We start from the raw sequence: 57,671 nt of genomic DNA, 5'->3' as shown, positions 1-57,671 counted from the left end.
GTCGGCGGTGCCTTTGCGGGGCTGGATAAAGTTATTCGTGATCGCGCTGAGAAGGGCGGTATCGGTTTCAATGCGGCGGTGAAAAGCAAGGAGTCCTCTCGTGGGGTGGGTGAGCTGCTGGCCGACGTAGAGCCGGATGATCTGGTTAAATTTGGCTTGATTCCAGAGTTTGTGGGTCGTTTGCCGATCATCGCGACACTGATGGAACTCACCGAAGATGCACTGGTGCAGATTCTGACGGAGCCCAAGAATTCGCTTGTCAAGCAGTACGCTAAACTGTTTGAAATGGAAGATGTAACGCTTGAGTTCAGAGATGAAGCGTTACGTGCTGTGGCTGAAAAAGCCATGGAGCGTAAAACAGGCGCTCGTGGGCTGCGCTCTATTTTAGAGTCAGTGTTGCTGGATACCATGTATGAAATTCCGTCGCTTGAAGGCGTCAGCAAAGTCGTCATCGATGGCTCGGTGATTGCTGGAGAGAGTGAGCCTCTGTTGATCTACTCTCAGCAGGAAGAAGCACGTGTCGACGGCACTGATGGTTAGTGGTTAGTCGAGTATCACGGCCCAGCTTCAACCGCTTGCGCGCTAAAACAAGGGGTCGCCTAGGCGACCCCTTGTTATTATAACGAGTTCTTGTAGAGCGCTCTTATAAAGCGTGTTGTGAAGCTTGGTTATCTAGCTATAAAGCCTAATTCGTGAAGTGTTACTGCCTGGCCTATTCAATGCTAACGTATTGAACGTCAGCATTTAGAAAATGTGCAGTACTTTTCCAAGTACTCTTTCAAGTACTCATCCGATTTGTCGAGGAACGTCTGCGATGCAGCAGAACGCCGAACAGACACAATGTCTACCCCTTTTGCCATTGCGCGATGTGGTTGTTTATCCGCAAATGGTCATCCCCCTTTTTGTAGGTCGTGAAAAGTCTATCCAGGCGCTCGAAGCGGCGATGGAGGCTGATAAGCGTGTGCTACTGGTGGCTCAGCGTGAAGCGTCTCAAGATGAGCCTGACAACGCGGATCTTTACGCTATGGGCACCGTGGCCGATATTATGCAACTGCTTAAGTTGCCCGATGGCACGGTGAAAGTACTCATTGAGGGTAATTTTAGAGCGGATGTACTGAATGTCGAAGAGAATGTCGCAGGCTATACTCAAGCGCATTTAACCCCCCGAGAGAGCGAGCCGCTTACTAGTCGTGAGCAAGAAGCGCTGGTTCGTGTGTTGCTCAATCAATTCGAGCAGTACGTCAAGCTTTCGAAAAAAGTTCCCAACGAAGTGCTTAATTCGCTGTCGGGGATTGAAGATCCAAGCCGCTTGGTGGATACCATTTGTGCCCATCTGTCGCTTAAGATTGGCGACAAACAAGAGTTGCTTGAGATGGATCGTGTTCGCGATCGAATTGAGCACCTGATGGCGCTGATTGAGTCCGAAATCGACCTGCTTCAAGTTGAGAAGCGCATCCGCTCGCGGGTTAAAGAGCAGATGGAGAAGACTCAGCGCGAGTACTATCTCAACGAGCAGATGAAAGCTATCCAGAAAGAAATGGGTGAGCTGGATAATGTGCCCAATGAGGCTGAGAAGTACGAACAGGCGATTCAAGAGTCAGGTATGCCGAAGGAGGCGTCTGAGAAAGCTACTCAAGAGCTCAATAAGCTCAAAATGATGGCCTCAAACTCCGCCGAAGCGACCGTGGTGCGCTCCTACCTGGATTGGTTAGTCGCTGTTCCATGGAAAAAGCGTACGCGCGTGAAGCACGATCTCGTCAAAGCGCAGCAGGTGCTTGATGAAGATCATTACGGCCTGGAAGAGGTCAAGGCGCGCATCCTGGAATATCTTGCCGTACAGAAGCGTGTGCGCAAGATGAAAGGCCCTGTACTGTGCCTCGTCGGACCGCCTGGGGTGGGTAAGACCTCTCTTGGTCAGTCCATCGCCCGTGCCACTAATCGCAAATATGTGCGTTTGGCGCTGGGTGGTGTCCGCGATGAGTCGGAAATTCGCGGCCATCGGCGTACCTATATTGGCTCGTTGCCAGGTAAGTTGATGCAGCGGATGAGCCGAGCCGGGGTTAAAAACCCGTTGTTCCTGTTGGATGAGGTCGACAAGCTAGGTATGGATCACCGCGGGGATCCTGCTTCTGCGCTGCTCGAGGTGCTCGATCCCGAACAGAACAACAGCTTTAGCGATCACTATCTGGAACTCGACTACGATCTCTCTGAGACGCTGTTCATCTGTACCGCTAACTCGATGAATATTCCCAGTGCACTGCTTGACCGCATGGAAATTATTCGTCTGCCGGGTTACACCGAAGATGAGAAGTTGGCTATTGCTAAGCGCTACTTACTACCCAAGCAATTAGCCGCGAACGGCTTAATAGGCGATGAGTTAACGCTGGAAGACAGCGCACTTTTAGAGCTTATTCGCTACTACACTCGAGAAGCCGGTGTGCGTGAGTTAGAAAGGCAGATTGCCAAAGTATCGCGTAAAGTGCTGCGTGAACGGCTTGAGAAAGAGCGTGACCAGAAAGCTGTCCAATCGGGGCAGAGCTTAACGGCAGAGCAAATTGAGCACTACGCGGGCGTACGCCGCTACAGTTACGGCTTGGCAGAGCAGGACGACCAGATCGGCCGAGTCACAGGGCTTGCCTGGACATCGGTGGGTGGTGAGCTGCTCAACATCGAGTCAGTGGTAACGCCGGGTAAAGGGCGAATTAATAAGACCGGCTCACTTGGCGATGTGATGAAAGAGTCGGTGAGTGCCGCCCACACAGTGGTGCGTGCCAGGGCAGAAGCGTATGGCATTGATCCCGAGCGGTTCGAAAAAGAGGATCTGCATATCCACGTTCCCGAAGGGGCGACACCTAAAGATGGGCCCAGTGCGGGTATTGCCATGGTGACGGCGATTGTTTCCGCTTACACCCAGCGTGCGGTACGCTGCGACGTGGCAATGACCGGTGAAGTCAATCTACGCGGTGAAGTGTTGCCGATAGGCGGACTGAAGGAGAAATTGCTGGCAGCCCGCCGCGGTGGTATAAAGACAGTGCTAATTCCTGAAGAAAACCGCCGTGATCTCAAGGAAGTACCTGACAATATCAAAGGTGCATTGGATATTCGTCCGGTACGCTGGATAGATGATGTCTTAGCCGTAGCGCTAGCTGATAAGGTAGAAGACGGTGCGCCATTGAAAAGCACCGAAGCATCGTTTAGTAATAACGTCGTTGCTAGTACTCATTAAGCTGTTAAAGTCCTCGTTGGTCTTTAATTTTACTTAATATATGCCCGCTGCTTGTGTGGCGGGTATCTTGCGGCATGGTTGCTTGACAGATGTTTCAAGGCATTGCTATAAAACGCAGCTATGCTTTGATCGTCATTCCATCGGTGACCATGCCGTTCAGAGCCATTTTTTTGAAACAGTCAAGGGGTGAAGAGTGAATAAGTCCGAGCTGATTGAAGCCATTGCCGCGTCTGCAGATATTCCTAAAGCAGCGGCAACCCGCGCATTGGATGCCATGGTGGAGTCTGTCACCGATAGCCTTAAGAAGGGCGAAAGCGTATCTCTGGTAGGTTTTGGTACTTTCGCGATCAAAGAGCGTGCAGCTCGAACTGGCCGTAACCCACAAACGGGTCAGCCGATCCAGATCAGTGCTGCCAAAGTACCCAGCTTCAAAGCAGGTAAAGCGCTGAAAGACGCCGTTAACTAATTTGACCGCGTTTGTTGTAACCTAATGGGCGCATCGCACTGGCGATGCGCCCATGTTATTTTCTGGCCCACTGTTCATTAGAGTTTAGCGGGCCAATGTATTTGGCTGTGACTATCTGAGGCTAGCATGCTGCAAAGTATTCGAGATGGCTCCAGGAGCTGGGGTGCCAAAATTATTATCGGTGTTATGGTCGCGGCCATGGCACTTTTCGGGATTGAGTCACTGTTTGGGCTTTTTGGTAGCGATCCGAACGAAGTAGCGAGCGTCAACGGTCAGCCGATTATGCGTCAGCAGGTTGAGCTTGAAGTTCAGCGCGCTCTGCGTTCAGGCCAAGTGCCGCCAGAGCAAGAGCGAGCATTGCGCAATGAAATGCTTGATCAGCTGATCACCCAGCAGTTGTTATCCCAATACGCTGAAGAGGGTGGCTTTGCCGTTTCAGAAGAGCAATTAGATCAGTTAATTGTCAGCTTGCCAGAATTTCATGATCAGGATGGTCGTTTCTCTGCAGAGGTGTTCCGTAATCGCCTAGCTGGGGCTGGCTATACGCCACTCTCATTTCGACAGGAGCTGCGCGTCGATATCCAGCGTCAGCATTTACAGCAAGGCTTAGCCTTCAGCGATTTTAGTCTGCCGAACGAGCAAGAGCGTCTAGCAGAGTTGCAGCGCCAGCAGCGGAGCTTCAGATACTTGATTCTGGGTGGCGACGATGTGAACGCTGATATCGACGTCAGCGAGGACGATCTTCAAGCTTATTATGATGCCCACCATGAGCGCTATGAGCGCCCCGAACAGGTGCGTCTTGAGTATGTGCTGATTGACCGCCAAACCATGGCGGAGGAGCGTGACGTAGACGAAGAGGCATTGCGCGACGTATGGCGTGAGCAAAATCGTGATGCAGATCGCCGTGTATCCCACATCATGATTACCTTTGGCAATGAGCGCACCCGTGATGAAGCGCAGCAATTGGCCGAGACCGCTCGGGAAGCGCTGGACAGCGGTGAGTCGTTTGCGGATACCGCTTTGCGCTACTCGGATGACACCGCCAGCGCAGAAGAGGGTGGTGATCTTGGTGTGATCAGCCGCGGTTTCTTTGGTGACACCTTTGATGAAGCAGCCTTTGGTCTCGAAGAGGGTGATGTTTCCCAACCGGTTGAGTTGGATAACGCTTTCCACATCATTCAGGTGACGGATATTCAGGGGCCCACCTTTGAAGAGCAGCGCGATGAGTTGGCGAGGCAAGTAGCGCTGCGTGAAGTTGATGATGAGTTTAATCAACGGGTTCAGCAGCTGATTGATGAGAGCTTCGCTGCCGATGACCTGCAGAGTGTTGCCGATGAGCTGGGTCTGACGCTTCAGGAGAGCGATTGGCTCGCTAGTGATGATGAGGCTCAAGGCGTGCTATCTGAGCCTGGCGTGATGTCGGCGGCGTTTAGTAACGACGTGTTTGAAGAGGGTTATAACAGCGAAGTTATTGAACTGGATCAGGATCGTCGACTAGTACTTCGGATTGCCGAGCAGCGCGACGCGACGCTGTTACCGCTTGATGAAGTGCGCGAGGACGTCGAAATGTCCGTGGCCGCTGAGCAGCAGCAACAAGCACTGCGTGAAGATGCGCAGGCATTGGTCGCAAACCTGCGAGAAAATCAGCAGGTTGATGTTGATTGGCTCGAAGCCAACAACCTAAGCCGCCAAGCTGACACTACTTTGCCTCAGCTGATTGTTCAGGAAGCCTTCCGCATGGCGCGCCCTGAAGAGGGCGGGAGCGTCTATCGCATGGTTGAACTACCGCAAGGTGTTGCTGTAGTGGCGCTGGATAGCGTAAGCGTAGGTGACGTCGATGAGCAGATGGAGGCGTTTGTTGCGCAAATGGCCGAGCAATTACGTGCTCAATCGGTGCTGCAGGGATTAATCGATGACCTGCGCAGCGATGCTGACATAGAGCGATAGAATCGCTTAAGCAGGCCTAAAAAAGCCGATCGCGAGATCGGCTTTTTTTATGCCTGTAAACAACAATCATGCGTCAGGCAATTCTGTTAAAGAAAACTGACGCAGCTCTGGAACCGTATGTTCAGAGTGCTCAATCAAGATATCCCAGCCGTGCTGGGCATCCCAATCGCCTAGCACATAGCGAGTAGCAGGCACCTCTTCTACCGTGAGCGAATGTACTTTGGGGCGATGGGTGTGACCATGAATCATCGTGGTAACACCAAACCGCTCCATTAGCGAGATAACCTCTTGCGGCGTTACATCCATAATCGCCTCGGCCTTATTGGCATTGGCTTCACCCGATTGCATGCGCAGGCTTTTGGCCAGTTCCAAGCGCTGTTCCAACGGTAGAGCAAGCATTTGGGCCTGCCACTCTGGATTGCGCGACTGCTCGCGAAAGGCCATATAGGCCTTATCCTGAGTGCACAGGCTATCACCGTGGAGAAGCAACACTGGCAGGCCCTGAATCTCGACTTGTTCAATATCAGATAGCAGCAATGCCTGGCAGGCGTTCACAAAGCGTTCACCGAGCAAAAAATCACGGTTGCCGTGCATCAGGTAGACAGCGGTGCCGTCGCTGCTCAGGTTGTTCAAACGCTGAATGACCTCTTGGGCAACGCCGCTAAGTGGATGTTGGGTGGCATCGAGTAGGTCGTCACCAATCCAGGCATCGAAAAGATCGCCCAAGATATATAGAGCATCGGCCCCTGGGGCAGTATGCTCCAGGTAGCGGTAAAACCCCTGGTTGATCTCGGGGGTATCGCTACTTAGATGAAGGTCAGCAACAAGCAATGTGCGCATAAGGCTCCCAGCGTTATTCCGCGTCTTTGACGTACGCACGCTCGATAATGACATCTTCAGAGGGGACGTCTGCGTGCATGCCGCGGCGCGAAGTGGCTACGTTTTTAATTTCGTTGACCACATCCATGCCGTCAACGACTTCGCCAAATACCGCATAGCCCCAGCCTTGCAGGCTTTTACCGCTGTGATCTAGAAAGCTGTTGTCGCCCACATTGATAAAAAACTGCGCAGTGGCAGAGTGGGGATCCTGGGTGCGTGCCATTGCTAGCGTGCCAATGGTGTTTTTCAAGCCGTTATCGGCTTCGTTGTCGATAGGATCGCGGGTCGGCTTTTGGTTAAACTCTTTATCGAAACCGCCCCCTTGCACCATAAAACCATCAATTACCCGGTGAAACAGGGTGCCGTCATAAAACCCGTCGCGTACATACTGCTCAAAATTCGCCGCACTAATCGGTGCTTTTTCGTGGTTAAGAGCGATGGTGATGTCACCATGGTTCGTCTGTAATACGATCATAGATAAATTCCTGTTCAATAAAGACGTTCGCCTTGGCGCTGTGCATCGGCGTCACGTTATAATAGCGGTTTTGCCCTGCACCGCGAAGGGCCATAGGCGTATCCTATGTTTTCACAGCGTTTTCACAGCATGTTTTCACGGCTCAGCACGCCATCCACCACGAGGTTATCAACACCATCATGACCAACGAGACCACCCCAGCGCCGAACTTCATTCGCAACCAAGTATGCGACGAAATCGAGGGCGGCCAGGTCACTAAAATCGTGACGCGCTTCCCCCCGGAGCCCAATGGCTTTCTGCATATCGGCCATGCGAAGTCGATCTGCCTAAATTTCGGGTTGGCGGAGCAACTGGGTGGCGAGTGTCATCTACGTTTTGACGACACCAACCCTGCCAAAGAAGAGCAGGCCTATATCGATGCGATCAAAGAGGACGTCAGTTGGCTAGGCTTTGAATGGGCAGGCCCGGTGCGTTTCGCCTCCGACTACTTCGACCAGCTCTACGCCTGGGCGCAGCACTTAATGCGTGAAGGCAAAGCCTATGTCGACGACCTGTCACCGGATGAAATCCGTGAGTATCGCGGCACCCTGACAGCGCCGGGTAAACCCAGCCCCTACCGCGAGCGCAGCGTCGAAGAGAACCTGGATTTGCTGGCGCGGATGCGCGAAGGTGAGTTTGGCGAAAGTGAAAAGGTAGTGCGCGCCAAAATTGATATGGCCTCACCTAATATCAATCTACGCGACCCGATTATTTATCGAATTCGTCACGCTAGCCATCACCAAACGGGTGATAAATGGAAAATCTATCCTTCGTACGACTTTACCCATGGTCAGTCAGATGCCATTGAAGGTATTACGCACTCGATTTGTACTCTGGAATTTGAAGATCACCGCCCGTTGTACGAGTGGTTTTTAAATAATCTGCCGGTACCCGCGAAACCCCGCCAGATTGAGTTCGCGCGGCTGAATCTCGATTACACCCTGACTTCCAAGCGTAAGCTGAAGCTGCTGGTTGATGAGCAAATCGTCGATGGCTGGGATGACCCACGCATGCCGACTATTTCTGGCATGCGTCGCCGCGGTTACACGCCAGCGTCAATTCGCAAGTTCTGCGAGATGATTGGCGTTACCCGTGCCGACGGTGGCCTGGTAGATATCGCTATGTTGACCCACGCGATTCGCTCGGATCTTGAAGACAATGCCCCGCGTGCAATGTGCGTTTTAAAGCCGCTAAAAATCGTGCTCACCAACGTATCTGAAGATCACCAAGAGGTGTACGAAGTGCCTGGTCACCCCGCTCGTGATGATATGACCATGCGCAAAGTGCCGTTTAGCCGTGAGCTGTATATCGATCAAGACGACTTTATGGAAGATGCACCCAAAAAGTTCTTCCGCTTGGCGCCGGGTAAAGAAGTACGCCTGCGCAATAGCTACGTGATTCGCTGTGACGAGGTGATCAAAGACGCTTCCGGTGAGATCAGCGAACTGCACTGCTCAGTAGATTTCGATACGTTGGGTAAAAACCCCGAAGGGCGTAAGGTCAAAGGTGTCATTCACTGGGTTAGCGCTGCTCACGGCGTGCCGATTGAAGTGCGTCTTTACGACAACCTGTTTACTGTTGAGCAGCCTGATCGCGATAAAGATGTCGATTTTCTAGAGCATCTAAATCCGCAGTCTTTGATCGTTTGCCAAGCCATTGGTGAGCCTAGCCTTGCCGAGGCAACGCCGGAGTCGCGCTTCCAGTTCGAGCGCGTCGGCTACTTCTGTGCGGATCGCCATGACACCACACCAGAGCATTTGGTGTTTAACCGTACCGTAGGCTTAAAAGACAGCTGGGCTAAAATCAAGCAGAAGGGCTAATGCCCAGAAACAACATGGATAGCCATATGCATATTTACAATACGCTGACACGTCGCAAAGAACCTTTTACCCCGCTTGAAGCGGGGAAAGTGAGTATGTATGTCTGCGGCATGACGGTGTATGACTACTGCCACCTGGGGCACGCCCGAGTCATGGTCGCCTTTGACATCATCACCCGCTATCTGCGAGAGCGCGGCTATGACGTTAACTACGTGCGCAACATTACCGATATTGACGACAAGATCCTCAAACGCGCTGATGAGAATGGCGAAAGTATCACCGCGCTCACTGAGCGTATGATTGACGCCATGCACGAAGATGAAGCGCGCCTATTTGTATTGCCGCCCAGCCACGAGCCCCGCGCCACGGGCCATATCGAGGATATCGTGGCCATGATTGAAACGCTGATTGAAAAAGGCTTTGCCTACGCGGCCGATAACGGTGATGTCTACTACCGTGTGCGCAAATTTGCCAATTACGGCAAGCTCAATAACCGCCAGCTTGACGATATGCGATCAGGCGCGCGGGTTGATGTAGATGTTCATAAAGAAGATCCGCTCGATTTTGTGCTCTGGAAGGCCGCTAAGCCGGGGGAGGCGCACTGGGCATCACCCTGGGGTAACGGTCGGCCTGGCTGGCATATTGAGTGCTCGGCCATGTCGACTTGCTGCTTGGGCGATACCTTCGATATTCATGGCGGCGGACCGGATCTAACCTTCCCGCACCATGAGAATGAGATCGCGCAAAGCGAAGCGGCCACCGGCAAAACCTACGTTAATACCTGGATGCACGCCGGCGCCGTGCGGGTGAATCAGGAGAAAATGTCCAAGTCCCTGGGCAACTTCTTCACCATTCGCGATGTGCTGGCCGAGCACGACCCAGAAGTGGTGCGTTTTCTGCTGGTGGCTAGCCACTACCGTAGCCCGATCAACTACTCGGTCGATTCACTGACCGAAGCGCGTAAATCGCTAACGCGCTTGTATACGGCGCTGGAAGGTCTTGAGCCAGGCGAGGCAAATAGGGACGCCGCCTCTGCTTACCGTGAGCGCTTTACCCAGGTAATGGACGATGACTTTAATACTCCTGAAGCCCTGGCGGTGATGTTTGAGCTGGCTCGCGAGGTCAATCGTGCCAAGCAAGACCAGCCTGTTGAAGCCGCCAAGATGGCGGGCGAGTTAAAGCAGCTTGGGTCTATTTTGGGGCTTCTTCAGCAAGTGCCACAAACCTTCCTAAAAGGCACACAGCAGCAAGGTATGCCGCTTAGCGAGAGCGAGATCGAAGCAAAGATTGCTCAGCGCATTGAGGCTAAGACGAATAAAGACTTCGCCCAGGCGGATGCAATCCGCGATGAGCTTGCTGCGATGGGAATTATTCTGAAAGACTCCCGGGAAGGTACTTCTTGGGTGTTTGAAGCGCCTTAATCAAGAATCTTAATCACTCGTTGGAAGCTTATGCGCTAACTTAAACGCTGATGGCTCTTATAATGCCGATATAAGAGCCTCATTCGTTTAAAAGCCCACTTCAAGAGGAATTCAAAGATGCGCTTTTCAGCTAACTCTTTCATTGCTAAGCCCTTAATCGCTGCCTGTGCCGTATCCATTGCGGCCTTTTCTCACGTCAGTGCCAACGAGCCCGTCGTAGTGTCATCCAAAATCGATACAGAAGGCTCGGTTCTGGGGGAGCTGATTATTCAGACCCTGGAGCGCAATGATATTGCGACCGAAAACCGCTTACAGCTGGGCGGAACTAGCGTCGTGCGCACTGCGTTGGAAGCGGGCGAAATTGACCTTTACCCAGAATACACGGGTAATGGCGCGTTCTTTTTCGATATGACCGATAGCCCTGTATGGAATAATGCTGACCAGGCATATGAAACAGTACGCGAGCGTGATGCCCAGCAAGGCTTGATATGGCTGCAACCTGCCAGCGCTAATAACACCTGGGCAATGAGCATCCGGGAAGATGTCGCCGCTGAAAATGAGCTGGTGAGCCTTGATGATCTCGCTGCCTATTTGGCCGATGGCGGTGAGTTCAAGTTTGCCGCAAGCGCTGAGTTTGTCGAGTCTGCCCAAGCACTGCCCGCGTTTCAGGAAGCCTACGGTTTTGAGTTAAGTGATAACCAACTGTTGGTACTCTCTGGTGGTAATACCGCCGCTACCATGCGTGCCGCCGCCCAGCAGACAAGTGGTGTTAATGCCGCCATGACCTATGGCACGGACGGTGGGTTAAGTGCGCTTGGGTTGGTCGTGCTGGAAGACACTAAGGGCGTGCAACCGGTGTATCAGCCTGCCCCCGTGGTGCGTGAAAGCGTGCTGGCTGCATACCCAGAAATAGAAGTGCTGCTCAATGAGGTTTTCTCTAGCCTTGATCTGGTCACACTGCAAACGCTCAATGCAGATGTCGCCGTTAACGGGCTGTCGCCATCCCAAGTGGCCAGCGACTATCTCGATACGCTTAATAATTGATGCCTGATACTCATAAAAATTAATGCTAATGCTCGGGATAACTAATTAATGACGTTAATGGATGCACTGCCTACCCCGCGTCTTCGTTGGGAGGGGCGGCACCCTAACATTGTGCTCGTTAGCTTTAGCTGTATTATGCTGGCCGCATTCTGGGTTTTTGACGTGGTTAGCATGGCCCCGAATCGGATTGTGTTGGGTACAGGACATGGCGCACTGGAGGCTTTTGGCTGGCCCGGCGCACTATTGGTGACCCTGCTACTCGCTTGCATCGGTATTCTCGCCTGGCAACCAAGCCATCGTCACTACCGGGCACTACTCGCGGCGGTAGTGTTCATAATGGCGCTGATGCCGGTGGGACTGATGGCGAGCAGCTATTTACTGATTGACCCAGAGTTGCCCCAAGCGCGCTTAGGCATAGGGGCGGCGTATTGGTTAGTGCTATTTGTACTGCTGCTATGCTTAGTCGAGCTACGTTTGCGATTAAACCTCACGCGAATATGGCCCACGCTATTGCTGTGTGGTGTCGCGCTGGTGTGGTGGCTATGTGCGGCCTTTGGTCTGGGGGCACTTGCGCTCGTTCAGGAGTTTAGGGCGCGTGATCAACAGTTTCTCAGCGCAGTCGGACAGCACATTAAGTTAGTCAGTATCGCCGTCAGTGTCAGTATTGTGCTTGGGCTAGCGCTCGCCATGCTGATGCGCCGCTATGCCCGGCTCCAAAAGGGCGCGTTCGCAGTACTCAATTTTCTTCAAACGATTCCCAGCTTGGCGCTATTTGGTCTACTGTTGGCGCCGCTAGCCTGGCTTGCCGCCAACGTGCCTTTTTTAGGCCAGCTTGGTGTTAGCGGCATTGGCACTACGCCCGCCTTAATCGCACTGATTGCCTATAGCCTGCTGCCTATTGTGCGCAATACCTATACCGCGCTTGAACAAGTGAGTCCCGATACCCTCGAAGCCGCCAAGGGAATGGGCATGCGTGCCGGGCAGCGCTTTTGGCAGGTGCGCTTACCGCTGGCGCTACCGGTGCTGTTGGAAGGGGTGCGGATTACCACTGTTCAGGCCGTTGGGCTCACCGCCGTTGCCGCTCTGATTGGTGCGGGCGGGCTGGGCACTTTTATTTTTCAAGGCTTAGGCCAGGCCGCCATGGACATGGTGTTACTTGGCGCGCTGCCTATTTTAATGATGGCTCTGGTGGTGGATGCAGGTTTAGGTGCCTTGGCAGAAGCGCTGCGCCCCGGAGGAACAAGATGATTGAGCTCTCCCACGTATCCAAGCGGTTTGGGGATGAAGCCGCGGTGGACGATATTTCTCTACAGGTACCAAAGGGAAAATTCTGTGCCTTAGTGGGTACCTCAGGCTGTGGTAAGTCGACCACGCTACGTATGATCAATCGCTTAATTGAGCACAGCGAAGGCGACATAATCCTCGATGGGCAGGCGATTGACGCCTACGACCCGGTGAAGCTTCGCCGACGAATTGGCTATGTGATTCAGCACACTGGGCTGTTTCCCCATTGGACCGTTGCGCGCAACATCGGCTTGGTGCCGCGGTTATTGAAATGGTCAGCAACAGACGTCCAGTACCGGGTGGCGGAGTTAATGCATTTGCTCGGTTTGCCGGTCGATGAGTTTGGGCATAAATATCCTCATCAGCTTTCCGGGGGGCAAGCACAGCGGGTAGGTGTTGCACGCGCATTGGCGGCAGACCCGGATATTTTGCTAATGGATGAGCCCTTCGGCGCACTTGATCCTATTACCCGTGAAAAGCTACAAGATGAGTTGGCCAAGCTACAAGCAAGGTTACATAAAACTGTGGTATTTGTGACCCACGATATGGATGAAGCCCTGAAATTGGCGGACCACCTAGTGGTGATGCGCAAAGGCCAAATTGTGCAGCAAGGTTCACCGTTGGCGCTGCTGCAGAACCCAAGCGACCCTTTTGTGGAATCGATGTTAGGAGGTCTTGAACGGGGGCTTAAGCAGGCAGCGTTAACCCGGGTGAAAGATCACATGACCTCCATGGGGCCTACCTTGCCGGCACAGTCGCGTATCCCTGGGGTTTTCTCTTTACGCCAGGCCCTCTCCATGATGCTGCGCGATCATTGCGACCGCTTGACCGTTGTTGACCAACATGACATGCCGGTCGGCGAGCTATCGTTGCGTAGAATTATCAAGGAGGCTCAACTGGATAATGGAAACACGCGTGAATAACTCGCTAAGCGTCGCCCAGCCCCACACAAAAGCCCCGCAATGGCTATGGCCACTGATGTGGGGTGCGCTGCTGTTGGGTAGTGTCACTGTCATGTCGGCTGCCGAACCCCTGTTTCGCTGGATAGAGCCTGATGCACGGCAAGTTATTTATGAACGCACCGAGCTTTATGTACTGCTTGGCCGTCATCTCTTCGTGGTGGGTATCGCAGCGGTGGTGACCATTATCGTGGGGGTAGCAGCGGGCATCGCCGTTACCCGCAGGTGGGGCAGTGATTTTCTACCGCTAGTGGCCCAGTTGGCATCGCTGGGACAAACGTTTCCCCCAGTGGCCGTCCTGGCGCTGGCAGTGCCCGTTCTGGGTTTTGGCACCTTACCCATTATTGTCGCCTTAATGCTCTATGGACTACTGCCTATCGTGCGCAATACTCTTGCCGGTCTACAAGGAGTCGAGGACGATATTAAAACGGCTGCCCACGCTATGGGCATGACGCCGAGGCAAATCCTGCGCCAAGTTGAACTACCTCTGGCTGCACCGGTCATTTTGGCGGGTATCCGTACCTCGGTGACCATCAATATTGCCACTGCAGCGCTTGGGGCTACCGTGGGAGCCAGTAACCTGGGCGACCCGATTATCTCCGGCATCGTGAACGGCAATATGGCCTATGTGGCTCAAGGGGCGTTGACCATTGCGTTGTTGGCTCTGACGATCGATAGTCTGTTTGAAGTGCTGCAGCGTCAACTACGTACGTGTTTCTCTGCTTCCTAAGCTTTCTGCGCCCTAATCTCTCTGTGTTTAACTTCTCTGCGTCTTAAGTAGCATCCCTAAAGTCCTTGCGCTGCGTTATTGTCCTATACGTTGTGGTAACTAGATGTTGCATTGGCCTATGACAGATAAATCCACTGGCATAAACGGTCAATACCAACAACACTGCCCTCAAAAGGGGTAAAACAAGGACAATAATGATGACACAGTATGTACACCAGCCGGATTTCATGACCGGTGACGAATTTTCGATTCCTACCTTCAGCTTGCTTAGCCCCGAAGGTGAGCTGCATAGCGGCGCTACTGAACCGGTACTCGAACGCGATCACGCCCGGCGTATCTACCAGGCGATGCTGGCCACGCGTATTCTCGATGAACGCATGATGGCAGCTCAGCGCCAAGGGCGGTTGAGCTTCTACATGCAGTGTACCGGGGAAGAGGCCGCCGTGGTGGGCGCTACCGCTGCGCTAAATGACGCCGATATGATTATGGCGCAGTACCGCGAGCAGGGTGCTCTGATGTATCGCGGCTTCTCAATTGATGAGTTTATGAATCAGTTGTTCGGCAACGAGCTGGACTATGGCAAAGGCCGCCAAATGCCGATTCACTATGGGTCGCGTAAGCTGCACTATATGACCATCTCATCCCCCTTAGCCACTCAAATTCCCCAGGCGACGGGGTATGCCTACGGGCAAAAACTCGCAGGTCAAGGCCACTGCACGTTAACCTTTTTTGGTGAAGGTGCTGCCTCTGAAGGTGATTTCCACGCCGCGCTGAATATGGCCTCGGTGCATCAGGTGCCGGTGATTTTCTTTTGCCGTAACAATGGCTACGCCATTTCTACACCCTCTTCCGAACAGTTTGCGGCCGATGGTATTGCCCCGCGCGCCTTTGGTTACCATATGCACGTGATTCGGGTAGACGGTAACGATGTGTTGGCGGTCTATGAGGCGACACGTCAGGCACGCAAGATCGCCGTTGAGCAAAATCAGCCGGTATTGATTGAGGCCATGAGCTATCGCCTGGCCGCGCACTCCTCTTCAGACGACCCTTCTGGCTATCGCTCGAAAGAAGAGGAAGAGGTGTGGCGCGCCAAAGATCCACTGCTGCGGCTGCAAAAATGGCTCTTGAAGAAACAGTGGTGGAGCGAAGAGGAGGAGACCTCCCAGCAGGAAACCCTGCGCCGCGAAGTGCTGGAAACCATGAAGCGAGCAGAGAAGCGCTCATCGCCTCCGCTAGAGAGTCTGATCAGCGATGTGTATGCCGATATCACCCCAGCGCTGCAACGCCAATTTGATCAGTTAAAACGCCATATCCGCCGCTACCCCGAGGCTTACCCCCGAGGGGCGCAGTCGTTGGATTTAGGCGTGGGCAGCGAGACTGATACCCAGGGAGAGGCGTAACATGGCCACCATGAACATGCTCCAGGCAATTAATAACGCCCTGGATATCGCCATGGCAGAGGATGAAAAAGTCATCTGCTTTGGTGAAGACGTGGGGATTTTCGGCGGCGTATTTCGGGCCACCAGCCACCTGCAGGAAAAGTACGGCAAAGCGCGCTGTTTTAATACGCCGCTGGTTGAGCAGGGCATTATCGGCTTTGCCAACGGCTTGGCGGCCCAAGGCTCGGTACCCGTTGCCGAGATTCAATTCGCCGACTATATCTTTCCGGCCTTTGACCAAATTGTTAATGAAACCGCCAAGTTTCGCTACCGCTCCGGCGATCTGTTTAACGTGGGTGGGCTGACCATTCGCACCCCTTATGGCGGCGGTATCGCCGGTGGCCTCTATCATTCTCAATCACCCGAAGCTTATTTCACCCATACCCCAGGCTTAAAAGTGGTGGTGCCACGCAACCCCTATCAGGCCAAAGGACTACTGCTTGCCGCTATTCGCGACCCGGATCCGGTGCTGTTTTTGGAGCCTAAACGCCTCTACCGCGCCGCAGTAGGCGAAGTACCCGAAGAGGATTACCAGCTACCTATTGGCGAAGCTGAAATCACCAAAGAGGGTACCGATATTACCGTAGTAGGCTGGGGCGCGCAGATGGAGGTGATCGGCAAAGCGGTTGAGCTAGCCGAAGAGCAGGGTATCGCCTGTGAAGTTATTGATTTGCGCTCACTGCTACCCTGGGATGCAGACACGGTAGCTGAATCGGTGCTAAAAACCGGCCGACTGGTGGTGAGCCATGAAGCCCCCTTAACCGGCGGCTTTGCCGGTGAAATTGCGGCCACTATTCAAGAACGTTGTTTTCTCTACCTGGAATCGCCGATTGCCCGGGTGACTGGGCTGGATACGCCTTTTCCGCTGGTGTTGGAAAAAGAGTATCTGCCTGATCACCTGAAGATTTTTGAAGCGATTCGCGAAAGCGTCAACTTTTAGCGGCTATTAATGCCTAAGTGCGTATAGGGAGAACAACAATGAGCGATTTTTTACTGCCGGATATTGGCGAAGGTATTGTCGAGTGTGAAGTGGTCGAGTGGCGCGTCGCGGAAGGCGATCAAATTGAAGAAGACCAGCCTATCGTAGAAGTCATGACTGACAAAGCGCTGGTCGAGATTACCGCCCCCGAAGCCGGTGTTGTGACCAAGCTGTATGTGGCCCAGGGGCAAATCGCCAAAGTGCATGCGCCGCTGTATGCCTATCGGGTGGAGGGAGATACCGAGACCGAGATCCAGTCAGAAACAACACAACCGATTACCACTGAAAAGCCCAAAGAGCATACGGCAGGGGCATCGATGGCATCTGACTCTCTTGCCCTCGGCGTTGCTGCTGGCCACTTATATGACAAAGTCCCCGCCAGCCCTGCCGTGCGACGTCTTGTGCGCGAACATGCGCTGCAATTGACTGATATCTCCGGCAGCGGCAAAGATGGCCGGGTGCTAAAAGAGGATGTGCTGGCGCATCTGGAACAAGCACCGCAAGCCTCCGCTTCATCTCACCAAGCCGATACCCAAGCGCCCCGAGTGGAGCCACTGCGCGGCGTGAGGGCGGTCATGGCCAAGCGCATGGTGGAAGCGGCGAGCACCATCCCCCATTTCCACTATGGCGAAGAGATCGACGTGACCGCACTGCTGGCGCTGCGGGAGCGCTTAAAGCCATTGGCCGAGGCCCAGGGCGAGCGGCTTACGCTGATGCCGTTTTTTATGAAAGCCATGGCGCTAGCGGTAGCGGAAGAGCCCATTGTTAATGCCCAGCTAAATACGGCGGGCAACGAGCTGCACTACTATCCCCAGTGCAATATCGGTATGGCGGTGGATAGTAAAGCGGGCCTGATGGTGCCCAATGTTAAAAGTGTTGAGCGGCTAACTCTGCTGGAGATTGCTCGCGAAGTCGGTCGACTGACCACCTCTGCGCGGGAGGGGCGGGTTGATCAGGCGGATCTAAAAGGCGGCACTATTAGTATTTCCAATATCGGTGCTTTAGGAGGCACTTACGCCGCGCCGATTATTAACGCGCCAGAGGCTGCCATTGTGGCAATTGGTAAAACCCAATGGTTACCTCGCTTTGATGAGCAGGGTGCGGTGCAGCGCCGCGCGATTATGACTATCACCTGGGCGGGCGATCACCGCTTTATCGACGGTGGTACCATTGCGCGTTTCTGTAATGCCTGGAAGGGCTTTCTGGAAGCCCCAGAGACCATGTTGCTCCACTTGGGCTAGCAAGGCGACTTATGTCCCAGGCACCGCTTCAGCAGTTTTACATACCCGAAGAGCAGTCGGTCTATCTGCTGAGCCATCACGATGCCCGTAAGCTTAAAGACTGGGTGGCGCTGTGCCAGGCGCAGCTCTCCCAGTTGGGCTATCAGGGTATTGAACTCATTGGTAAGGGCGCCTACGGTTTTGTATTTGCTGGTAGCACCGTCCACCAAGGCGCTAAAGCGCACTATGTCTTTAAATTCTCGCGCATCACCCTACCCACGCATTTGCAGGAGCGCCTCGAAGAGGAGGCGTTTATGCTCGAGCAGGTGTCCCATCCACGCATTCCAGGTCTCATTGCTTACCAGCGTTCCCGGGGGCAGTCCATTCTGGTAATGGAGCGTGCACCTGGCTGGAATTTAGAGCAGGTATCGCTTAAACAGGGGCGCCTCTCTCCTCGCCTGATTGTTCGTATAGCGGCGCAGTTGGCCGATATCCTGATTGCTCTGCGGCGGGAGTCAGGCCCCCAGGCACGGCCGGTGGTGCATGGTGATATTAAGCCTTCTAACTTGGTGTATGACGCCGAGCAGGAGTCTATCGCGCTAATCGACTGGGGGTCATCGGTATTTGCCCAACTGGATGCTCAACTGCAGTTTGTGGGCGCCAATGTGATGGAACTGATGTCGGATAATCTTCAGCAAACCAATGCCCGCCTGGGCGATGTTTACTTTATCGGTGAAGAGCAGTTGAACGGTGCGCTCTCATCGCCGCGATTCGACGAGCAGGGCGCAGCGGGTACCCTGTATGCGCTTGCGTCGGCGCAGTCGTGTCGGTTTGGCCATCAGGCGATTCCCGCCAGTTCGCTGGGGTTGCCAATGGAGTTTGCCCGTACCTTGGATGGCATGCTCGACCCCGCCCCCCAGGTGCGGCGTAAAGCGGGCGACTACTTTTTAAATAACATGCCACGAATGGCCAGGGTAGTAATGATCGATCTGCCCGCATCGCTCAATGTACCGCTGGTACCGGTATGGGCGCGCTCCGCGCATCAGGAGATCGATACCGTGGTATATAGCTCGCGCAAAGCCTTCCTGCGTGAAGTCTTTTCACAGGAAGAGCATGCTCAAGAAACCCTGAATGATGTCAATGATGTACAACTCGACCGCTATTACAAACAGTTTATGCAGGGTATGGGGGAAACCGAAAAGGCCTTTTTGGCATCGGTAAGCCGCTTGGGAAAATATCCGGTAGTGGGGGGCTTAGCGGTACGCTGGGAGCGGGAAGGGGTGTATATCGACTCGTCGTTAAATTTACACGACCTGGCGCTGAAGCCCGCGTTTATCGAAGCGGTCAATAATATGGTGCACCTGGCGCGGGCAATTCACCGCCAGGGCGTTTTTAAAAGCTGCTTGTTTAACGCGCGCCAAACACTGCACTTAGAACGCGCCTCCGTGGATGAAGCCTTCGTTAGCGATCCCAGCATGGCGATAGGTTACGAGCTGAGCGCAGTGCCGGAGCTCGAGGATCGCACCCGTCAGCACAGCTACTTCGAAGATGGCCCCGACCCAGAAGAACTATTGGTACTGCCAGAGGCGATTATGCACGTGTTGCAGCAGCTCAATGATATTCACCACACCGGCATGATCATTTTTGAGGCGTTGCCACAGCACCTCAAAATACATAGCTACTACCGCCTGCTGGATCCTGCTCGAGAGGGAGAGTTCCGCACGCTGCTAGCGCGCATTCTCGCCTCGGTAGACCAAATAGAGGGCTTAGGCGTCTCGGGCTACATGAAAATGCCGTATAAAGACACTCGCTACTTTACCCACCTGGAAAGCCAGCCAGAGCGTTATTACCCCCGCGACCCGCGGGAATTTGTCCGAAGGGCATCAATGCCGTAACCGTATTGGCTTAGTCAATGGTATTGGCTTATTCCTGGTTGGCCAGCCAGTTGACCAGTTGTTCAGTAAGCTCGTCGCTAGCTGTACCAAATGCATCAACCACATCAGGAATATCTGTGCTCATAGATTGTGCGCTGGTGGTAAAACTCTGAGTGGCAATAGCCGCGCGGTTTTGTGTGCTGACGAGCTGTACATCAAGCTGAACCTTCACCGTGGGCGGATTGGTAACGTAGTCGCTATGATAGTGACGTAGTTCGCTTAGTAGCAGTAGCTCGGAAGGTAGGCTATCGCTACCCACGCTGGCAAATAGTCGGCTCTGCTGTAGCCCAGAGATCAAACGTGCCTGAAATAGGTCAGGAGCATTCTCGTGCCAGCGGGCGCCTTCATAAACATTAACAATATTGCCTTCTGGATAGACCACAATGCGGTTGCTATTCAGTAAATGCCCCGCTTGTGGAGCCGCCACAGCGAGACGCTGGCTGGTAGTCAGCGAATTGGATGATGTAGTAACGGGTTGCACATCGGCACTGGGCAAACGATACAGGGTCGATGGCTGACTTTCGGGCAGTATCGAGCAACCACTGCTGAGTAGCAGCACGGCGATACCTAAAATGCTAGCGGTGGGGCGAAAACTCATGGGCGGAACTCCTCTACCTGATCACGGCCCAGGAAAAAGTTTGTTGGGCTCTCCTCTAGCTGGCGGGTAATACGATCCAGTGTATCGAGTGTGGAGCGTAGCGAAGAGAGTGCCGGGGCAATATCTTGCGCTCCCTGCAGGCTGCCTTCAATAGCACCAGCGTTAGTCTCCACTAACTGCTCAATACGCTGAGCAGCACGGGCCACGTCACGGCTCGCATCGGCGGCGCTCTGCATTACCAGCCTGCCATCTTGACGCAGCAACTGTGCCGCTTCTTGGCTAAGTGCATCGATGCTGCCAAGCGTGGTAGTGGCCTGACGAGTCGCCTCGCCGAAAAGCGCCATATTTTGGTCTAGAGCGTCCTGCTGGGTGGCAATCATTTCGGTGATCTGAGCAATGTTGGTTAAAATATTGCCCGTCTGCTCACGGTTATTATCGTCAAACAGTTCGTTAACGTTTTGCAGAATTGAATTGATGTTCTCAATCATATCTTCACCTTCATCAAACAGCGTGGCGATGGGCGAAGGGTCTGCGTTTATAAACGGTGCTTCGATATCGGCTTGGTCAATTAGCAGTGGGGCTTCAGGGGTACCCCCGTGGAGCTGAACGGACATGCTCCCGGTGATACTAGCAAAGGCAAGTTTTGCCCGGGTGTCTGTTTTAATCGGCGCGTCATCGTAGACGCGGATATTGGCAATCACTTGCCGAGGGTCATCAGGATTAAGGTTAAGCTCGGTGACATCCCCAACCTCAATACCGTTATATTGCACTCGGCTGCCGACCGATAAACCGCTGACGCTGCGCTCAAAAAGAATACGGTAAGGCTGATAGCTACGTTCGCCTGCTGCATAGCTCATCCATAGCGCAAACAGCAGTGCCGCAGCGGCGGTGCCCAGCGTGAATAAACCTATTAACACGTGATGCGCGCGGGTTTCCATCTACCCTCACTCCTGTGTGTAAGCATTCGTTGAAGAGGCAGTATGAGCTCTTTGCGCGGCTCGACCACGCGGCCCATGAAAGTATTCTTGAACCCACTCGTCGTCGGTGTCCGCCACTTTATCAATAGTACCTATGACTAAGACGCGTTTTTGCGAGAGTACCGCTACCCGGTCGCAGGCGGCGTAGAGCGTATCCAAGTCATGGGTAACCAGAAATACGCTGAATCCCAGCGCATCGCGAAGGGTGACCAGCAACTGATCGAAGGCCGCAGCGCCGATTGGGTCAAGCCCTGCCGTCGGTTCATCAAGGAATAGAATATCAGGGTCAAGCGCTAAGGCGCGGGCGAGGGCGGCGCGCTTGACCATGCCGCCAGACAGCGACTCAGGAAATTGCAGTGCTGCCTCGGGGGGGAGGCCGACCAGCGAAAGCTTTACTCTGGCGAGATGCTCGGCGTCTTCGCGGGGTAGCTTGGCGTGCTCAATCAAGGTTAGCGCAATATTCTCTTGTAAGTTCATAGAGCTAAATAGTGCGCCGCGCTGAAACAGTACGCCAAAGCGCCGCTCTATTTGGCTGCGCTCTTGATCGTTCAGCTCGTTAAGGGTTGTTCCAAGGACTTCAACCGTGCCGTCATTGGGGCGCTTCAAACCGACGATGCTGCGTAACAGGACAGATTTACCGGTACCAGAACCGCCTACAACGCCGAGAATTTCTCCGCGCTCAAGGGTTAAATCCAAATTATCGTGAACGACAACGGAGCCGAAACTATTAACCAACCCCCGCACCTTAATCACCGGTTGGCTGTTTTGTTCAATAGGTTTATCTAAATCCATCACCAGCCCATCTCCATAAAGAATAGTGCGGCGAGGGCATCAATCAGAATTACCATAAAAATCGACTGAACGACGCTTGAAGTGGTGTGTTCTCCCACCGATTGTGCGCTGCCACTGACTTTAAAGCCTTCAAGGCAGCCAATAACGGCGATCACAAAGGCAAACACCGGTGCTTTGCTAAGACCTACCAAAAAATGCGTCACCGACACGTCTTTTTGCAGCGTGGCCATAAATTGGGTAAGTGAAATATCCAGTGATAGGGACGTGACCATAGCGCCTCCCGCTAACCCACTGAGCATGCCCACAAACGCTAGCATGGGTAGGCTAATCAACATCGCCATTACCCGTGGAAGCACCAAAAGCTCGATAGGATCTAGCCCTTGGGCCTGCAGGGCATCAATCTCTTCGTTAGATTTCATGGCGCCGATCTGGGCAGTAAAGGCGCTGGCGGTTCGTCCCGCGAGTAGTATCGCAGCAAGCAGAACGCCGAACTCCCGTAAGAAAGAGAACGCAACAAGATCGATGGTATAAATCGTGGCGCCAAAATCCTGCAAAACGGTAGCGCCAAGGAAAGCCACGACGGCACCCACCATAAAGGTGAGTAGTGCGACGATGGGTACGGCGTTAAGACCGCTCTGCTGAATATGGGCAACGGTGGCCGTTAGGCGCCAGTGGCGTGGCCGCAATGCCAGATGGAAGATGGTGGCCATGACAAGACCAATAAAGGCCAGCAGCTGGCGCTGCTGAGACCAAAGCCCCACCATTTTTTGGCCCACGCTGGCGAGCGCTTGGCTAATACGCGAATAGGAGGGGGGATCAACGTCAAGCGGCGCCTCCATGGCTTCGGCAATACGAATAAGCAGCGCCTGCTGCTCTTTCGGCAATTCTGCTGCCCACTCGGCCACCGCTTGCGCTTTCTCAACGCCAATCAGCTCAACAATAAGTATGGCGCCTGCTGTATCCAAGCGTGTTATAGCTTCTAGTGAGACCGTTATATCAGTTGCCTTACCAAGCTCAGTTTGAGTTTTACTGTGAATAAGCGACGCTTTGATATGGCAATAATTGGCCAGCGTCCACTCGCCTATGAGTGATACTGTTTGATCATGACGTGCTATCCACTCACTTGGCATCCCAGCTCCTTGGCACTATTGGTACCGCTGCGCTTGTCTAGAAATCTATGATGCATTCAAACGAGCGTTAGTTAAAGGCATACAGACAGACTAGCACCGGTTTGATTTTCTCGGCTACCGCCCTACGGCGCGCTACGGCAAGCTGGTTATGAGAATTCACGCCAAGCGGCATAAGTACTTAAAAATACCCGTCCGGTAAGTGCCTCTAAAAAATCACTCTTCTTGAGCTGATCCATCACTGGGCCTTTAACCTCGGATAAATGCAGTTTTACATTGGAGTCTTTTAAGCGGGCGTTGATCGCATCCAGACTCTCGAGCGCCGAGGCATCGATTAGGTTAACCGCCGAGCAAATCAATACAACGTGCTCAAGCTCAGGATGGCTCGCCACTAGGTTATAAATGGTGTCTTCCAAATAGCGGGCATTGGCAAAATAGAGGCTCTCATCGATGCGCAGCAGGGCAACGGTACTGATCGTTTCGACATCGTGGCGGGTGGTGTTTCTAAAGTGCTCGGTACCGGGCACGCGGCCTACCAAGGCGCTATGTGGACGGCTGGTGCGGTATAAAAACAGTGCAATAGACAGGGTCACGCCGCTGATAATGCCAGCCTCAACGCCTTCGCACAGCGTCAGCAGAATTGTTACCGCCATAGCGGCAAAATCGCTGCGGGAGTAGCGCCAGGTTTGGCGCAGCATGGGAAGATCTACCAGCGTTAAGATCGAAACGGTGATTGTCGCGGCCAGGGTCGCAATGGGCAGGTAGTAGAGCCAGCCGGTAAACGACATTGTGACCAGTGCAATGCCCAACGCCGCAAAGGCTCCCGCCGCAGGCGTTTGTGCGCCTGCATCGTAGTTAATAACGGTGCGGGATAAGCCCCCGGTTACCGGCATACCGCTGGAAAAGCCGGCGGCTAAATTGCAGGCGCCCAGGCCCACTAGCTCTTGATTGGGAGAGATGCGCTGGCGCCGCTTAGCGGCCAACATCTGGCCCATGGAGACCGACTCCACAAAGCCGACCAGGCTAATCAGCAGCGCTGGGATTAGCAGAGCTCGCCACAGCGAGTAGTCTCCCCAAGCAAAGCTCAACGCGGGTAACCCACCGGGAATAGAGCCCACTACGTCGACGCCTTTATCGGCCAACTGCCAGTGCCAGGTCAGCAGGGTGGTAATCACTACCGCAAAGACCGGCCCCGCTTTTGCGATCAAGTCCGCCAGGGTGTTTGGCAGGCCCATCTTGTTCAGGGTGGCTTTGCCGTGGCGTCGCATAGCAATCAAAAACAATAGGGTTCCACTGCCGATCAGTAAGGTGGGTAAGTTAAAGGCGACTAAATTGGGCACCAAGGTAATAAGGCGCTCCACCAGGGTAAAACCGCTACTCTCAACCCCCAGCATGCTGCCAAGTTGGCTAGCCGCGATCAAAATTCCCGACGCCGATAAAAAGCCGGAGATAACCGGATGACTTAGAAAATTGCTGAAAAAACCCATTTTCAGCAGCCCCATAACTACCAGCATGCCACCGGAAAGAAGTGACAGGATGAGCGCTGCCTGCAAATAAGTCTCCGTGCCTGTAGCTGCCACGGAGGAGAGTGCGGCGCCGGTCATCAAGGCGATAATCGCCACCGGCCCGACAGCGAGGGTTTTGCTGGTGCCAAACAAGGTATAGACCAGTTGTGGCAGGATGCTGGCGTACAAGCCTACCACCGCGGGTAGCCCTGCTAGCAGCGCATAGGCCAGCGACTGGGGGATGACCATCACCGTGACGATCAAGCCCGCCAAAAGGTCGGCCCCCAGCAGGCGTTTATGGTAGTGGGGGAGCCACGTCAGGATCGGCAAATAGCGCTTTAGCATGGATTCCATAGGGTGTAAGAGTGGCAGAACAGAGAGAGTAAGGGATATTCCCTTTCATTGCAGTGCTTATATTCATTTGCACGACGGTAACTCAATGATGACGAAGAGCTTAATGCTTTGCGTCTTCCCCCAAAGTGCTACTTCTTTCATTAGCATAACAAGCTAAGCTTAGACACAAAGGCGAGTTAAGCCCTCTTATGTAGGGTTTTTGATACTCAATAATGTTAATAAACGAGTACTGCTCATGCGCTTACTGCAATTGTTAGTTCCGGTGCTGTTCTTGGCGCTGTCGATAGGGCTTGCCGTACAAGGCGGTCTATGGAGTTATCTGGCGCTCCTCTTCGCCGCACTAGGTGGTGGTACTGTGCTGCTCAGTGCGCTGGAAGGCGTGTACCGCGCCGACCAACGTCGCCTTGAGCAGCGTCAGCGTGGCTTTAAACCGCTACGTGATTACCGTTCGCTGCGTGCCATGGCCTACCGGTTAATGAACCGCGCAAGCAGCACCGCGATAGCCTCGGCAGAAGTGTCGCACTATGCCGACCTGATGGATCAGCGCCTTTCCAAGCAAGAAACCATGGCCCGTGAGGCTTCATCCAGCATGACGGCCATTAATGCAGCCATTATGCAGGTCAGTGCCAGCGCCAGCCAAGTGGCAGCGCTGGCAGAGAGCGCCCGGGAAGCCAGCCATCACAACCATGCCGAACTGGACGATATTATTCAGGACATGGGCGACGTTGCTGACCGTTCAAATCAAGCGCTGGAAATGCTAACCGCGCTGAACGATAAAATTGAGCGTGTACGCAACGTTACCTCCATGATTGAGGATATCGCCGAACAGACCCATCTGCTGTCCCTCAATGCGTCAATCGAAGCAGCCCGAGCGGGCGAACACGGGCGAGGGTTTGCTGTAGTCGCTGGCGAAGTGCGCAACCTGGCACTCAAGACTTCTACTGCAACCCAAAGCGTCGATGAGCTGGTTAAGGATATGCATCAGAGCGGTCAATCGGTAGTTGCTACTATGAGCCATTTAATGACCCGGATCAGCGAGCGCTCAAAGGGGCTGCAACTGGTCGGCAACAGTCTGGGGACGATGACCCAAGAATTCGATCAGGTGCAGAGCGAAATTACCCGCGTAGCCGATGCGATGGAGAACACTCGCCAGCACAGTCAAACCGTGGCCGACGGCTTGAGCCAGTTGGAAGACGATGTAGATGAAGGTAACCGCAATATGCACGATTTGGCTGAGCAAGCCCGAGCGCTGATGGAGGCTGCGGAAGGCGTAGACGGAGAACTCGCTCAGCAGCATTTAGAAGGGCGCCACCAGCAGGTGTTCCACGCTGCACGATCAACCGCCGATAAGCTGGGCAAGCTGCTGGAGAAAGCGATTACCAGCGGGGAGCTTTCAGAAGCCCGTTTGTTCCAGCCCCACTACGAACAGATTTCGGGTACGCAGCCGCCGCAATATAAAACCGGTTTTGATAGTTTCACCGATAGATATTTGCCTGATCTGCAGGAACCTTTGCTCACTCAGCTAGGCTTAAGTTATGCCATTGCCTGTGACCGTAAAGGCTACGTGCCGACCCATAACAAGGCGGTTAGCCTCGCGCCAACCGGTGACTACGCGCACGATTTGAAATTCTGCCGCAACAAACGCATTTTCGATGACCCAACCGGCAGCCGCTGTGGTGCTCATGAGAAGCCGCTGCTACTGCAAACCTACAAGCGCGATACCGGGGAAATCATGCACGATCTCTCAGTGCCGGTGTATGTGCAGGGTAAGCACTGGGGCGGCTTCCGTGTCGGCTACCAGCCAGAACGGGATACTGCATCGACGCCTATGCTTGAAACAGCCGCGAATGCTGACGCATCACCGCCGCTGGCACTACCTAGCCGCAGCGTAGCGCGGGCGTGACTGCCACGCCGACCAGGAATAGAGCGCGAGCCCGATCCAAATAAGCACAAACGTTGCCAACTGGATAATGCCCAGGGGCTCGCCGAACACGGTTAAGGCAATGAGAAACTGAATGCTTGGGTTGATGTACATCAAAAAGCCCAGGGTTGCCAAACGCAAGCGGCGGGCTGCGCCAGCAAAGGCCATTAGCGGCAGCGCAGTCAAGGCACCGCTGGCGATTAGCAAACTTGTGGTGGAAGTGTTCTGTAAAAAATGGGAAGTGTCGTTCCAGCTTAGCCAAGTGAGAGCAATCAGGGCTAGGGGGAATAGCAGCAGCGTCTCCACAAACAGGCCCGATAAACCGTCCAACGGCACCTGCTTACGAAACAGGCCGTAACTGCCGAAGCTTAACGCCAGCAGTAAACTAATCCAGGGCAGTTCGCCCAGCATGACAAACTGCGTGGCAATGGCAACGCTGGCCAAACCCAAGGCGACCAACTGCAGCTTGGCCATCACTTCCCGCAGTACCATCATACCCAGTGCAACGTTCACTAATGGCGTTAAGAAGTAGCCCAGACTCGCCTGCAATACCTGCTTCGACTCCACCGCATAAATGTAGATACCCCAGTTAAACGCTATTAATAGCGCGCAGGCCAATACGCGGCCTAGCCGCTTGGGTTCGCCCAACGCTGTGACAACGGGCGGCCAGCGGCGTAATAGGGTAATCAAGCCGACCAAAAAAAGACACGCCCAAATGATCCGGTGGATCAATATTTCAAAGGCAGGAACGCCCTCAAACAAGGCGAAAAATAGCGGAAAACAGCCCCACATTGTGTAGGCGGTTAGCCCAAACATGACGCCTTTGACGGCAGCTGGATCGCGTGTTGGAGTAGGAAGCATAGCAGCCTCATTATTTAAAGATGCTAATCTAGCATAAACGTTGCCTTGAGACTGACGAATTGGAGGTGTTAAGTGAGTCAACTTAGGAACACGCTAGTGCAGTGCGATCTGCGCTGGGAAGACCCCCAGGCCAACCACGCCCATCTTGAGCAGTTGCTGGGCGAGTTGGATAGCCGCGATACGGATCTTATTGTATTGCCGGAGATGTTTGCCACGGGCTTTACTATGAACTCCCGTGAAATGGCCCAGCCCATGGCGCAGAGCCAAAGCGTTGCCTGGCTACAGGCCCAGGCGAAGGCACGTAACTGCGTGATGACTGGCAGCGTGGCGATTGAAGAAGAAGGCGAGTTTTATAATCGCTTGATCTGGGCGACACCGGAGGGGGAGTTAACCCACTACGATAAGCGCCATCTATTTCGTATGGCGGGAGAGCACGAGCGCTATGGCATGGGCGGTGAGCGCAAGATCGTCGAGCTGAAGGGTTTCAAGCTACTGCTGAGTGTTTGCTACGATCTGCGTTTTCCGGTCTGGATGCGTCAGCAGCCAGCAGAAGGTCAGCATTTCGAGTATGATGCGCTGCTGTGTATCGCCAACTGGCCAGCACCGCGTCGTCATCCTTGGCGCACGCTCCTGCAGGCCCGCGCGGTAGAGAACTTAAGCTATGTGATTGGCGTTAATCGCGTTGGAGAAGATGCCAAAGGACTTGCCTACAGCGGCGACTCCTTATTGGTCGACTTCAAAGGCGAACCGCTAATCGATCAACCTGCCCATACCCCGTTTATAGAAACGGGCACGCTGGATAAAACTACCCTTGATGCTTTTCGTGAAAAATTTCCTGCCTGGCAAGATGCCGACCACTTTAAGCTGCTGCCAGGAGTGGGTTAATGATGCGCCTTGATCGCTTTTTGAGTGAAACCTCACCGTTAACCCGCAGCCTCGCCAAGCGGGCACTCAAAAATGGCGAAGTGACCCTAAACGGCGAGCCGATCAAACAGTCGGCGACCCAAATCGATACCGATAATGATGTGGTGGTACTCAACGGCGAGCGGCTAGCGCTGGTAGGTGTTCGCTACATTATGCTGCACAAGCCCGTCGACGTTGAATGTAACGCCCGCCGCGGTCTCTACCAAAGAGCAATCGATCTAATTGATCTACCCAAAGCGGATCGGTTACAGCCGGTAGGGCGGTTAGATGTGGATACCACTGGCTTGCTGCTATTAACCGATGATGGTCAGTGGTCTCACCGCGTGACATCTCCGCGCCATCGCTGCGCCAAGGTGTATATCGCCGAGCTAGCCGAGCCGATGGAAGGCGCAGCGGCGGAGTGGGCGATTGGCCAAGTCGCCGATGGCCTGATGCTGGATGGGGAAGAGACGCCAACGCAGCCCGCAACGCTTCGGCTGTTGTCGCCTACCCAGGCAGAGCTCACTATTACCGAAGGTCGCTATCACCAAGTGAAGCGTATGTTTGCCGCCTTGGGTAATCACGTCAACTCACTGCACCGCAGCTCTATCGGTGACTTAGCGTTGGATGCCAATCTGGCGCCCGGCGAGTGGCGAGAATTAACCGCCGGCGAAATCGCGCTTTTCTGAGTCCTTGGTTAAGGTCTCCATTAGCCGCTCCCCATTTTGGGAAGCGGCTTTATTTTACCTGAGTGTTTATACCGTTATCTTATTTCGCACCTTACGAGTATTAAGTTTTGTGGCTAATTCAGTTAGTGTGTCAGATGTGCAGCGGCAATCAGCGCTTGGGTATAAGCATGCTGTGGCGCTGAAAGCACCTCTAGGCAGGGGCCTTGTTCGACCACTTCGCCATCCTTGAGCACCATAATGCGGTGTGCCATGGCGCGCACGACGGCTAGATCGTGGCTAATAAACAAATAACTAAGCTGACGGCGCGCCTGCAGATCGCGCAATAGGGTGACTAGCTGCTTCTGCACGGTACGGTCTAACGCAGAGGTTGGCTCATCCAGCACCAACAATTCTGGTTCTAAGATAATCGCTCTTGCTACGGCGATTCGCTGGCGCTGGCCGCCGGAGAACTCGTGGGGGTAGCGCGCGGCACAGCTCTCGGGCAAGCCTACCTCGTGCAGCGTTTGATTGACCCGCTGGGAAACTTCTTCAGTGGTGAGATGAGGGTAGTGAAAGCGCAGCCCCTCGCTGACGATATCAAACACCGGCATGCGCGGTGAAAGCGCGCCGTAAGGGTCTTGAAACACCATCTGCAAACGGTGACGGTGGCGGCGTAACGCATCGCCGGTTAGGGAGCTTAGTTTATCGTTGCCAAGGGTGATGTCGCCTTGGCTAGTGACCAGCCGCATGACTGCTGACGCAAGCGTGGTTTTACCCGAGCCGGACTCACCCACAATGCCCAGGGTTTCCCCCGGTGCTATTTGGAAATCCGTCGGGTGCACCGCCACAAAAGCGGGCGGCTGGCGCTTAAATAAGCCGGTCTTTGGGCGCTTAAAGCTCACGCTTAACTGGCGAGCCGTCAGTAGCGGCGCTATATGCTCTATAGCTTGGGGCCTACCTTCCGGCTCAGCGGCGAGCAGTGCTTTAGTGTAATCGCTTTGCGGATGCTGAAAGACCTGCTCCACCGGGCCTATTTCCTGAATGCGCCCCTGGTACATAACGCAAATTCGGTCTGCATAACGGCGCACCAGGTTTAAATCGTGGCTGATAAACAGCATGCCCATGCCATGGTGGTCGCGTAGTTCACGAAGCAGGGCGAGAATCTCTTGCTGTACCGTGACGTCCAGCGCGGTGGTGGGCTCATCGGCAATCAGCAGTGAGGGATTGTTAGCAATCGCCATAGCAATCATCACCCGCTGGCGCTGCCCACCCGAGAGCTGGTGGGGCCAGGCACCCAGCAGTTCGTCCGGGCGCGGCAGTTTCACTTGTTCCAGCAGCTCTTTGCTGCGATCCCGGGCCGCGTGACCACGCAGCCCTTGATGCAGCCGGAGTGCTTCACCGATCTGCTTGCCAACCCGATGCAGTGGATTGAGTGAGGTCATCGGCTCTTGGAAGATAAAGCCGACGCGATTGCCGCGCACCGTGTTCCACTGAGTTTCCGTTAAATTGGCCAGATTGGTATCACCCAGCCAGCGTTCGCCTTGAACGGTGGCATTGCAGGGCAGCAGATTTACCATACCCAGCGCTGATACCGATTTTCCGGAGCCAGATTCACCGACAATGGCCAGGGTTTCGCCCGCATTGAGGGTGAGTGAGAGTGACTGCACCACCGGGTTGCCATCAAAGGCAACATCAAGATTTTCAATGCGCAGCAGAGGGTTAGGCATGGTGGGTCTCCTGGGCAGTACCCGCTTGGCGTTGCTGCACGTGACGCGGGTCAAAAGCATCGCGCAAACCTTCGCCGATAAATACCAACAGCGAAAGCATGATCGCCAGGGTCATAAACGCCGTGATGCCTAGCCAAGGGGCGTGCAGATTGTTTTTGCCCTGGGCTGCAAGCTCACCTAGTGAGGGAGCGCCTGGTGGCAGGCCGAAGCCGAGAAAATCCAGAGCGGTCAAGGTGCCAATGGCGCCGGTAAACAGAAACGGAATAAACGTCAGCGTGGCGACCATGGCATTGGGCAGCACGTGGCGCCACATGATCAAGCGTGACGGTAAGCCCATGGCTTTGGCCGCGCGCACGTACTCCAGATTGCGCGCGCGCAGGAACTCAGCGCGCACGATATCCACCAAGCCCAACCATGAAAAAAGCAGCATAATCCCCAGCAACCACCAAAAACCTGGCTGAACAAAGCTGGCCAAGATAATCAGCAGGAACAGCACCGGCAAGCCGGACCAAATTTCGGTGAAACGCTGACCTATCAAATCAACTTTGCCTCCAAAGTAGCCCTGCACGCCGCCCACCACGACACCGACGACTAACGACCCTACGGTGAGTACCAGGGCAAAGGCCACCGAAAGGCGAAAACCATAAATTACCCGTGCCGATACATCCCGGCCCTGGTCATCGGTGCCCAGCCAGTGGCGGCTATCCGGCGGGGCTGGGGATGGGCGGGTCATATTCATATCCAGAGTCTGATATGAAAACGGAATGATAGGCCACAGCGCCCAGCCTTGATCTTTAATCTGTTGCTGAACAAGGGGATCCAGATAGTCCGTTCGGGTAGGCAGGAAGCCGCCAAAATCGGTTTCTGGGTAGTCCACCTGCATGGGAAAATACCACTGGCCGTCGTACTGCATAATAATCGGTTTGTCGTTGGCAATTAGCTCGGCAAACAGGCTAACGATAAATAGTGTGGCAAATAACCAGAGTGACACCCGGGCACGACGATTGGCTTTAAAAGCGGCCAGTCGACGGCGAGTGATAGGCGATAAGCGTGACGATAAAGTGGCCATTATCATGACTCCCGAGTCGAAAAGTCGATACGCGGGTCTACCCACACGTAGGTCAAATCGGAAATCAGCTTGAGGATTAAGCCGATCACGGTATACAGGAAGAGGGTGCCGAATATCACCGGGTAATCCCGCTGCATGACCGCCTCGAAGCCGAGCAGACCCAGCCCATCCAGAGAGAAGATAACTTCGATAAGCAGCGCGCCGGTGAAGAAAATGCCGATCATGGCGGCGGGTAGGCCAGCGATAATAATCAGCATGGCGTTGCGAAACACATGGCCGTAAAGCACGCGCCGCTCGTCGGCGCCTTTGGCGCGGGCGGTAATCACATACTGCTTGTGAATCTCATCGAGAAAGCTGTTTTTGGTCAGCATTGTCAGCGTGGCAAAGCTGCCAATCGAGGCGGCGATGACCGGCAGCGTGATATGCCAGAAGTAGTCTTTGACCTTGCCCCAGGCAGAAAGCTGGTCGAAGTCAGGCGAGGTTAATCCGCGTAGGGGGAATAGATCCCAGTAGGTGCCCCCGGCAAACAGCACGATAAGCAGAATGGCAAACAGAAAACCTGGAATGGCATAGCCGACAATCACTAGCCCGGATGACCATACGTCAAACCGGGAGCCGTGGCGCAGCGCTTTTTTAATGCCTAACGGTATTGAGATTAAATAGACCAGCAGTGTCGTCCAGAGCCCTAACGATATGGAAACCGGCAGCCGCTCGATCATCAGCTCGGTGACTGGGCGATCGCGGAAGAAACTGGTACCGAAATCGAGAGTGAGGTAATCCGCCATCATACCGATAAAGCGCTCGTGGGCGGGTTTGTCAAAACCAAACTGCTGCTCTAGCTGTTCGATAAAACGCGGGTCAATGCCCCGTGCTCCCCGGGAGTCATCGCTAACCTGGACGTCGGCGCCACCCATATCCAAGCGGGTGCTGGCCATGGCGTCGGCGCCTTCAAAACGCGCCAACATCTGATCAATTGGCCCGCCCGGCGCCGCCTGAACAATAATAAAATTGAGTAGCATAATTCCGAAAAGGGTCGGAATCATTAGCAGCAGTCGGCGTAGGGTATAGCGGGCCACAGAGCACTCCGAGGTTTATGACGATGAAACCGTTAAGGATAAGCCGTTGCAATCAGTCATTGTCATCGCGGCCGTGTTAGCGTCCGCGTTGACGGCGCTGCAGTGCTGCTTCACGCTGGGTGTCTACCCACCACGCATCCATATCCATGGCGTACGCTGGGAATGGCTCCGGGTAGCCAAACTTATCCCAAATGGCGATACGGGTCTCCCCAGAGTGGTAGTGGGGAATCACATAGAACCCCCAGCGCAGCACCCGATCCAGCGCGCGGGTGGCGGTATCCAACGCTTCACGGCCATCGGCACTAATGATCGTTTCCACCAGTGCATCGACCGCTGGATGTGCCAGCGCCATTCGGTTACGGCTTTGCGGTGCCACGGCGGCGGCACTGGTCCAGAAGTCACGCTGCTCATTGCCCGGATTGTTCGACTGCGGGAAATGGCTAATCACTATGTCATAGTCGTAATTGCGCTGCCGGTTTAAATATTGATTAATATCAACGATACGCAGTGAGGTCTGCACCCCCAGGCGGGCCATGTTGCGCAGCATGGGCTGCACCACGCGCTCAAGCCCCGAGTCGTAGAGCAGCACTTCCAGGCTTAACGGTCGCCCGGTGTCCTGGTTGACTAGCATGCCGTCTTCAACCTGGTAACCTGCCTCGCGGAGTAGCTCAAGCGCTTTACGCAGCCGTTCGCGTAGCTCGATAGGCTCATCGATAGGCAGCGGCTCGGTAAACAGGCGGTCAGAAGAGCCATGGGAGGCTATCAACTCGTCACGGAAGGGCTCCAGTAACGCAAGCTCTGCCTCCGAAGGCAGTCCGGTGGCTTCCATTTCAGAATTTTGGAAAAAACTCTCGGTGCGCTGGTAAGTGCCGTAAAAAATATTGGTATTCAGCCACGGGAAATCGAAGGTGAGGCTTAATGCTTCTCGCACACGTGGGTCCTGAAACTTCTCTTTACGCAGGTTGAAGACAAATGCCTGCATCATTGAAGGGTTGACGTCCGGCACCGTCAGCCGCTTGACCAAGCCCTCTTCATAGGCAGGGAAATTATAGCCAATCGCCCAGGTGGCGGCGCGGGCATCGGTACGAAAGTCGGTCAGGCCAGCTTTAAACGCTTCCCAGGCAATATCTCGGTCACGGTAGTAGTCGTAAATGATGCGGTCAATATTGTATCGGCCAATATTGACCGGTAAATCTTTCCCCCAGTAATCCTCATCGCGCTGATAAACAATTCGCCGACCAGGGTCTACTTCACTAATACGATAGGGCCCGGAGCCTGGGTGTGCCACTAGGGTGGGCGATGTGAACTCGCGGGGTTCCCAGTAGTGGCGGGGGAGTATGGGAAGTTGGGCAATGATTAACGGCAGTTCGCGGGATTCGTTATCGTTAAAGGTAAAGCGTACCTGATGCTCATTTAGCGCGATGGCTTCTTCCACCCCAGCGTAGTAGCTGGCGTAAAACGGATTGCCCTCTTCGCGGAGCAAGTTAAGCGAGAACACCACATCGTAGGCAGTGACCGGCTCTCCGTCTTGGAAGCGTGCTTCTGGGCGCAGGTCGAACTCGATCCACTCCCTGTCAGGGTCAAGACGCACGCCTTTAGCCAGCAAGCCGTAGAGGCTAAAGGGCTCATTGGGGTTGCTGGCCATCAGGGTGTCGTAAATTTGTGAAATGCCGGTAACTGGCGTGCCGCGAATAATAAACGGATTAGTCGAGTCAAAGCTGCTCCCCACGGCGGTATGGGTAATGGTGCCGCCTTTGGGGGCGTGAGGATTTACATGCGGGAAGTAGGGAAAGTCGGCTGCTAGCTCGGGGCTATCGTAAAGAGATAGCCCATGAACTGTTTCAACAGGCACCCCGTTGTTAGCGTCAGTATTTAAATCACCCACCACATTGCTGGGGGTGGTGATAGACGAATCATTGTTAGACGTCGTTTCTGAAGCCAGCGTTTCTGAAACCAGAATTGATACGCTAAACAGCAGGCCACTGATGAGTAGAAGCGATTTCGCAAAAAACAAACCATGCGGCATTGGTGACATCCCATGTGAACAAAGCCAACTATTTACCCCGATTTAACGCCCTGAAAGTGTCAACAGTTGGCCTGGTTGTAAAGCGCTGGGGCGTTCAATCGCATTCCAGCGTATGAGGTCTTGCTGGTCAACATTATACTGGGCTGCAATCGCAGAGAGACTATCGCCCCTTTCAACGCGGTGGGTATTGCCACTGCTGTTTTGCGCAAACGCTTGGTTACTATCTTGTGTTTGACTGCCGCCTTGGGCGAGTTGCGCAAGCACCTGTATATCGACTTCTTCAGGTACCAGCAGTGTCTGGCCGCTGCGTGGGTCGATACTGCCATTCAACAGGCCTGGATTTAGCTCGACTAACGCCGTTTGACTAACATCCAAAAGCTGTGAGGCTTCTGAGAGGCTTACCGCATGGGTCAACTGCACTTTTGCAAAGGCCGGCTCAACGTGTATTTCCGGCAAGCTGACACCGTACTGCTCTGGGTCATTAATGATCGTCGCGATTGCTTTTAGCTTGGGTACATACTGCATGGTTTCGTAGGGCAGCGAGAGATCCCAGTACTCGCCGTTTAAACCTTGACCCTGGGCCTGGCGCTGAGCGCGATTAACGGTGCCTGCACCTGCGTTATAAGCGGCTAATGACAGCATCAGATCACCTTCATACCACTGGTCAGCCTGCATTTCCAAGTAGTCCAGCGCCGCTTCGGTGGAGGTCACCACGTCTAATCGACCATCGTAGTTCCCGTTTCTTACCAAGCCCAGTGCATCGCCGGTGCCAGGCATAAACTGCCATAGCCCAGCAGCACCTCGGTGGCTACGCGCACCTGGGTCAAACGAACTCTCTACGAAGGGAATTAATGCGACTTCACCAGGCAGGCCGCGTTCGCTAACTTGCTGGGTGATCCAGGCAAGCCAAGGAGTGGCTCTTTCGGTGATAGTGGCAATGTTTTCGGGGCTTGAACGGTAGTACTCAATCCATTCGTCTACCCGCGCCTGGGCCTCAACGGGCAGTGACTTTTCTTGCCACTGAAAGCTTTTACGCAGCGTTGTCCAGGCGTCCTGGGGTTCCAGCTCCAGCGCCTCCCAAAAATGGATTTGGAACGGCGTGGGGCGTGGTTTTGTAACGTCTACTGACGTGTGTGTTGATCCAGTAGATCGTTCATAGGTTGTAGCAGAGGCTTGTGAGCTTGCCGCAGCGGCTAACATTAGGCCCATTATTACGGTACTGCCCGCGCTCAGCATCAAGCGCTGGCGAATCGTTCGATAGGTCATAGTTGCATTCGTTTGGTTTCGATAGCGTTCTTAAAAACGGTTCTTCCACTCGCGTAGAGTGGTGAACGTAGCGAGATCATCATTATTAACACCCTGGGTACCTGCCGCTTGTCGCACGCTATCAGTGCCCACGCGAAGGTAGGGATTAATTTTCAGCTCGCGTCCTATCGTGCTGGGTAAGGTGGGGCGATCCAATGCCCGCGCCTTTTCACACTCCTGTAAAGCGTGTTTGACGTCTTCGTTTTCAGGATCCGCAGCACGAGCAAACGTTAGGTTTGCTTGAGTGTACTCATGGGCTGCAAAGACCAGTGTATCTTCAGGGAGTTCCGCAAATTTTTTCAGCGCGGTGTGCATTTGCTCCGGTGTACCCTCGAATAATCGACCACAACCCGCACAAAAAAGTGTGTCGCCGCAGAACAGTAGAGCAGGGATACCCGCTGTGAAGTAGCTGATATGATCCAGCGTATGGCCGGGTGTCGCCATGACGTCAAACAAGCGGCCCATAATGCGGACTTCATCGCCGTCGCCCACGGTTTCATCAATGCCTTCAATGTTAGGATTGGCCGGGCCTATAACATGAGGGGAGTAGCGTTTAATCAGCTCCGCTAAACCACCGGTATGATCATGGTGGTGGTGGGTAATCAAAATGCAATTTAGGGTTAGCGACTCACGCTCAAGAAACTCGATTACCGGGGCAGCTTCACCGGGATCCACCACACAAACGCTTTGACTGGTATCTTGTCTTAATAGCCAAATATAGTTGTCGCTAAGGGCGGGGATCGGTGTCACGCTCATCATCGGCGAGATCCTTTAAGTTACGAAAAAAAACGTCAAACATTGCGCTAATTAGCGCTAAAACGGTGCGTAAAAGGCGTTAAAAAGCCGTTACTGTGGAGGGAAGCGCTGTTCATGTCAAATTCGACGACGGCCACAACACTGGCTAAGCGCTTACAAAGTAGCCAGCCTTATTGGCAAACAGAGGCGGGGCGCTCGCTTTGGGAAACCCAGCGTGCCTGCTTAGGACCCGTGGTGGAATCGCGGGTGGGCGGCCATAGCTTGGAAATGAGCATGGGGCCGACAATGATGACCATGTCGGCTATTCCGCATCCCATTCGCTGGTCGCCCACGCGTCAGTTAGCCGAAAACGTTAGCGCCTTAATATGTCCACCGGATCAACTTGCGCTGCCTGATCGCTGTTTGGATGTGGTGGTCATTCACCACTGGCTTGAGCACTTAACCGATGCCCATTTCGCTCTTCAGGAGGCCGCGCGGGTAACCGCCGATAACGGCATTATGGTGCTGTTTGGCTTTAACCCCATTGGCGTGAGTGGCCTTGCCCGGCAGTGGCGAAAGCGCCGACAGAAATTTCCCTGGAGCGGTACTTGGCGCTCCGCTAGCCGTCTGCGCGACTGGTTGGCGTTTGTCGACTTTGAGGTGGAGCGGGTAGACTATTGCTGTTTTCGGGGACGGATGAACGCCAAGTGCGGAGAGTATTGGGAGTCGTTTGGGCGGCGTCATAACCTGCCGCTGGGCGAAAGTTATATGATTCAAGCGCGCCGACAGCAGCGCCAAGCACCGGTTCAGCGCTTGAGGTTTGGCTTGGAGGCGCCAGCTTCTCCGGCGTCTTTGGGTGTTACCCGTTCTGGCTCATCCGCCCACTACCAAACTTATCAAGCGAATCCCGCTAGAACATCTCAAGCCAAAACACGGCAAGCGGGTATGCACGAAGCTGATTCAAATAAAGCTGATTTACAGAAGCCTGTTTTACATAAACCGGGGGATCAAAAGATTGACTAAAGAGGCGGCGGGAGATCTACCTCGGGTAACGGTGTATACCGATGGGGCTTGTAGGGGCAACCCAGGGCCCGGCGGATGGGGTGTCGTGCTGGCGAGTGGCGAGCATGAGAAAACCTTGAAAGGCTATGAAGCGGATACGACTAATAATCGCATGGAGTTAATGGCCGCGATTATGGCGCTACGCACTCTCAATACCCCTTGTGAAGTGGCGCTTTGGACTGACTCCCAATATGTTCGCCAGGGGATTACCCGGTGGATTCATAATTGGATCAAGCGCGGCTGGAAAACCGCTGCCAAGCAGCCGGTCAAAAATGCCGAGCTATGGAAGACTCTGCACGAAGAGACTCAGCGCCACCAAGTCGAGTGGCACTGGGTAAAAGGGCACAGCGGCCATCCAGGCAACGAGCGTGCCGATTCGCTGGCCAATGAAGCGATTGATGAGCACCAAAAGAGGAGAGCATGATGCGTCAGGTGATCTTAGATACTGAAACCACGGGTATCGACCCCAAAGATGGCCATCGCCTAGTCGAAATTGGTGCTATTGAGATGGTCAATCGACGCTTCACTGGCCGCACTTATCATCAATACATCAACCCAGAGCGACATATCGACGCAGAGGTAGTCGCCGTTCACGGGATTGATAACGCCAAAGTCGCCAACGAGCCGGTATTCGCGAAAATAGCCGATGAGTTTTGGGCATTCATCGAAGGCGCAGAGTTGGTGATTCATAACGCCCCCTTCGATGTGGGCTTTATCGACCACGAGCTGGGCATGTTGAATCGGCAGCGCAAATCCCCTGTGCTGGGGCCGGTGAGCGATCATTGCGGCGTATTAGATACGCTGACCATGGCGCGAAAGATGCACCCAGGCCAGCGCAACAGTCTTGACGCATTGTGCAAACGCTACGATATCGACAATGGTCACCGGGTACTGCACGGCGCACTGTTAGATTCGGAAATCCTCGCTGAGGTCTATCTAGCGATGACCGGTGGACAGACCGCGCTGACCCTGGACGCGGCCTCCGCAGCGGAACAGGAGCAGGCGGATACCTCTAATGAAGGGATGTCGATTCAGCGGCTTTCTTTAACGCCTGGACAATTGCGCGTGGTGCGTCCAAGCGAGACAGAGCAAGCGGCGCATAAGGCCAAATGCGAGGCGCATCAGTTGAACTGGTTTGAGGGTGCGGCCAGCGATGCTTAGGCGAGAAATTCCTCATCATGAACAAGCCGGTCGAGTTATTCGGCTATCGCGGAGCCTATTGGCGCCCGCACCGTTAAACGGTAGCGAAGAGCTAACCCCGCTGCAGCCTTACCAGCCCTGGACAGAACAGATGCAGCCGTTGTGTTACTGGGATGATGAGCCGGTGGCGCTGCTGGTTGAACCCCAGGCTGGAAGCGGTTGGATTGATGGTCGCCAATGGATGAGCGAGCTTTCCACCGCTTGGTTTAGCCTGCTCTCTACGGCACTGCAGGTAGGTGCCTGGCTGGAAAATCACCGCTTCTGCGGTCGTTGTGGCGCACCGGCTACCAAGCTTAGCGCGGAATTTGCGATGCACTGCCACGCCTGCGGTCATCGCAACTATCCACGTATTTCCCCGTGCATCATTACCCTGGTGACCAGTGGAGAGGCGATGCTGCTAGCCCGCAGTCCGCGCTTTCCGCCGGGACGTTACTCCACATTGGCTGGTTTTATCGAGCCGGGGGAGTCTGCAGAAGAGGCAGTGCATCGCGAGGTATTTGAGGAAGTGGGGGTGCATATTGATCAACTGCGGTATCACCAAAGTCAGGCGTGGCCATTCCCGCACTCGCTGATGTTTGGTTACTTCGCCGAAGCCACCACCCGGCGCATTCGCATTGATGGGGTGGAGATTAGCGATGCTGCGTGGTTTTCTCCCCGTCAGTTGCCCTCTCTGCCGCCGCCTTACTCGATATCCCGCGAACTGATCGAAACCCATTTGGCACGCTGGCGCGAAGAGTAAGCGGCGCCGCGTGCCGATAGGACGATTACTCGCTAGGGAATAAGCTAGTCAGCTTAGTGGCCAGCATTACATTCCCGGTCGCTTTTAGCTTGCCGGTCATAAACGCCGTCATACCATTGATTTCACCGCTCATAATGCCTTTTAGTGTGTCAGTGGTAAGGCTCAAGCTGACAGATGGATCGTCGTGTTCACCCTCTTGCACGTCCAGCGTGCCATCTTGGATAGTTAAGTAGTAGCTGCCAGCATCCGTAAAGTGAAACTGGAAAACTTCATCCATCCCCTTTGCTGCTTCCGGATTAAAACGCGCTTTAAGCTTCTCAAGGGTATTGTTTGACATAACATATCTCTCAATTAAGTTGATGGACATTAAATAGTTCAGGCCAAGACTAGCGACCGTAACCAAAAGAAACAATTGTAAAGGCATGCGAGGTTATTTCATACGGGTGTTCTAATCAAGCGCTGGACTCACACTTCGCAAACGCATATACCAACGCACGAGTCATAAAGGAATCAAGCCTCTAATGGAGAACGTCAATGAATGAATGGGTAGCGGAAATAGGCACCTTTATTGTGCAAACCACCGTCGTGATGGCGCTGATAGGCATTGGCTTGCTGCTGATAGCGCGAACCAAGCAGGACAAAGAGAGTGACCTGAAACTCAATATCGAGCCTCTCAACGATCAGCGGCGCCGGCGTGTCCGGCGTTTGCGCCTGGCAGCCACGCTTCCTGGCGCGCGCAAAAAACTGCTGAAACTATTTCGCAGCGAAGATAAAAAGCGTCAGAAGGCAAATAAGACGGAGCAAGACGCCGCTCCAGGGCCGCGGGTTTGGGTGCTCGACTTCCACGGCGATCTGAAAGCCTCGCAAACCGAGCATTTTGCTCAAGAGGTGTCGGCCATCATTGGTGTTGCCGCTAAGGAAGACGAGGTAGTGGTGCGCCTTGAATCGGCGGGAGGCCTGGTGCATGCCTATGGGTTGGCAGCGGCACAGTTAGACCGGCTGCGCACGGCGGGGCTAACCACGACCGTGTGCATCGACAAAGTGGCGGCGAGCGGTGGTTACCTGATGGCCTGCACCGCACAGCACATCAAGGCCGCGCCCTTTGCAGTGATTGGCTCCATCGGCGTGGTGGCGCAAGTTCCCAATATTCACCGGTTGCTTAAACGCCACGATATTGACGTCGAACTGCTTACCGCCGGTAAGTACAAGCGCACCCTGACCGTGCTGGGTGAAAATACCGAAGAGGGGAAAGCAAAGTTCTTGGAGGACTTAGAGAATACGCACCGCTTGTTTAAAAGCTATGTGGCAGAACGGCGCCCCGCCATGGATATCGACACCCTCGCCACTGGCGAGATTTGGTACGGCAGCGAAGCATTACCCCAACAGCTTGTCGACAGCGTAGGTACCAGCGAAGCCTATTTGGTTAAACGCATGACCGAGGCGCAAGTATTCACAGTGAAGCTGGAAGCACCTAAAACCTTTAGCCGTAAACTGGGGTTAGCCGTGTCGGAAGGGGTCGAAAAAGCCGCGCTTAAAGCGCTTGGCGTAATCGATGCCGCTGGGTGGCAGCGGCGCTGAGTTTTACACTGGGTCGCTAGTGGTCAATTTATGCGGCGTAATGTTGTGCCAAGGTATCGATCACTGCCTTGGCACTTTCACTGCTTAAAGAATAATAGATCGTTTGTGACTCCCGCCGTGTATCAACAAGCTCATCACGCCGCAAAATGGCAAGATGCTGAGAAAGTGCCGACTGACTTAACGCGAGTTGTTGATTAATTTGCGTTACTGACAGCTCTTTCTCGGCAAGAAGGCAGAGTATTTGCAGCCGTTTCTCGTTGGCCAGCGCTTTGAGCAGGTTAGTTCCTGCCTCAATAGCGCGACAGTTATGTTCAAGCAGGCGTGTAGCGGCGCTTGTAGAAGCAGACATAATGTTCTCCTTGCCTACACTGTTACATCAGCGTTTTATAAGCATTGTTTTAGAGGCGTTGTTATACGTTGTTAAGGCATCGACGCGTAGCGTGGATCAAGTTGTTTAATGATCAGTAATTTAGCGAGTTTTGTCCAAGCTGTTGTTTAACGATTAATCAATGGTAGTTGCTCGCCATCTTGTCGACAATTCCGGGGTCCGTCTACCGCTTTGGTCGCTATTTAGCCCATAGTATGAGGGTGAATTGTCGGTTTTCTTTATACAGTGTCAACAATCCTTCTTGATCGCTACTACAAAAAAGATAGGGACACCATGAGCCGCTACCAACACATCTTCCAACGCTCCATCGAACACCCTGAATCGTTCTGGGCCGAGCAGGCCAAACGCATTCCCTGGTACACACCGCCGCAAACCATACTCAGCTACGATGAGCAAACCCCTTCGCAAAAGCATGCGCGCTGGTTTAGCGACGGTGAAATGAATCTTAGCTACGCTGCGCTGGATTATCACGTCGAAAACGGCCGGGGTGACCAGGCGGCGATTTTCTGGGACTCGCCTGCAGCACAGGTCAAGCAAACCATTAGCTACCGTGAAATGCGCGATAAAGTGGCACATTTCGCGGGGGCGCTGGCGCAGCTAGGCGTCACGAAAGGTGATCGTGTGGTGATTTATATGCCGATGATCCCTGAAGCGCTGGTGGCCATGTACGCCTGCGCCCGGCTTGGCGCCATTCATTCGGTGGTGTTTGGTGGCTTTGCCCCCCATGAGCTGGCGGCACGGATTGAAGACGCCGAGCCAAAAGTGGTGGTTGCCGCTTCCTGTGGTATCGAGTTGGGCAAAGTGTTGCCCTATAAGCCGATGGTCGACCAAGCCGTTGAATTAAGCGCCCACAAACCTGATGCCTGCGTGGTTTATCAGCGTGAAGCGCACCGAGCCGAATTAGGGGCAGGCGATTACGACTGGGAAGCGCTGGTAGCAAGAGCGCCATTTGCGGAGTGTGTGCCGGTTAAAGGCACCGACCCGCTGTATATCCTGTATACCTCTGGTACCACCGGAAAGCCCAAGGGCGTTATGCGCGATACAGGCGGCTACGCGGTGGCGCTGGCCTATTCGATGCAAGCGATCTACGCCATGGAGCCGGGCGAGGTGTTCTTTACCGCCTCGGACGTGGGTTGGGTTGTCGGGCACTCGTATATTGTTTACGCGCCTTTGTTAGTGGGTTGCACCACCGTAGTGTACGAAGGCAAACCGGTCAAAACCCCCGATGCGGGCAGCTTCTGGCGCTTGATCGAGGAGTACCGGGTGAAGAGCTTCTTCACCGCACCCACGGCATTTCGGGCGATTAAGAAAGAGGATCCCGATGCGAAACTGCTGCAGAATTACGATATCAGCAGCTTAAAGCACCTCTACGTGGCCGGTGAACGCCTCGACCCACCTACCTTTCATTGGCTGGATGACCTTTTAGATGTTCCGGTGATAGACCACTGGTGGCAAACCGAAACCGGCTGGCCAATAGCCGCCAACTTGCCTGGCATTGAGGCAGCACCGACCAAGGCAGGATCCGCAACTTTCCCAGTTCCCGGCTTCAATGTGCAAGTGCTCAACCGCGATGGCGAACAGGCAAAACCCTTGGAGCAGGGCAGTGTGGTGATCAAACAGCCTATGCCGCCGGGTTGCTTAACTGGCGTTTGGCGCGACGAAAAGCGCTTTCATAGCGCTTATATGGCAGCGTTCCCCGGCTACTACTTAACCGGCGACGGCGGCTACTTTGATGAGCAGGGCTATCTGTTTATTATGGGCCGCACCGATGACGTGATAAACGTAGCAGGGCATAGGCTCTCCACCGGTGAAATGGAAGAGGTGGTCGGCGCCCATCCTGCGGTGGCCGAGTGTGCGGTGATTGGGATTCATGACGATCTGAAAGGGCAGCTACCGATCGGCTTAGTGATCCCTAAAGATGGTTTTGATGGCGATGAAGCGACGCTGGAGGCCGAACTGATTGCGCGGGTTCGCGAGCACATTGGCCCGATTGCCTGCTTTAAGCAGGTATTAGTGGTCGACCGGCTACCCAAAACCCGCTCGGGTAAGATTTTGCGCAAGTTGCTGCGTACGATTGCCGACGGTAAGGAATTTGCTATTCCCTCCACGATTGATGACCCTACCAGCCTGGCGGATGTTCACACCGCTATGCGTGACCGCTCGGTAGGCGCTGCGGACAGGGCCAAGCCGCTTGACTGAATGCTCACGAGCCGCCAGTGTTCTTGGCGGCTTTCAATGGCCTGCTTTAATTACCCGTCAGAAGCCGTATAATGCCGCTCCCATCAGGGCTCGCTGCAGCCATCTCACGAGGGTTCCCTAACCCCTCTTCGCTATTAAAAAAAGGTCTACCCGCATGTTTGCATTGAGTGAAGCTCAACACCGCCGTTGCCTAATGGTTATGGTGGCTTTTCATATTGGCATTATTGCTGCCAGTAACTATCTTGTTCAGCTACCGTTTACGCTGTTTGGCTTCCATACCACATGGGGTGCGTTCAGCTTCCCGTTTATCTTTCTAGCGACCGATCTAACCGTGCGCCTGTTTGGCAAAGGGCCCGCGCGTTCGATTATTCTGCGCGTAATGCTACCCGCGTTGCTGGTCTCCTATGTAGTGTCGGTGGTGTTTCCCCGTGGCAGCTTCGCCGGGATTGAGGCGCTGTCGGAGTGGAATCTGTTTGTCGCCCGTATTGCCCTTGCCAGTTTCTTGGCCTACGTGATTGGCCAATTGCTGGATGTTCAGGTGTTTGACCGTTTGCGCCAGTGGGCCTGGTGGGTGGCGCCTGTTTGCTCAACGGTGCTGGGGAACCTGGCTGACACCTTTGCATTCTTCTCGGCGGCGTTCTATAACAGCCCAGACCCGTTTATGGCTGCCAATTGGGTAGAAATCGCCGCCGTCGACTATGCCATTAAGCTCGCCATAAGCCTGCTGTTTTTTCTACCCCTGTATGGCTTGCTACTTGCCTGGCTAACCCGCCGCTTGGTGGTTTGGACAGGCCAAGTGGACGCCGCACCGCGTACGGCTTAATGGTGTAAATACCCACAGACCGCAAAGTTTAGGAGCTAGCATGAGTGACGTTGCCAGCGTTGATCTGCACTTTATCGATTTGCCCGCCGAAGAAGCCGCCGCGGATACCACCCCGCTGGTGGTCATCCACGGCTTGCTGGGAAGTGCCGATAATTGGCGTTCGCACTTGAAAGTGTGGCAACGCAGCCGCCGGGTGATTGCGCTGGATCTGCGTAACCATGGCCGCTCTCCCCATGCGGAAGGTATGCGTTACGCCACCATGGCCGACGACGTCATAGCGCTACTGGATAAGCTTTCGATTGAGCGCGCTCACGTGCTGGGCCACTCCATGGGCGGCAAAGTGGCGATCAGTCTGGCGCGTTTTGCGCCCGGGCGGGTGGCGTCGCTGATAGTGGCCGATATTGCCCCGGTGGCTTACGAACATGGCCATGACGATGTCTTCGCCGCGCTCGACAATGTGCGAGAAGGACAGCCCAAAAATCGCCGTGAAGCGGATGACCTGTTGGCCGAGCATGTAGAATTCCGGCCTACGCGACTTTTCTTAGCTACCAACCTGGTGCGCAATGACGACAACGTGATGGCGCTACGGGTAGGCTTAGATCAGATAAAGCGTGGTTATGGCGATATTATCGGCGTGCCGGATGGCGAACAGCCCTATGATGGCCCCGCGCTGGTGCTGCGTGGCAGCGATTCCCACTATGTGGCTGACGACATGCTGCCAGCACTGCGCGAGGTGCTGCCTCGGGCGCGTGTGGTAACGCTTAAAAATGCCGGTCACTGGCTACACGCCGACCAGCCTGAAGCCTTTCAGCAGGCAGTCGTGGCGTTCCTAGAAGCACAGTAGAGTTTCGCATCAGTAGATGCAAAAGAAAGGCTGTCTAATTAGAGCGGTGTAACCGTTAAGCCGTGCTGTTCTGGGGAACGCAAAAAGCGGTTCAAAATGCGGTAGCTATCCACATCAAAGCTTGCGGGCGTGTCCGCCAAAGTTTGCGCTTTCTTAAAACTTTCCGCACTGCCTAGGTAGCACCATTGGCGGACAACGTGCCACGCAGGGGAGGCATTGCCGGCTGGCTTTTCCTCAATAGCAATGCTGCCCTGCCAGGGCCACACATTGACCTGAAGCTGGGCGAGTGCTTCCTGTGCCCGCTGGTTATGCGCTGCTATCGACTCCTGCCCATTGCAGGCCCCACGGCACTTGCCCACCTGATTGGCAAAACAGCGCCCCTTCCCTTTTTCAAGCCCCAGCACCCGAGGGCAGAGCCGCTGCTCTTCAGCAATAGCGAGTAGCGCGTTCTTGGCTTCTCGCGCATTACGAAACAAACCATACAGCATGCCGCCTAGAGGCTGGGTCAGGGCGCTACCGCTAAGAAGCTGAGGGTGGTCGGCTTCCTCGGCCCAGTGCCAAGTAGTTAACTTGCGTTGCTTGCGCAGTTGCCGGTTCATAATCGGCATTAACGTTTTAACCAGCTGCGCTTCACGCAACTGGGCGCCTAAATTACCAGCGGTCTCTTCCCACTCGATATGCTGTACCTGCTGGGCGAGGCGCATCTCTTTGTCGTCTTGGTAGTCGCGCTGAAAGTGCCCCAGCACGCGGCTACGTAGGTTGATGCTTTTGCCCACATACAGGGGCAGCCGGTTGTGGCCGTAAAACAGGTAAACCCCAGGGCAGGTGGGCAACCCTTCCAACAGCGCGCTATCCAGGTGGGCGGGCAGCGTGCGGTGGCGGCGCTCATCGCCCAGCAGGCGCTGCCAGGCTTCATCGCTATGCTCAACCTGCCACGCTTGCCAGAGTGACCACAGCGCATCGACATCATCTCCGGCACGGTGGTGGCGGATGGGGGTGATGCCGTAGCGGTTAAGCAGTGCTTTTAGGTTGTGTTGGCGCTCTTGGGGTGCTATTCGGCGAGATAAGCGCAGCGTGCATATCAACGCCGCACGATAATCCTGCCCGGCGCGCTTAAATTCATTGCGCAGATAGCTGTAGTCAAAGCGCGCATTGTGGGCAACTAGCTGCCCGTCGCCCAGCCACTCCCGAAGCGACTCGGCTATCCGCGCAAAGCGTGGCGCATCAACCAGCATGTCGTCGTGAATCCCGGTCAGTTGGGTGATTTGCGCAGGCACTTTGCACTCTGGGTAAATTAAGCTCGACCAGCGGTCAATCAGCTCACCGTTGACGACCTTAAGGGCGGCTATTTCGGTAATCCGATCCCGTGTTGCGCGAGTGCCGGTGGTCTCAACGTCTATAAAAATGAAAGCTGTTTCGCTCATGGGCCGCCGTGGGAGTGGGTGAGAACTGTCGATACGCAATTATAAAGTGTGGGGATCTACCGCTAAACGTGATACGGGCAACGTGGCTTGAGTAAGGCCCATTTGATGTAAAAAGGTTTCAAAGCCAGCGTAGCGTCGGTTATCTAATGCCGCGGGGCTCAGTGCCATACGGCGCAGGATGTCCTCCCAAGCGCTGGCGTTAATGTCATTGTCGAGCACAGGGTGTGCGCTAATCAGCAGTGCCCAGGCAGCGTCAGGGTTGTCGATAATCCAGTGGCTCGCCTGTTCAAGGGCAAGTACGAAGCGAGACCAGGTATCAGCGCGGCGGACAAGCGTATCGCTATTGGCCAGTACCACCAAGCCGTCATGACGGGGAATATCTAACTCATCGAAGCGAATGACGTGGGTGTTAATGCCTTCAGTCGCCAACTGCTGGGGAAGGTAGTGGTAAAAGCCATCGGCGACGGCGTCAATTTGGTTCTCCCGCATTGCTCGAATGGGATCAAAGTGTAGGTTGACCGGTGGGGTGAAATCATCCGTTTGCTGCACCGAGCGAGGCAGTAAACGCGGAATGCTCAGGTCGCGGCCTTCACCGGTGGTATAACCGTAATGTAACCCTGCCAAGGTACTTCCAGCCCCCACCTGTTCCTCGCCTGTCACAATGACTGCCGTTAGCGACGTTTCAATCAGTGTCGCGATCCGTGTGATCGGAGCACCGTTATGGGCATGTAGATGAAGCAGCGGCTGGCGAGTTAACGCCAAATCGACTTCGCCTGCGGTTAGCAGCTTGATGGCAATGGAAGGATCGGCTGGCGACTGAATCTCTACCTCTAAACCCTGGGCTGCGTAAAGCCCTCGCTCTTGAGCAATCACCAAGGCTACATGCTGCGGGCTCAAGTACCAATCCAGCATCAGCGTCACGCGCTTAACAGGCGGTGGTTCGAGTGGCTGTGCCGGGGTCTGCGCCATGGTGGGCACCTCCTCGACGTTTTCGCTGTCCATAGTTCGCCAAAACGCTTCAGGTACCTCAATATCTGTGTCTAGCGTCAGCGGTGCCGTTTCTTGAGAGTTTTCTTCGCTTCCATTATTTGCGTAAATAGCTGAATTATAAAACAATAAGGTAATGATGAGGCTCAATAAAATAGGGTGCCAACAGCGTGATAGGCAACGCAACATAGTCAGTAACTCCAGAGGTTGTAACGGCGAAGTGTAGCCGCCTCGGAAAGCTTCTGACCAGCCCCTTGGTAATAATGGTGCGCTGAGAAGAGACAGTAAATTCAACGGTTACATGCAATAATAGTGCTGTATTGATGTAGAGACGGAGAGTCATGGACGCAATTTATACGTTCTTTTTAGTAGGTGGTTCCCTAATGGCGCTCAGCATTCTGGCCAGCCGTTTATCGTCAATGATGGGTGTGCCGCTGCTACTGATCTTCCTCGGGCTGGGCATGCTAGCAGGTGAAGAGGGCGTGCTGGGCGTCGTGTTTGATGACTACTCCATGGCCTTTGCCATCGGTCACCTCGCGTTGGCTATGATTTTGTTAGACGGTGGCTTGCGTACGCGCCTCAAAACCTTCCGGGTAGGTTTTAAACCCGCGCTCTCTTTGGCCACCTTTGGGGTCTTTATCACTAGCGCCATTGTTGGCGTTATCGCTATGTGGATTTTTGACCTAACGATAGTGCAGGGCCTACTGGTCGGCGCCATTGTAGGTTCCACCGATGCTGCTGCGGTCTTCTCCATGCTTAGTGGCCGCGGTGTTAATCTCAACGAGCGGGTAGGGGCGACGCTGGAGATTGAGTCAGGTACCAACGACCCGATGGCGATTTTCCTGACCCTGATGCTCGTTGAGCTGCTAGTGGGTGATATTGGCGGCCCCACTGAAACCTTGCTGTTTTTTATTGCCCAGTTTGGTATTGGTTTGATTGTCGGCCTGGGGGGGGGGTGGCTGAGTGCCAAGCTGTTGCGCTGGCTCGATTTAGCGCCAGGTCTTTATGCCATGTTGGCGCTGGCGCTGGGGTTCAGCGTGTTCGGTTTAACCAGCGTGCTGGGCGGTAGCGGCTTTTTGGCGATCTACCTTGCTGGCTTGATGATCGGTAACCAGCCCGGGCGCCACCTCAACTTTATTCTGCCTGTGCACGATGGCTTGGCGTGGTTAAGTCAAATCGGCCTGTTCCTGGTGCTCGGTCTTCTGGTTACACCCAGCGAGCTCTGGGACGTGGCGCTGCCCGCCGGTTTAGTGGCACTGGCGCTGATCTTTATCGCCCGCCCACTGGCCGTATTGATCACCATTAAGCCGTTCTTTAAATTTCGCTGGCGGGAAACCTTCTTTATTGCCTGGGTGGGCTTAAGAGGGGCGGTGCCTATCGTATTGGCTATTTTCCCGGTAATCGGTGGTGTCGAAAACGCATCGCTCTACTTTAACGTCGCCTTTGCCGTGGTATTAATGTCTCTACTTATCCAGGGCGGCTCGCTAACGCTGATGGCGAAGTGGTTGAAGGTGGAAGTGCCGGTAGGCACCGTGCCTAACCGACGGGGCCCGTTGGGAATCCTGCCGGAAAACGACTTTGAGCTGTTTGTGTACGGGGTCGAGAACCAGGACTTGGAGGACGTGCCCATTCGGCTGCTGCGTTTTCCGTCAGGGGCGCTGATCTCGGCACTGTTCCGCGACCACTCCATGCTGCACCCCAAGGGCAGCACACGCTTAAAGCTGGGCGATGTGATTTGTGTGATCGGTCGCTCTGAGGACTTGTACGCCCTGAACCGGCTATTCAATGGCGATGCCAAGCTCAAGCAGGAGCGCGCCTTCTTCGGTACCTTTACCCTGGATGGCAGCGCGCAAATGCAAGATATCGCCCAAGCCTATGGCCTAACACTCAGCCCCGGTGAACAAAACATGACACTGGCGGAGTTTATCGCCCTGCGCGTGGGTGGACACCCGGTGGTCGGGGACGACGTAGACTGGCACGGCATTCATTGGGTGGTGAGCGATATGGAAGGCGGAAAAATTACCCGCGTCGGGTTACGTTTGTACTAAAGGCGTTGACTTCCAAGGAAAAGCTGTTATTATACGCACCCATAAGCCGGAGGGATGGCAGAGCGGTTGAATGCACCGGTCTTGAAAACCGGCGTAGGTGAATAACCTACCCAGGGTTCGAATCCCTGTCCCTCCGCCAGAAATAAAAAAGCCCCGTAAATCAATGATTTACGGGGCTTTTTATTTTGCTATTTGTCCCAAATTAGACCTCTGTTTTCTTCATGCTATGTTTATTAAAACATTTCTTTACCGCCACACACCCCCCACACTAAGGATATAAGCCCACATACAGGCTAATAGCCTACATACAGGCTAATAGCCCACATACAGGCTAAATAGCCCACATACAGGCTAATAGCCCACAGATAGGCTCATAGCTTAGGGTATGATCTTCAAATGCCTCAGAAACGATTGTGTTCTGGCTGTTTTTTGACCAATTCGTTTGGATTTTGTGTTTTGCTATCAAATATTGGTAATTAATAGAGAAAGGTAATAGCTGGTTATAGTGGCCGTGATTGACCAGGGGGGGTATGTCGGTATGTCGGTATGTCGGTATGTCGGTGTCCAGTGTGGAAGATATGCAGGGCGGGCGGTCAAGGGCTAGTGGCTGGGTTGATAGCATAAAAGCCACTGCCCTGACTGCAACCATTTCTTTTAAATAGATCCCCTTCTCAGATGCATCAGTTAATTTACATGGTAAAATTAACTAATTACTGAACTAAAGTGAGAAAGCTAATGATTTTTGATGATAGCAGTGCTCAATCTGTGGTTTTGAATATTATTTCGAATGGCTTATATAGCCTTATTTCAATTCCAACCAAACTAACTTATCAAGCGTTAAAAAATAAATTTACAGAAGATCTTGAGAACGAAAATTATATAGACAAATTAGTAAACAGAATTCTGGAAATTAAAGAATCAAAAAATCTGGAAGATCTTAATAAAATAGCTATAGATAGGACCATTAGAGAAGACAAGGTAATACCTTCATTGGCATCAAATATAAATATAAAAAAGATAAACACTAAAAAAACCAATTTTCAAATACTTATTGGTAAAGGTGATAACAATATAACAAATAATGAAACTTACTAAATCTACTATTTATTTTGAGGCTAAGATATGGGTCTGTTTAGCAACATGCAATTGCTGTTAGGATATGGAAAGAATATAACAAATAACAATAATAATATTATTGGGTTGATGCCCGAAAATCTTAAAAGCCTAACTGACCAAGTATTTACTGAAATTAAAAAGGGAAATTTCAAGCAAGCTAGGGCCTTTATTGAGAATATAGAAAAAACTAACAATCACGAAACATCTAATCACTACATCAATTTTCTAAAAATATTAACGGGATTAAGCAATAAGAGCGAATTGCGGATAACCGAGGCTGAATTAAACACAGCCTATATAGAAGCAAGGCAAAGCGATAAAGGTGTTATTTTAGCTGGAATTTTAAGAATAAAAATTGTATTTGATGAAATTGAAGAAGCTAGAGCAATCTACAACCAAAAGACTATTAACTCTGTTTTAGCTGATTGCCAATACCTAGAATTTATTGCTGATAAAGAAGAACTTGATGCTAAAATATGTGACCCTCTTTTAGATAGCAAAATAGCAGTATCAATCATATATGGATATATGAGAATAGCAGAATATAATCTAGCTTTAGACTATGCAATTGAATTTAAAAAGAAATATAATGATTATGAATTTAGAATTGCTTTATTCTTAGTTAAAAGCCAAGCAGTATCAATTAGTATATTCGGAAAGCATTATTGGACGATAAGTAAAAAAAGTAAGGATGAAATAAAAGATATCATAAAAAACGGATATGATTTGTCTGTTGAAGCGGATGGGCTAGATAGTAGGATATTTAGCTCTATAGTTCCCTATATAATATTTCTGGAAGAAGTAAAAAGTGATATAGGTTTATATTGCTATAAACATGTTGAAAGATGGCGTGAGCTTTATCCCGAACATGCACGTTTTATGGAATTTGCAAATACGGGTAACTTAGATGTATTAGAGGATGGTGAAATAAAAGAATTTCAGGAATATAAGAGAGATTTAGAAAAACACAATACACTTGAAGATAAGCTTATTAATGGAGTGAGCTTAACAGTAACAGAAACCTTTTTAGTGGATCAAACATTTGATAATGATTTAATTCTAGTATGGCTAAAAAAAGGTGGATTAGTAAAAGTAAGTACTGACGATAATGTAAGAAATAAAGACATTATTGAAAGTGTAGGTTACTTACTTTTGGCGACAAAGCCTAAATATTTAAATAATGAAGCTGCTCACAAGAGAATGCTAGAGCATTTGAGTTGGTTATCAGGTGAAGATAGCGACCTAAGTGAAATAAACCCAAACTGTATTAAAGATATCTGCATCAACCTTAATCATTTAAATCTCCATAAGTATGCTTGTTCTATTTTAGAGAAAACAGTAGATACAAACGATCCATGGCTATCTCCTTTAATGGAGATATATTTATATAATCTATTTAATGCAAACCAATATAAAGAAGGTAATAAACTTATTGACCTTCTGAAAAGTGATACTGAAGCAGATAACTCTATATTATTTTGGTCTTTCTGTGCACATATGAACTACAAGAAAGGGTTGTTAGATGATGCAATAGTAGATATTGATAAAGCAATTTCAATACAACCTGATTCAAGTAATGCATTACTTATTAAAGCTAATGTCTTAGATGGTAAAGAAGATAAAAATTATTTGATATCTTTTTTTGACGACATTAATACAAACATTTACAACCTACAAGACCAAGACTCACTTGCATTAATTAATATATTCACTCCACATGTTCAGTTTTATAAAATTGAAACAATCCTTATAGACCTATTTACCAAATCTCCATATGAATCAACCATATTCATAAATACCCATTACCTTAACTTCTTCATTGAAGGTCGCATTAACCGCGATGTGATTACAAGCGATGCCGTAGGGTGTGTGCTAAAAGCAGTTAAATATAAAAAAGCTGGCAAAGAAACTATTTCATTAATTGTTAAAAAAGGAACAAAACATGAAAAGAACCCCCATATTATAGAAGAAGGAAATATTTATTCTGACATGTTACTTAAATTGCAAACAGGTGAAGTTAATGATGAAGAAGTGCATACTGTTGAATTACTAGAAACACTTTCGCCTTATGTTGCCCTATTTCATATTACATCACAAATACGAAATGAAATGAACGATGGGACTGATCAGTTTCTTTTGCTTGAAACACCATCAGATCCTTACGAATTACCTGCTTTTTTTGAAAATATAACAAAGAAATTGAATAAAGGTAGTAATGAAAATAAAATCTTTACTAATCTTCAAGATTATCCCTTCTCGTTTATTGCTAACAATAGAAAAACTGGCAACCCCATTGAAGATATATTGAGTTTGATAGCGAAACCAGAATATAAAATACCTACTCCAAAACCACGAGAAATAGACAATAGTAAATTCGAGAAATTGGTATTAGATATTTACTCAGTTACATATATTAGTTTGTGCTGCTTAAGTGATAGGCTACCAAATGAAAATATATATATAACCAGAAATACAGAGCTACTGATCAACAATTTTATTGAAGATATTAAGACGAAAGGGTTTTTTATACCAGATTTTAGTGGGACTATTAATGGCTCTCAATTTTTAGCTCCGCTAGTAGATCAGTTAAAAATTTTATTGCGAAAAATTGAAATAATTGAGGTAGAACCTTTATATAACTTCGATGCTCCACAAGAGCTAAGCTTATTAAATGAAAAAATTGATGAAACTGTTTATGAAACAATTTTAATAAGTGCTTGCAAAGACATTACATGGGTATCTTTCGACAATCACTTACCATATTGGATGGATAAACTAGGGATTAAAAGTATAGATGCTTATTCATTGATATCAAAAATTACACAAACCCTTCCACATGAAGATAAAATTTTTGGCTTATCTTTAGCGGCTCATTACGACCTTCCATTTCCCATTCGTAGAGAGGATTTTCATAATTTAATTATTGGGTTTGATTTATCGAATCTTGAAATACTACACTATATATTGAAAGGTAAGATTGATGTTTTCGCTAATAATCATTTAGCTATTACAGTGTTTGAAGAGTTAATTATAAGTTTGTTAGCAAGGCTAACACAATCTTATCACTACAAGGGCGAGTTAGGTATTTATAGATTAGATAAAAAAACTGAAAAAACAATAGATTCGTTAATCAATATTATACTACTCGCTCAAATAAAATCAAAAATAACGAATCAAAGTGCAGAAATGAAACTGACAAAATTCATATGCAGAGTTCTGCTTAAAAGCAAACAAAATGATTATTTCAAGCGAATATTAAACATAAAACTCAGTGAGTTTATAAGTGGTCAGTTCTTGGATTATCCAAGCATTAAAGAGTGTTATGAGGAAATAACTGCTAATTCTGAAAGACTTTGATTTCTACTATTATCTATGTATTAAGATGTAATTGTTTCTTATGGGTAGCTTTACAAGAGGGGAGTAGTAAGGCGGGTATAGTAGTCAGCATATGCAGTATCGTGCATCCTGAGCTTTTCCTACAGCTTCCAGTATCAATAACCCTATGAGCGGAGCGAATACCAACAAAAAAGCTCCTAGCGGGGCTTTCTAGCGACAGTAGGATTAAGGCTTTTATGGTGTAGGTGGATGATGAACGTCTTCCTTGTCTTCGCTATGTATCTCTCAAGCTTTTCTAAAGACTGTTGGTAAAGTCTATCAGTTTCTGTTGAGTCTCTTTTCAACCCTCTCCACAGCTCACGAACTCTTCGAATAACTACGTCTGTTCTAGCTGCTTTCTCTCTACTAACTCTACTCGTTCTAATAGCGTCTTGTATAAAAGATCTGCTTGTTCTAATTTTGCTATAAGCAAATCTTCTCTCGCCTCTGCTTTGCTCAGCAAGTATTCTAATCGCTATGTCTTCTCTTTCTGTATTTGATTCATTCTTAGATCTTCCATTTTTGAGCGATTTTGTCAGCTTTCTACGATATCCAAATGCAAGGCGTAAATCTTCAGATAACTCAAGACGTACATGCCATGTAGATCCTTTCAAAATCAGGTTGTCTGCCATGCCTTCACCTTCACTTTTCTTTATGCCATTTTGTCCCAATAATTTGTCCCAAAATCGCATAAGAACCGCATGACGTAAGCATTTCAACTACTTATATACCAAATCCTCGGGTCCCTGTCCCTCCGCCACCTCAATACTGAAAAGCCCCTGATTCGTCAGGGGCTTTTTTGTTTCTAGGCTCTCCGTTTCATTCCCAACATACCTTCTATTAAATGCACCGGTCTTTCATTGTGTCCAGATTGTGTCTGGCGCTGATTCGCAACCTCTGCCGGTGTGTGTTCTTTTGGACGATTCCCCAATCGGCTAACAGCATCCCTTGCGCGGTGCGGCGCCAGGTTCTCGGTCATCTTCACAGTGGAATGCTCGAGCACGTCTTTAACGTCTAGCATTGGCACGCCTTCGCTGATCGTCCAACTAGCGCACGTGTGGCGCAAGTCGTGTATCCGGAAGTTCGTGCAGATTTCCAAGTCGTTCACCATCAGCCTTCGCGAACACCCATTCGTTTTCCTTCTTCGCCTGGGGGTGCCACAGCTACCACCTTAGCGGGCTTCGGCGTGGCTTTTTATTCACAAGCTAGCACCCTAAGGTCTGAGGTAGATCAACCATCATTCATGCGGCTGAATGAGTGCTTGGTAATCCGCCTTGGGCAGTGCCTGTAGGTTCATGTACGACACGTGAACTGCCATTTCCGTCAGTGTGAACGTCGCCAGCTCATCGATGAGCGAAAGGGCAAGGTCGTAGCTGGAGAGGCTGGTGGCAATGCCCGGTGTCCAGTGGTGGGCTTTGATGGAGCGGGCTATCAGCACATCTCTATCAGCATCTAGGGGGAATGCATCGCCTCGGTAGGCTTCACGCCAGTGGTCGCAATAACAAGCAACGACAAATTCCCGAAAGGTATTTATCAGCATTTTGTGCAGTGCTTCGACGTTTTCGACGCCCGACTCTGGCAGGTTGCTGTATTCCCGCTGCATCTGCTCAAGCTGATCCCAACGCTTGTGGTAGGCGGCCTTGTCCAACGCTTTCCCCTTATCCCTAGTTTAGAAGCTACCAATATAGCGATATTGGGTGGCTTCACTCAATTCCTCTTTGGCATGAGGCACGAGGTGCAACTATGGCCGAAGAACGCGCGTTTTGTGGGGTGTGGATACCTGCCGAGATATGGCTGGATTCGCGTAGACCAGGTGCGTGAGGACAAATTAAAAGGTGGGCAGCAGGCGCGCCGTGCCGCGTTATTGTGCCAAAACGTGCGATTCGGTTTGTACCTGGATTGCCGCCGCCTGCAGGCAAAAGCGCTTGAATATCGGCAGTTGCCTGATGGCGTGACGTTACGAATCCAGAAACCCCGCCGTCCTCGAGCACTAACCAAAAGCGGTGCGCCCCGGGCAAAGCCTGTTGATTGGGAAGGGCAGGAGCAAGCAGTGCTCATCCGCTGGCTGTATGGCGAGAAGATGCGAGGCCTCCCGGTAAGCGAGCTGTTTGATGCCACCTTCCATGTGCCCAACGGTGGCCACCGCAACAAGAAAACCGCGAGCGCCCTCAAACGCCAGGGCGTAAAGGCAGGTGTGAGCGATCTCCCCGTTCGTCAGGCTCGCGGCGGGTGGTTTGGCCTGTACCTGGAGTTCAAAGCCACCCCGCCTAAGGATGCGCCGCTAGCCGATAGCCAATTCGAGTGGCTGTAAAGTAGCGAGTTTGAAGGCTATTGCGCCGTTCTGGCGCTGGGGCTCGAGGAGGCCAAGGCAGTGCTTAGGGA

The 57,671-nt window shown here is 52.5% G+C and carries 49 protein-coding genes, 1 tRNA gene and 1 pseudogene (1 of these 51 running past the window's edge); 30 read left to right on the top strand and 21 right to left on the bottom strand.

The window, feature by feature from the left end:
- From clpX to KUC_RS16305, 4 genes are all read left to right on the top strand, one after another.
- Nucleotides 1–540 carry the 3' portion of an ATP-dependent Clp protease ATP-binding subunit ClpX gene (clpX, locus tag KUC_RS16320; protein ID WP_007114335.1) on the top strand. Its footprint begins 741 nt before the window's first position, so the window shows 540 of its 1,281 coding nt (coding positions 742–1,281); its start codon lies beyond the left edge, outside the window; it ends in the stop codon at nt 538–540.
- Between the two features lie 274 nt (nt 541–814).
- On the top strand, nt 815–3,226 hold the full coding sequence (gene lon, locus KUC_RS16315; RefSeq protein WP_007114334.1) for an endopeptidase La: 2,412 nt from the start codon (nt 815–817) through the stop codon (nt 3,224–3,226).
- A gap of 193 nt (nt 3,227–3,419) precedes the next feature.
- Nucleotides 3,420–3,692, top strand: a complete 273-nt coding sequence (hbs, locus tag KUC_RS16310) for a non-specific DNA-binding protein Hbs (protein WP_007114333.1) — start codon at nt 3,420–3,422, stop codon at nt 3,690–3,692.
- A gap of 126 nt (nt 3,693–3,818) precedes the next feature.
- Entirely contained in the window at nt 3,819–5,639 is a 1,821-nt protein-coding gene (locus tag KUC_RS16305) for a SurA N-terminal domain-containing protein (protein WP_007114332.1), read from the top strand.
- Between the two features lie 66 nt (nt 5,640–5,705).
- On the opposite strand, the gene KUC_RS16300 is transcribed toward KUC_RS16305, so the two are convergent.
- A complete protein-coding gene (locus KUC_RS16300) occupies nt 5,706–6,479 on the bottom strand; it encodes a UDP-2,3-diacylglucosamine diphosphatase (protein ID WP_007114331.1) in 774 nt (257 codons plus the stop codon).
- Between the two features lie 13 nt (nt 6,480–6,492).
- Nucleotides 6,493–6,993 carry a peptidylprolyl isomerase gene (locus tag KUC_RS16295; RefSeq protein ID WP_007114330.1) on the bottom strand — a complete coding sequence of 167 codons (501 nt, stop codon included), beginning with the start codon at nt 6,991–6,993 and terminating at the stop codon, nt 6,493–6,495.
- Nucleotides 6,994–7,172: 179 nt separating this feature from the next.
- Between KUC_RS16295 and KUC_RS16290 the strand changes: the two genes are divergently transcribed.
- The 10 genes from KUC_RS16290 (at nt 7,173) to KUC_RS16245 (ending at nt 19,823) form a co-directional block, all read left to right on the top strand.
- Complete coding sequence (locus KUC_RS16290; protein ID WP_007114328.1) at nt 7,173–8,852, top strand: glutamine--tRNA ligase/YqeY domain fusion protein; 1,680 nt, start codon at nt 7,173–7,175, stop codon at nt 8,850–8,852.
- A gap of 26 nt (nt 8,853–8,878) precedes the next feature.
- Nucleotides 8,879–10,273 (top strand): cysteine--tRNA ligase, encoded by a 1,395-nt coding sequence (gene cysS, locus KUC_RS16285; RefSeq protein ID WP_176459049.1) that lies wholly within the window; start codon nt 8,879–8,881, stop codon nt 10,271–10,273.
- Nucleotides 10,274–10,390: 117 nt separating this feature from the next.
- Entirely contained in the window at nt 10,391–11,317 is a 927-nt protein-coding gene (osmF, locus tag KUC_RS16280) for a glycine betaine ABC transporter substrate-binding protein OsmF (RefSeq protein ID WP_007114326.1), read from the top strand.
- A gap of 48 nt (nt 11,318–11,365) precedes the next feature.
- A complete protein-coding gene (locus tag KUC_RS16275) occupies nt 11,366–12,565 on the top strand; it encodes an ABC transporter permease (RefSeq protein ID WP_007114325.1) in 1,200 nt (399 codons plus the stop codon).
- Nucleotides 12,562–13,524 (top strand): ABC transporter ATP-binding protein, encoded by a 963-nt coding sequence (locus KUC_RS16270; protein WP_007114324.1) that lies wholly within the window; start codon nt 12,562–12,564, stop codon nt 13,522–13,524. The genes KUC_RS16275 and KUC_RS16270 overlap by 4 nt, the downstream gene beginning before the upstream one ends.
- Nucleotides 13,505–14,290 carry an ABC transporter permease gene (locus tag KUC_RS16265; RefSeq protein WP_007114323.1) on the top strand — a complete coding sequence of 262 codons (786 nt, stop codon included), beginning with the start codon at nt 13,505–13,507 and terminating at the stop codon, nt 14,288–14,290. The genes KUC_RS16270 and KUC_RS16265 overlap by 20 nt, the downstream gene beginning before the upstream one ends.
- 197 nt (nt 14,291–14,487) lie before the next feature.
- A complete protein-coding gene (locus KUC_RS16260; protein WP_040481270.1) occupies nt 14,488–15,690 on the top strand; it encodes a thiamine pyrophosphate-dependent dehydrogenase E1 component subunit alpha in 1,203 nt (400 codons plus the stop codon).
- A 1-nt stretch (nt 15,691) separates the two neighbouring features.
- A complete protein-coding gene (locus tag KUC_RS16255) occupies nt 15,692–16,669 on the top strand; it encodes an alpha-ketoacid dehydrogenase subunit beta (protein WP_007114321.1) in 978 nt (325 codons plus the stop codon).
- A gap of 38 nt (nt 16,670–16,707) precedes the next feature.
- Nucleotides 16,708–17,949 carry a 2-oxo acid dehydrogenase subunit E2 gene (locus tag KUC_RS16250; protein WP_007114320.1) on the top strand — a complete coding sequence of 414 codons (1,242 nt, stop codon included), beginning with the start codon at nt 16,708–16,710 and terminating at the stop codon, nt 17,947–17,949.
- Nucleotides 17,950–17,960: 11 nt separating this feature from the next.
- Complete coding sequence (locus KUC_RS16245) at nt 17,961–19,823, top strand: serine/threonine protein kinase (protein ID WP_007114319.1); 1,863 nt, start codon at nt 17,961–17,963, stop codon at nt 19,821–19,823.
- Between the two features lie 28 nt (nt 19,824–19,851).
- Here KUC_RS16245 and KUC_RS16240 read toward each other — a convergent pair whose 3' ends face one another.
- The 5 genes from KUC_RS16240 to KUC_RS16220 all read right to left on the bottom strand — a co-directional run bounded on the left by KUC_RS16240 (nt 19,852) and on the right by KUC_RS16220 (nt 25,206).
- Nucleotides 19,852–20,460 (bottom strand): ABC-type transport auxiliary lipoprotein family protein, encoded by a 609-nt coding sequence (locus tag KUC_RS16240; RefSeq protein WP_007114318.1) that lies wholly within the window; start codon nt 20,458–20,460, stop codon nt 19,852–19,854.
- A complete protein-coding gene (locus tag KUC_RS16235; RefSeq protein ID WP_007114317.1) occupies nt 20,457–21,398 on the bottom strand; it encodes an MlaD family protein in 942 nt (313 codons plus the stop codon). Before KUC_RS16235 ends, KUC_RS16240 begins: the two co-directional genes overlap by 4 nt.
- A gap of 6 nt (nt 21,399–21,404) precedes the next feature.
- Nucleotides 21,405–22,229 (bottom strand): ABC transporter ATP-binding protein, encoded by an 825-nt coding sequence (locus KUC_RS16230; RefSeq protein ID WP_007114316.1) that lies wholly within the window; start codon nt 22,227–22,229, stop codon nt 21,405–21,407.
- Entirely contained in the window at nt 22,229–23,359 is a 1,131-nt protein-coding gene (locus KUC_RS16225) for an MlaE family ABC transporter permease (RefSeq protein ID WP_007114315.1), read from the bottom strand. The genes KUC_RS16230 and KUC_RS16225 overlap by 1 nt, the downstream gene beginning before the upstream one ends.
- 146 nt (nt 23,360–23,505) lie before the next feature.
- A complete protein-coding gene (locus tag KUC_RS16220; RefSeq protein WP_040481268.1) occupies nt 23,506–25,206 on the bottom strand; it encodes a SulP family inorganic anion transporter in 1,701 nt (566 codons plus the stop codon).
- A 244-nt stretch (nt 25,207–25,450) separates the two neighbouring features.
- Here KUC_RS16220 and KUC_RS16215 point away from each other — a divergent pair, with 244 nt between their 5' ends.
- On the top strand, nt 25,451–27,118 hold the full coding sequence (locus KUC_RS16215) for a methyl-accepting chemotaxis protein (protein ID WP_007114313.1): 1,668 nt from the start codon (nt 25,451–25,453) through the stop codon (nt 27,116–27,118).
- Here the strand turns inward: KUC_RS16215 and rarD are convergent.
- Nucleotides 27,089–27,997 carry an EamA family transporter RarD gene (gene rarD / locus KUC_RS16210; protein ID WP_040481266.1) on the bottom strand — a complete coding sequence of 303 codons (909 nt, stop codon included), beginning with the start codon at nt 27,995–27,997 and terminating at the stop codon, nt 27,089–27,091. The genes KUC_RS16215 and rarD overlap by 30 nt on opposite strands.
- 72 nt (nt 27,998–28,069) lie before the next feature.
- Between rarD and KUC_RS16205 the strand changes: the two genes are divergently transcribed.
- Entirely contained in the window at nt 28,070–28,882 is an 813-nt protein-coding gene (locus tag KUC_RS16205) for an amidohydrolase (protein ID WP_040481264.1), read from the top strand.
- Between the two features lie 2 nt (nt 28,883–28,884).
- Nucleotides 28,885–29,589: a pseudouridine synthase gene (locus tag KUC_RS16200; RefSeq protein ID WP_040481406.1), complete on the top strand. Its 705-nt coding sequence runs from the start codon at nt 28,885–28,887 to the stop codon at nt 29,587–29,589.
- Between the two features lie 122 nt (nt 29,590–29,711).
- Here the strand turns inward: KUC_RS16200 and KUC_RS16195 are convergent, their stop codons facing one another.
- The 6 genes from KUC_RS16195 to gloB form a co-directional block, all read right to left on the bottom strand.
- Nucleotides 29,712–31,295 (bottom strand): ABC transporter ATP-binding protein, encoded by a 1,584-nt coding sequence (locus tag KUC_RS16195; protein WP_007114309.1) that lies wholly within the window; start codon nt 31,293–31,295, stop codon nt 29,712–29,714.
- Nucleotides 31,288–32,364, bottom strand: coding sequence for an ABC transporter permease (locus KUC_RS16190; protein WP_007114308.1), 1,077 nt, complete (start codon nt 32,362–32,364; stop codon nt 31,288–31,290). Before KUC_RS16190 ends, KUC_RS16195 begins: the two co-directional genes overlap by 8 nt.
- A 2-nt stretch (nt 32,365–32,366) precedes the next feature.
- A complete protein-coding gene (locus KUC_RS16185) occupies nt 32,367–33,440 on the bottom strand; it encodes a microcin C ABC transporter permease YejB (protein WP_007114307.1) in 1,074 nt (357 codons plus the stop codon).
- Nucleotides 33,441–33,516: 76 nt separating this feature from the next.
- A complete protein-coding gene (locus KUC_RS16180) occupies nt 33,517–35,466 on the bottom strand; it encodes an extracellular solute-binding protein (RefSeq protein ID WP_007114306.1) in 1,950 nt (649 codons plus the stop codon).
- A gap of 42 nt (nt 35,467–35,508) precedes the next feature.
- Nucleotides 35,509–36,732 (bottom strand): transglycosylase SLT domain-containing protein, encoded by a 1,224-nt coding sequence (locus tag KUC_RS16175; RefSeq protein WP_007114305.1) that lies wholly within the window; start codon nt 36,730–36,732, stop codon nt 35,509–35,511.
- Nucleotides 36,733–36,762: 30 nt separating this feature from the next.
- Nucleotides 36,763–37,530, bottom strand: a complete 768-nt coding sequence (gloB, locus tag KUC_RS16170; protein WP_007114304.1) for a hydroxyacylglutathione hydrolase — start codon at nt 37,528–37,530, stop codon at nt 36,763–36,765.
- A gap of 111 nt (nt 37,531–37,641) precedes the next feature.
- Here gloB and KUC_RS16165 point away from each other — a divergent pair, with 111 nt between their 5' ends.
- Genes KUC_RS16165 through nudC form a run of 4 tightly spaced genes read left to right on the top strand, consistent with a single transcriptional unit; the run spans nt 37,642 to nt 40,507 of the window.
- Nucleotides 37,642–38,529 (top strand): class I SAM-dependent methyltransferase, encoded by an 888-nt coding sequence (locus KUC_RS16165; protein WP_007114303.1) that lies wholly within the window; start codon nt 37,642–37,644, stop codon nt 38,527–38,529.
- Nucleotides 38,522–38,992, top strand: coding sequence for a ribonuclease HI (gene rnhA, locus KUC_RS16160; RefSeq protein WP_040481262.1), 471 nt, complete (start codon nt 38,522–38,524; stop codon nt 38,990–38,992). The genes KUC_RS16165 and rnhA overlap by 8 nt, the downstream gene beginning before the upstream one ends.
- Complete coding sequence (gene dnaQ, locus KUC_RS16155) at nt 38,992–39,729, top strand: DNA polymerase III subunit epsilon (RefSeq protein WP_040481400.1); 738 nt, start codon at nt 38,992–38,994, stop codon at nt 39,727–39,729. Before rnhA ends, dnaQ begins: the two co-directional genes overlap by 1 nt.
- Nucleotides 39,722–40,507, top strand: a complete 786-nt coding sequence (nudC, locus tag KUC_RS16150; protein WP_040481260.1) for an NAD(+) diphosphatase — start codon at nt 39,722–39,724, stop codon at nt 40,505–40,507. Before dnaQ ends, nudC begins: the two co-directional genes overlap by 8 nt.
- A gap of 25 nt (nt 40,508–40,532) precedes the next feature.
- Here nudC and KUC_RS16145 read toward each other — a convergent pair whose 3' ends face one another.
- Nucleotides 40,533–40,844, bottom strand: coding sequence for an SCP2 sterol-binding domain-containing protein (locus KUC_RS16145; RefSeq protein ID WP_007114299.1), 312 nt, complete (start codon nt 40,842–40,844; stop codon nt 40,533–40,535).
- Between the two features lie 197 nt (nt 40,845–41,041).
- On the opposite strand from KUC_RS16145, the gene sohB reads away from it, so the two are divergent.
- Complete coding sequence (gene sohB, locus KUC_RS16140; RefSeq protein ID WP_007114298.1) at nt 41,042–42,085, top strand: protease SohB; 1,044 nt, start codon at nt 41,042–41,044, stop codon at nt 42,083–42,085.
- A 28-nt stretch (nt 42,086–42,113) separates the two neighbouring features.
- Here sohB and KUC_RS16135 read toward each other — a convergent pair whose 3' ends face one another.
- Nucleotides 42,114–42,434 (bottom strand): ArsR/SmtB family transcription factor, encoded by a 321-nt coding sequence (locus KUC_RS16135; protein WP_007114297.1) that lies wholly within the window; start codon nt 42,432–42,434, stop codon nt 42,114–42,116.
- Between the two features lie 264 nt (nt 42,435–42,698).
- Here KUC_RS16135 and KUC_RS16130 point away from each other — a divergent pair, with 264 nt between their 5' ends.
- The 3 genes from KUC_RS16130 to KUC_RS16120 all read left to right on the top strand — a co-directional run bounded on the left by KUC_RS16130 (nt 42,699) and on the right by KUC_RS16120 (nt 46,339).
- A complete protein-coding gene (locus tag KUC_RS16130) occupies nt 42,699–44,672 on the top strand; it encodes a propionyl-CoA synthetase (protein WP_007114296.1) in 1,974 nt (657 codons plus the stop codon).
- 154 nt (nt 44,673–44,826) lie between these two features.
- The gene (locus KUC_RS16125; protein ID WP_007114295.1) at nt 44,827–45,495 is read left to right on the top strand and encodes a 7-cyano-7-deazaguanine/7-aminomethyl-7-deazaguanine transporter; all 669 of its coding nucleotides are present in this window, start codon (nt 44,827–44,829) and stop codon (nt 45,493–45,495) included.
- Between the two features lie 40 nt (nt 45,496–45,535).
- Entirely contained in the window at nt 45,536–46,339 is an 804-nt protein-coding gene (locus tag KUC_RS16120; protein WP_007114294.1) for an alpha/beta fold hydrolase, read from the top strand.
- 38 nt (nt 46,340–46,377) lie between these two features.
- Here the strand turns inward: KUC_RS16120 and KUC_RS16115 are convergent, their stop codons facing one another.
- Entirely contained in the window at nt 46,378–47,763 is a 1,386-nt protein-coding gene (locus KUC_RS16115) for a 3'-5' exonuclease family protein (protein ID WP_007114293.1), read from the bottom strand.
- Nucleotides 47,764–47,802: 39 nt separating this feature from the next.
- Nucleotides 47,803–48,939, bottom strand: a complete 1,137-nt coding sequence (locus KUC_RS16110) for an ABC transporter substrate-binding protein (RefSeq protein WP_040481256.1) — start codon at nt 48,937–48,939, stop codon at nt 47,803–47,805.
- 152 nt (nt 48,940–49,091) lie between these two features.
- On the opposite strand from KUC_RS16110, the gene KUC_RS16105 reads away from it, so the two are divergent.
- The 4 genes from KUC_RS16105 to KUC_RS16090 all read left to right on the top strand — a co-directional run bounded on the left by KUC_RS16105 (nt 49,092) and on the right by KUC_RS16090 (nt 55,271).
- Complete coding sequence (locus tag KUC_RS16105) at nt 49,092–50,798, top strand: potassium/proton antiporter (protein WP_007114291.1); 1,707 nt, start codon at nt 49,092–49,094, stop codon at nt 50,796–50,798.
- A 48-nt stretch (nt 50,799–50,846) separates the two neighbouring features.
- A tRNA-Ser gene (locus tag KUC_RS16100) sits at nt 50,847–50,937 on the top strand.
- A gap of 596 nt (nt 50,938–51,533) precedes the next feature.
- Complete coding sequence (locus KUC_RS16095) at nt 51,534–51,893, top strand: hypothetical protein (RefSeq protein ID WP_007114290.1); 360 nt, start codon at nt 51,534–51,536, stop codon at nt 51,891–51,893.
- Between the two features lie 27 nt (nt 51,894–51,920).
- The gene (locus tag KUC_RS16090) at nt 51,921–55,271 is read left to right on the top strand and encodes a tetratricopeptide repeat protein (protein WP_007114289.1); all 3,351 of its coding nucleotides are present in this window, start codon (nt 51,921–51,923) and stop codon (nt 55,269–55,271) included.
- Between the two features lie 176 nt (nt 55,272–55,447).
- Here KUC_RS16090 and KUC_RS19625 read toward each other — a convergent pair whose 3' ends face one another.
- The 3 genes and pseudogenes from KUC_RS19625 to KUC_RS16080 all read right to left on the bottom strand — a co-directional run bounded on the left by KUC_RS19625 (nt 55,448) and on the right by KUC_RS16080 (nt 56,937).
- Complete coding sequence (locus KUC_RS19625) at nt 55,448–55,921, bottom strand: hypothetical protein (RefSeq protein ID WP_141243488.1); 474 nt, start codon at nt 55,919–55,921, stop codon at nt 55,448–55,450.
- Between the two features lie 173 nt (nt 55,922–56,094).
- Nucleotides 56,095–56,415: pseudogene (locus KUC_RS20315) on the bottom strand (tyrosine-type recombinase/integrase); the annotation flags it as partial.
- A 111-nt stretch (nt 56,416–56,526) separates the two neighbouring features.
- Nucleotides 56,527–56,937 carry a hypothetical protein gene (locus KUC_RS16080; RefSeq protein WP_007114288.1) on the bottom strand — a complete coding sequence of 137 codons (411 nt, stop codon included), beginning with the start codon at nt 56,935–56,937 and terminating at the stop codon, nt 56,527–56,529.
- A gap of 87 nt (nt 56,938–57,024) precedes the next feature.
- Here KUC_RS16080 and KUC_RS20130 point away from each other — a divergent pair, with 87 nt between their 5' ends.
- Nucleotides 57,025–57,600 carry a VRR-NUC domain-containing protein gene (locus KUC_RS20130; protein ID WP_244264824.1) on the top strand — a complete coding sequence of 192 codons (576 nt, stop codon included), beginning with the start codon at nt 57,025–57,027 and terminating at the stop codon, nt 57,598–57,600.
- Nucleotides 57,601–57,671: the final 71 nt, after the last annotated feature.

Origin of the sequence: Vreelandella boliviensis LC1, assembly GCF_000236035.1 — a bacterium.
Lineage (GTDB): Bacteria > Pseudomonadota > Gammaproteobacteria > Pseudomonadales > Halomonadaceae > Vreelandella > Vreelandella boliviensis.
This window is presented reverse-complemented; position numbering and strand designations above follow the sequence as displayed.

Bases quoted from the DNA above. Each gene is read 5' to 3' on its own strand.
- KUC_RS16190 (WP_007114308.1), bottom strand. From the start codon at position 32,364: ATGGCCACTTTATCGTCACGCTTATCGCCTATCACTCGCCGTCGACTG.
- KUC_RS19625 (WP_141243488.1), bottom strand. From the start codon at position 55,921: ATGGCAGACAACCTGATTTTGAAAGGATCTACATGGCATGTACGTCTT.
- KUC_RS16255 (WP_007114321.1), top strand. From the start codon at position 15,692: ATGGCCACCATGAACATGCTCCAGGCAATTAATAACGCCCTGGATATC.
- KUC_RS16175 (WP_007114305.1), bottom strand. From the start codon at position 36,732: ATGACCTATCGAACGATTCGCCAGCGCTTGATGCTGAGCGCGGGCAGT.
- KUC_RS16270 (WP_007114324.1), top strand. From the start codon at position 12,562: ATGATTGAGCTCTCCCACGTATCCAAGCGGTTTGGGGATGAAGCCGCG.
- KUC_RS16245 (WP_007114319.1), top strand. From the start codon at position 17,961: ATGTCCCAGGCACCGCTTCAGCAGTTTTACATACCCGAAGAGCAGTCG.
- KUC_RS16135 (WP_007114297.1), bottom strand. From the start codon at position 42,434: ATGTCTGCTTCTACAAGCGCCGCTACACGCCTGCTTGAACATAACTGT.
- sohB (WP_007114298.1), top strand. From the start codon at position 41,042: ATGAATGAATGGGTAGCGGAAATAGGCACCTTTATTGTGCAAACCACC.
- dnaQ (WP_040481400.1), top strand. From the start codon at position 38,992: ATGCGTCAGGTGATCTTAGATACTGAAACCACGGGTATCGACCCCAAA.
- KUC_RS16180 (WP_007114306.1), bottom strand. From the start codon at position 35,466: ATGCCGCATGGTTTGTTTTTTGCGAAATCGCTTCTACTCATCAGTGGC.
- KUC_RS16200 (WP_040481406.1), top strand. From the start codon at position 28,885: ATGCGCCTTGATCGCTTTTTGAGTGAAACCTCACCGTTAACCCGCAGC.
- KUC_RS16195 (WP_007114309.1), bottom strand. From the start codon at position 31,295: ATGCCTAACCCTCTGCTGCGCATTGAAAATCTTGATGTTGCCTTTGAT.
- KUC_RS16230 (WP_007114316.1), bottom strand. From the start codon at position 22,229: ATGGATTTAGATAAACCTATTGAACAAAACAGCCAACCGGTGATTAAG.
- KUC_RS16305 (WP_007114332.1), top strand. From the start codon at position 3,819: ATGCTGCAAAGTATTCGAGATGGCTCCAGGAGCTGGGGTGCCAAAATT.
- KUC_RS16240 (WP_007114318.1), bottom strand. From the start codon at position 20,460: ATGAGTTTTCGCCCCACCGCTAGCATTTTAGGTATCGCCGTGCTGCTA.
- KUC_RS16105 (WP_007114291.1), top strand. From the start codon at position 49,092: ATGGACGCAATTTATACGTTCTTTTTAGTAGGTGGTTCCCTAATGGCG.
- KUC_RS16235 (WP_007114317.1), bottom strand. From the start codon at position 21,398: ATGGAAACCCGCGCGCATCACGTGTTAATAGGTTTATTCACGCTGGGC.
- cysS (WP_176459049.1), top strand. From the start codon at position 8,879: ATGCATATTTACAATACGCTGACACGTCGCAAAGAACCTTTTACCCCG.
- KUC_RS16110 (WP_040481256.1), bottom strand. From the start codon at position 48,939: ATGTTGCGTTGCCTATCACGCTGTTGGCACCCTATTTTATTGAGCCTC.
- KUC_RS16125 (WP_007114295.1), top strand. From the start codon at position 44,827: ATGTTTGCATTGAGTGAAGCTCAACACCGCCGTTGCCTAATGGTTATG.
- KUC_RS16115 (WP_007114293.1), bottom strand. From the start codon at position 47,763: ATGAGCGAAACAGCTTTCATTTTTATAGACGTTGAGACCACCGGCACT.
- KUC_RS16225 (WP_007114315.1), bottom strand. From the start codon at position 23,359: ATGCCAAGTGAGTGGATAGCACGTCATGATCAAACAGTATCACTCATA.
- KUC_RS16120 (WP_007114294.1), top strand. From the start codon at position 45,536: ATGAGTGACGTTGCCAGCGTTGATCTGCACTTTATCGATTTGCCCGCC.
- rarD (WP_040481266.1), bottom strand. From the start codon at position 27,997: ATGCTTCCTACTCCAACACGCGATCCAGCTGCCGTCAAAGGCGTCATG.
- KUC_RS16220 (WP_040481268.1), bottom strand. From the start codon at position 25,206: ATGCTAAAGCGCTATTTGCCGATCCTGACGTGGCTCCCCCACTACCAT.
- KUC_RS16090 (WP_007114289.1), top strand. From the start codon at position 51,921: ATGGGTCTGTTTAGCAACATGCAATTGCTGTTAGGATATGGAAAGAAT.
- KUC_RS16215 (WP_007114313.1), top strand. From the start codon at position 25,451: ATGCGCTTACTGCAATTGTTAGTTCCGGTGCTGTTCTTGGCGCTGTCG.
- KUC_RS16265 (WP_007114323.1), top strand. From the start codon at position 13,505: ATGGAAACACGCGTGAATAACTCGCTAAGCGTCGCCCAGCCCCACACA.
- KUC_RS16300 (WP_007114331.1), bottom strand. From the start codon at position 6,479: ATGCGCACATTGCTTGTTGCTGACCTTCATCTAAGTAGCGATACCCCC.
- KUC_RS16260 (WP_040481270.1), top strand. From the start codon at position 14,488: ATGACACAGTATGTACACCAGCCGGATTTCATGACCGGTGACGAATTT.
- KUC_RS16145 (WP_007114299.1), bottom strand. From the start codon at position 40,844: ATGTCAAACAATACCCTTGAGAAGCTTAAAGCGCGTTTTAATCCGGAA.
- KUC_RS16295 (WP_007114330.1), bottom strand. From the start codon at position 6,993: ATGATCGTATTACAGACGAACCATGGTGACATCACCATCGCTCTTAAC.
- nudC (WP_040481260.1), top strand. From the start codon at position 39,722: ATGCTTAGGCGAGAAATTCCTCATCATGAACAAGCCGGTCGAGTTATT.
- osmF (WP_007114326.1), top strand. From the start codon at position 10,391: ATGCGCTTTTCAGCTAACTCTTTCATTGCTAAGCCCTTAATCGCTGCC.
- lon (WP_007114334.1), top strand. From the start codon at position 815: ATGCAGCAGAACGCCGAACAGACACAATGTCTACCCCTTTTGCCATTG.
- KUC_RS16275 (WP_007114325.1), top strand. From the start codon at position 11,366: ATGACGTTAATGGATGCACTGCCTACCCCGCGTCTTCGTTGGGAGGGG.
- gloB (WP_007114304.1), bottom strand. From the start codon at position 37,530: ATGATGAGCGTGACACCGATCCCCGCCCTTAGCGACAACTATATTTGG.
- KUC_RS16250 (WP_007114320.1), top strand. From the start codon at position 16,708: ATGAGCGATTTTTTACTGCCGGATATTGGCGAAGGTATTGTCGAGTGT.
- KUC_RS16290 (WP_007114328.1), top strand. From the start codon at position 7,173: ATGACCAACGAGACCACCCCAGCGCCGAACTTCATTCGCAACCAAGTA.
- KUC_RS16095 (WP_007114290.1), top strand. From the start codon at position 51,534: ATGATTTTTGATGATAGCAGTGCTCAATCTGTGGTTTTGAATATTATT.
- KUC_RS16165 (WP_007114303.1), top strand. From the start codon at position 37,642: ATGTCAAATTCGACGACGGCCACAACACTGGCTAAGCGCTTACAAAGT.